At 45.6% G+C, this 57,671-nt stretch carries 57 protein-coding genes (2 of these 57 running past the window's edge); 27 read left to right on the forward strand and 30 right to left on the reverse strand.

What is annotated here, in order from left to right; all coding sequences use genetic code 11:
• The 4 genes from frr to dusB form a co-directional block, all read right to left on the reverse strand.
• Window positions 1-27, reverse strand: the start of a protein-coding gene (gene frr, locus KOD92_RS16035) for a ribosome recycling factor (protein WP_215234588.1). The gene continues 534 nt to the left of window position 1, outside the view; the window shows 27 of its 561 coding nt (coding positions 1-27); its start codon is at window positions 25-27; its stop codon lies beyond the left edge, outside the window.
• A 23-nt stretch (window positions 28-50) separates the two neighbouring features.
• Window positions 51-770 (reverse strand): UMP kinase, encoded by a 720-nt coding sequence (pyrH, locus tag KOD92_RS16040; protein ID WP_215234589.1) that lies wholly within the window; start codon window positions 768-770, stop codon window positions 51-53.
• A 62-nt stretch (window positions 771-832) separates the two neighbouring features.
• Window positions 833-1,369 carry an acetyl-CoA carboxylase biotin carboxyl carrier protein subunit gene (locus KOD92_RS16045; RefSeq protein ID WP_215234590.1) on the reverse strand — a complete coding sequence of 179 codons (537 nt, stop codon included), beginning with the start codon at window positions 1,367-1,369 and terminating at the stop codon, window positions 833-835.
• Window positions 1,363-2,352: a tRNA dihydrouridine synthase DusB gene (gene dusB, locus KOD92_RS16050; RefSeq protein ID WP_215234591.1), complete on the reverse strand. Its 990-nt coding sequence runs from the start codon at window positions 2,350-2,352 to the stop codon at window positions 1,363-1,365. The genes KOD92_RS16045 and dusB overlap by 7 nt, the downstream gene beginning before the upstream one ends.
• A gap of 108 nt (window positions 2,353-2,460) precedes the next feature.
• On the opposite strand from dusB, the gene KOD92_RS16055 reads away from it, so the two are divergent.
• From KOD92_RS16055 to KOD92_RS16070, 4 genes are all read left to right on the forward strand, one after another.
• Window positions 2,461-3,438, forward strand: coding sequence for a CPBP family intramembrane glutamic endopeptidase (locus KOD92_RS16055; protein WP_215234592.1), 978 nt, complete (start codon window positions 2,461-2,463; stop codon window positions 3,436-3,438).
• 6 nt (window positions 3,439-3,444) lie between these two features.
• Window positions 3,445-3,666 (forward strand): putative signal transducing protein, encoded by a 222-nt coding sequence (locus KOD92_RS16060; protein ID WP_215234593.1) that lies wholly within the window; start codon window positions 3,445-3,447, stop codon window positions 3,664-3,666.
• Window positions 3,638-4,471, forward strand: a complete 834-nt coding sequence (locus KOD92_RS16065) for a phosphatidate cytidylyltransferase (RefSeq protein WP_215234594.1) — start codon at window positions 3,638-3,640, stop codon at window positions 4,469-4,471. Before KOD92_RS16060 ends, KOD92_RS16065 begins: the two co-directional genes overlap by 29 nt.
• 174 nt (window positions 4,472-4,645) lie before the next feature.
• Entirely contained in the window at window positions 4,646-5,395 is a 750-nt protein-coding gene (locus KOD92_RS16070; RefSeq protein ID WP_215234595.1) for a carboxypeptidase-like regulatory domain-containing protein, read from the forward strand.
• Here KOD92_RS16070 and KOD92_RS16075 read toward each other — a convergent pair whose 3' ends face one another.
• On the reverse strand, window positions 5,396-6,205 hold the full coding sequence (locus KOD92_RS16075) for a UDP-2,3-diacylglucosamine diphosphatase (RefSeq protein ID WP_215234596.1): 810 nt from the start codon (window positions 6,203-6,205) through the stop codon (window positions 5,396-5,398).
• A 158-nt stretch (window positions 6,206-6,363) separates the two neighbouring features.
• Here KOD92_RS16075 and KOD92_RS16080 point away from each other — a divergent pair, with 158 nt between their 5' ends.
• Both KOD92_RS16080 and KOD92_RS16085 read left to right on the forward strand, forming a co-directional pair.
• Complete coding sequence (locus tag KOD92_RS16080) at window positions 6,364-7,743, forward strand: OmpA family protein (protein ID WP_215234597.1); 1,380 nt, start codon at window positions 6,364-6,366, stop codon at window positions 7,741-7,743.
• A gap of 60 nt (window positions 7,744-7,803) precedes the next feature.
• On the forward strand, window positions 7,804-8,547 hold the full coding sequence (locus KOD92_RS16085) for a hypothetical protein (protein WP_215234598.1): 744 nt from the start codon (window positions 7,804-7,806) through the stop codon (window positions 8,545-8,547).
• Between the two features lie 51 nt (window positions 8,548-8,598).
• Here the strand turns inward: KOD92_RS16085 and KOD92_RS16090 are convergent, their stop codons facing one another.
• Complete coding sequence (locus KOD92_RS16090; RefSeq protein ID WP_215234599.1) at window positions 8,599-9,111, reverse strand: DUF4494 domain-containing protein; 513 nt, start codon at window positions 9,109-9,111, stop codon at window positions 8,599-8,601.
• A gap of 142 nt (window positions 9,112-9,253) precedes the next feature.
• On the opposite strand from KOD92_RS16090, the gene KOD92_RS16095 reads away from it, so the two are divergent.
• The 7 genes from KOD92_RS16095 (at window position 9,254) to KOD92_RS16125 (ending at window position 17,819) form a co-directional block, all read left to right on the forward strand.
• Window positions 9,254-9,892, forward strand: coding sequence for a hypothetical protein (locus tag KOD92_RS16095; RefSeq protein ID WP_215234600.1), 639 nt, complete (start codon window positions 9,254-9,256; stop codon window positions 9,890-9,892).
• Window positions 9,893-9,919: 27 nt separating this feature from the next.
• A complete protein-coding gene (locus KOD92_RS16100) occupies window positions 9,920-11,740 on the forward strand; it encodes a hypothetical protein (RefSeq protein WP_215234601.1) in 1,821 nt (606 codons plus the stop codon).
• 20 nt (window positions 11,741-11,760) lie between these two features.
• Complete coding sequence (locus KOD92_RS16105; RefSeq protein ID WP_215234602.1) at window positions 11,761-12,525, forward strand: exodeoxyribonuclease III; 765 nt, start codon at window positions 11,761-11,763, stop codon at window positions 12,523-12,525.
• A gap of 130 nt (window positions 12,526-12,655) precedes the next feature.
• The gene (locus tag KOD92_RS16110) at window positions 12,656-13,198 is read left to right on the forward strand and encodes a Uma2 family endonuclease (RefSeq protein WP_255567391.1); all 543 of its coding nucleotides are present in this window, start codon (window positions 12,656-12,658) and stop codon (window positions 13,196-13,198) included.
• A gap of 66 nt (window positions 13,199-13,264) precedes the next feature.
• A complete protein-coding gene (locus KOD92_RS16115) occupies window positions 13,265-13,825 on the forward strand; it encodes a pseudouridine synthase (RefSeq protein WP_229254720.1) in 561 nt (186 codons plus the stop codon).
• A gap of 96 nt (window positions 13,826-13,921) precedes the next feature.
• A complete protein-coding gene (mutS, locus tag KOD92_RS16120; protein WP_215234605.1) occupies window positions 13,922-16,585 on the forward strand; it encodes a DNA mismatch repair protein MutS in 2,664 nt (887 codons plus the stop codon).
• A 43-nt stretch (window positions 16,586-16,628) separates the two neighbouring features.
• Window positions 16,629-17,819 (forward strand): MFS transporter, encoded by a 1,191-nt coding sequence (locus tag KOD92_RS16125; protein WP_215234606.1) that lies wholly within the window; start codon window positions 16,629-16,631, stop codon window positions 17,817-17,819.
• A gap of 83 nt (window positions 17,820-17,902) precedes the next feature.
• Here the strand turns inward: KOD92_RS16125 and KOD92_RS16130 are convergent, their stop codons facing one another.
• From KOD92_RS16130 to KOD92_RS16150, 5 genes are all read right to left on the reverse strand, one after another.
• A complete protein-coding gene (locus KOD92_RS16130) occupies window positions 17,903-18,556 on the reverse strand; it encodes an RNA recognition motif domain-containing protein (RefSeq protein WP_215234607.1) in 654 nt (217 codons plus the stop codon).
• Between the two features lie 39 nt (window positions 18,557-18,595).
• Entirely contained in the window at window positions 18,596-19,429 is an 834-nt protein-coding gene (locus KOD92_RS16135) for an SMP-30/gluconolactonase/LRE family protein (RefSeq protein ID WP_215234608.1), read from the reverse strand.
• 137 nt (window positions 19,430-19,566) lie between these two features.
• The gene (locus KOD92_RS16140) at window positions 19,567-23,004 is read right to left on the reverse strand and encodes a family 16 glycoside hydrolase (protein WP_215234609.1); all 3,438 of its coding nucleotides are present in this window, start codon (window positions 23,002-23,004) and stop codon (window positions 19,567-19,569) included.
• Between the two features lie 36 nt (window positions 23,005-23,040).
• Window positions 23,041-24,315, reverse strand: a complete 1,275-nt coding sequence (locus tag KOD92_RS16145) for a Gfo/Idh/MocA family oxidoreductase (RefSeq protein ID WP_215234610.1) — start codon at window positions 24,313-24,315, stop codon at window positions 23,041-23,043.
• 129 nt (window positions 24,316-24,444) lie between these two features.
• Window positions 24,445-26,004, reverse strand: a complete 1,560-nt coding sequence (locus KOD92_RS16150; protein ID WP_215234611.1) for an acyl-CoA carboxylase subunit beta — start codon at window positions 26,002-26,004, stop codon at window positions 24,445-24,447.
• 84 nt (window positions 26,005-26,088) lie between these two features.
• On the opposite strand from KOD92_RS16150, the gene porQ reads away from it, so the two are divergent.
• Window positions 26,089-27,150 (forward strand): type IX secretion system protein PorQ, encoded by a 1,062-nt coding sequence (porQ, locus tag KOD92_RS16155; RefSeq protein WP_215234612.1) that lies wholly within the window; start codon window positions 26,089-26,091, stop codon window positions 27,148-27,150.
• Here porQ and KOD92_RS16160 read toward each other — a convergent pair.
• The 5 genes from KOD92_RS16160 to pyrF all read right to left on the reverse strand — a co-directional run bounded on the left by KOD92_RS16160 (window position 27,144) and on the right by pyrF (window position 34,447).
• The gene (locus tag KOD92_RS16160) at window positions 27,144-28,637 is read right to left on the reverse strand and encodes an ATP-binding cassette domain-containing protein (protein WP_215234613.1); all 1,494 of its coding nucleotides are present in this window, start codon (window positions 28,635-28,637) and stop codon (window positions 27,144-27,146) included. The genes porQ and KOD92_RS16160 overlap by 7 nt on opposite strands.
• 114 nt (window positions 28,638-28,751) lie before the next feature.
• A complete protein-coding gene (locus KOD92_RS16165) occupies window positions 28,752-29,303 on the reverse strand; it encodes a type 1 glutamine amidotransferase domain-containing protein (RefSeq protein ID WP_215234614.1) in 552 nt (183 codons plus the stop codon).
• Between the two features lie 212 nt (window positions 29,304-29,515).
• Complete coding sequence (clpB, locus tag KOD92_RS16170; RefSeq protein WP_215234615.1) at window positions 29,516-32,119, reverse strand: ATP-dependent chaperone ClpB; 2,604 nt, start codon at window positions 32,117-32,119, stop codon at window positions 29,516-29,518.
• A gap of 228 nt (window positions 32,120-32,347) precedes the next feature.
• Entirely contained in the window at window positions 32,348-33,577 is a 1,230-nt protein-coding gene (gene lysA, locus KOD92_RS16175) for a diaminopimelate decarboxylase (protein WP_215234616.1), read from the reverse strand.
• 42 nt (window positions 33,578-33,619) lie between these two features.
• Window positions 33,620-34,447, reverse strand: a complete 828-nt coding sequence (pyrF, locus tag KOD92_RS16180; protein ID WP_215234617.1) for an orotidine-5'-phosphate decarboxylase — start codon at window positions 34,445-34,447, stop codon at window positions 33,620-33,622.
• Between the two features lie 100 nt (window positions 34,448-34,547).
• Here pyrF and rfbC point away from each other — a divergent pair, with 100 nt between their 5' ends.
• Entirely contained in the window at window positions 34,548-35,099 is a 552-nt protein-coding gene (gene rfbC, locus KOD92_RS16185) for a dTDP-4-dehydrorhamnose 3,5-epimerase (protein WP_215234618.1), read from the forward strand.
• Between the two features lie 3 nt (window positions 35,100-35,102).
• On the opposite strand, the gene KOD92_RS16190 is transcribed toward rfbC, so the two are convergent.
• From KOD92_RS16190 to KOD92_RS16210, 5 genes are all read right to left on the reverse strand, one after another.
• Window positions 35,103-35,783: a type 1 glutamine amidotransferase domain-containing protein gene (locus KOD92_RS16190; protein ID WP_215234619.1), complete on the reverse strand. Its 681-nt coding sequence runs from the start codon at window positions 35,781-35,783 to the stop codon at window positions 35,103-35,105.
• An 86-nt stretch (window positions 35,784-35,869) separates the two neighbouring features.
• Window positions 35,870-36,529 carry a response regulator transcription factor gene (locus KOD92_RS16195; protein ID WP_215234620.1) on the reverse strand — a complete coding sequence of 220 codons (660 nt, stop codon included), beginning with the start codon at window positions 36,527-36,529 and terminating at the stop codon, window positions 35,870-35,872.
• 6 nt (window positions 36,530-36,535) lie between these two features.
• Complete coding sequence (locus KOD92_RS16200; protein ID WP_229254703.1) at window positions 36,536-37,402, reverse strand: sensor histidine kinase; 867 nt, start codon at window positions 37,400-37,402, stop codon at window positions 36,536-36,538.
• Complete coding sequence (locus KOD92_RS16205; protein ID WP_215234621.1) at window positions 37,392-38,087, reverse strand: hypothetical protein; 696 nt, start codon at window positions 38,085-38,087, stop codon at window positions 37,392-37,394. The genes KOD92_RS16200 and KOD92_RS16205 overlap by 11 nt, the downstream gene beginning before the upstream one ends.
• An 18-nt stretch (window positions 38,088-38,105) precedes the next feature.
• Window positions 38,106-38,522: a hypothetical protein gene (locus tag KOD92_RS16210; protein ID WP_215234622.1), complete on the reverse strand. Its 417-nt coding sequence runs from the start codon at window positions 38,520-38,522 to the stop codon at window positions 38,106-38,108.
• Between the two features lie 395 nt (window positions 38,523-38,917).
• Between KOD92_RS16210 and KOD92_RS16215 the strand changes: the two genes are divergently transcribed.
• The 3 genes from KOD92_RS16215 (at window position 38,918) to KOD92_RS16225 (ending at window position 40,474) form a co-directional block, all read left to right on the forward strand.
• Window positions 38,918-39,193, forward strand: coding sequence for a SelT/SelW/SelH family protein (locus KOD92_RS16215; protein WP_215234623.1), 276 nt, complete (start codon window positions 38,918-38,920; stop codon window positions 39,191-39,193).
• Between the two features lie 250 nt (window positions 39,194-39,443).
• Window positions 39,444-39,866, forward strand: coding sequence for an Hsp20/alpha crystallin family protein (locus tag KOD92_RS16220; protein ID WP_215234624.1), 423 nt, complete (start codon window positions 39,444-39,446; stop codon window positions 39,864-39,866).
• A gap of 272 nt (window positions 39,867-40,138) precedes the next feature.
• A complete protein-coding gene (locus KOD92_RS16225; RefSeq protein WP_215234625.1) occupies window positions 40,139-40,474 on the forward strand; it encodes a hypothetical protein in 336 nt (111 codons plus the stop codon).
• 52 nt (window positions 40,475-40,526) lie between these two features.
• Here KOD92_RS16225 and metG read toward each other — a convergent pair whose 3' ends face one another.
• Complete coding sequence (gene metG, locus KOD92_RS16230; protein WP_215234626.1) at window positions 40,527-42,602, reverse strand: methionine--tRNA ligase; 2,076 nt, start codon at window positions 42,600-42,602, stop codon at window positions 40,527-40,529.
• A gap of 179 nt (window positions 42,603-42,781) precedes the next feature.
• On the opposite strand from metG, the gene KOD92_RS16235 reads away from it, so the two are divergent.
• From KOD92_RS16235 to KOD92_RS16250, 4 genes are all read left to right on the forward strand, one after another.
• A complete protein-coding gene (locus tag KOD92_RS16235) occupies window positions 42,782-42,940 on the forward strand; it encodes a hypothetical protein (protein WP_215234627.1) in 159 nt (52 codons plus the stop codon).
• Window positions 42,941-43,377: 437 nt separating this feature from the next.
• On the forward strand, window positions 43,378-44,145 hold the full coding sequence (locus KOD92_RS16240; RefSeq protein WP_215234628.1) for a hypothetical protein: 768 nt from the start codon (window positions 43,378-43,380) through the stop codon (window positions 44,143-44,145).
• Window positions 44,146-44,247: 102 nt separating this feature from the next.
• Window positions 44,248-45,246: an SDR family NAD(P)-dependent oxidoreductase gene (locus tag KOD92_RS16245; protein ID WP_215234629.1), complete on the forward strand. Its 999-nt coding sequence runs from the start codon at window positions 44,248-44,250 to the stop codon at window positions 45,244-45,246.
• A 74-nt stretch (window positions 45,247-45,320) separates the two neighbouring features.
• Complete coding sequence (locus tag KOD92_RS16250) at window positions 45,321-46,727, forward strand: tetratricopeptide repeat protein (protein WP_215234630.1); 1,407 nt, start codon at window positions 45,321-45,323, stop codon at window positions 46,725-46,727.
• Here KOD92_RS16250 and KOD92_RS16255 read toward each other — a convergent pair whose 3' ends face one another.
• Complete coding sequence (locus tag KOD92_RS16255; protein ID WP_215234631.1) at window positions 46,728-47,849, reverse strand: glycosyltransferase family 4 protein; 1,122 nt, start codon at window positions 47,847-47,849, stop codon at window positions 46,728-46,730.
• Window positions 47,850-47,938: 89 nt separating this feature from the next.
• On the opposite strand from KOD92_RS16255, the gene KOD92_RS16260 reads away from it, so the two are divergent.
• Window positions 47,939-49,228 carry a M16 family metallopeptidase gene (locus KOD92_RS16260; protein ID WP_215234632.1) on the forward strand — a complete coding sequence of 430 codons (1,290 nt, stop codon included), beginning with the start codon at window positions 47,939-47,941 and terminating at the stop codon, window positions 49,226-49,228.
• 53 nt (window positions 49,229-49,281) lie between these two features.
• On the opposite strand, the gene KOD92_RS16265 is transcribed toward KOD92_RS16260, so the two are convergent.
• Window positions 49,282-50,538, reverse strand: coding sequence for a M16 family metallopeptidase (locus KOD92_RS16265; protein WP_215234633.1), 1,257 nt, complete (start codon window positions 50,536-50,538; stop codon window positions 49,282-49,284).
• 144 nt (window positions 50,539-50,682) lie between these two features.
• Here KOD92_RS16265 and KOD92_RS16270 point away from each other — a divergent pair, with 144 nt between their 5' ends.
• Entirely contained in the window at window positions 50,683-51,798 is a 1,116-nt protein-coding gene (locus KOD92_RS16270) for a tetratricopeptide repeat protein (RefSeq protein ID WP_215234634.1), read from the forward strand.
• Between the two features lie 2 nt (window positions 51,799-51,800).
• On the opposite strand, the gene KOD92_RS16275 is transcribed toward KOD92_RS16270, so the two are convergent.
• From KOD92_RS16275 to KOD92_RS16295, 5 genes are all read right to left on the reverse strand, one after another.
• Window positions 51,801-52,934, reverse strand: a complete 1,134-nt coding sequence (locus KOD92_RS16275; protein ID WP_215234635.1) for an amidohydrolase family protein — start codon at window positions 52,932-52,934, stop codon at window positions 51,801-51,803.
• A gap of 30 nt (window positions 52,935-52,964) precedes the next feature.
• Window positions 52,965-53,462, reverse strand: coding sequence for a 2-C-methyl-D-erythritol 2,4-cyclodiphosphate synthase (gene ispF, locus KOD92_RS16280; protein ID WP_215234636.1), 498 nt, complete (start codon window positions 53,460-53,462; stop codon window positions 52,965-52,967).
• Window positions 53,463-53,497: 35 nt separating this feature from the next.
• On the reverse strand, window positions 53,498-54,010 hold the full coding sequence (locus KOD92_RS16285) for a coiled-coil domain-containing protein (protein ID WP_215234637.1): 513 nt from the start codon (window positions 54,008-54,010) through the stop codon (window positions 53,498-53,500).
• A 179-nt stretch (window positions 54,011-54,189) separates the two neighbouring features.
• The gene (locus tag KOD92_RS16290; protein ID WP_215234638.1) at window positions 54,190-54,645 is read right to left on the reverse strand and encodes a hypothetical protein; all 456 of its coding nucleotides are present in this window, start codon (window positions 54,643-54,645) and stop codon (window positions 54,190-54,192) included.
• 11 nt (window positions 54,646-54,656) lie between these two features.
• Window positions 54,657-55,118 carry an RNA polymerase sigma factor gene (locus KOD92_RS16295; protein WP_215234639.1) on the reverse strand — a complete coding sequence of 154 codons (462 nt, stop codon included), beginning with the start codon at window positions 55,116-55,118 and terminating at the stop codon, window positions 54,657-54,659.
• A 236-nt stretch (window positions 55,119-55,354) separates the two neighbouring features.
• Between KOD92_RS16295 and KOD92_RS16300 the strand changes: the two genes are divergently transcribed.
• Entirely contained in the window at window positions 55,355-56,014 is a 660-nt protein-coding gene (locus tag KOD92_RS16300; protein ID WP_215234640.1) for an HAD family hydrolase, read from the forward strand.
• A gap of 5 nt (window positions 56,015-56,019) precedes the next feature.
• Here KOD92_RS16300 and KOD92_RS16305 read toward each other — a convergent pair whose 3' ends face one another.
• Window positions 56,020-56,637, reverse strand: a complete 618-nt coding sequence (locus KOD92_RS16305; protein ID WP_215234641.1) for a C40 family peptidase — start codon at window positions 56,635-56,637, stop codon at window positions 56,020-56,022.
• 209 nt (window positions 56,638-56,846) lie between these two features.
• Between KOD92_RS16305 and KOD92_RS16310 the strand changes: the two genes are divergently transcribed.
• Both KOD92_RS16310 and KOD92_RS16315 read left to right on the forward strand, forming a co-directional pair.
• Entirely contained in the window at window positions 56,847-57,458 is a 612-nt protein-coding gene (locus tag KOD92_RS16310) for a fumarylacetoacetate hydrolase family protein (protein ID WP_215234642.1), read from the forward strand.
• 96 nt (window positions 57,459-57,554) lie between these two features.
• Window positions 57,555-57,671: the beginning of a M23 family metallopeptidase gene (locus tag KOD92_RS16315; RefSeq protein ID WP_229254704.1), read on the forward strand. Its footprint extends 1,797 nt past the window's final position; 117 of the gene's 1,914 nt are visible here — the first part of the coding sequence; its start codon is at window positions 57,555-57,557; its stop codon lies off the right edge, out of view.

Consider the following 57,671-nt stretch of genomic DNA (forward strand, 5'->3'; position numbering starts at 1 on the left):
TTCCAGATATAATTCTATTTCTTCCATTGTTGTATAAATATGCTATTCTCCTAGTTCGATATAAGTGTTCCTACATTTTCTCCCATCACCAGATCGTATAGATTTCCTGGCTTGTTCATATCAAAAACGATAATTGGGAGATTATTTTCCTTGCAAAGCGTAAATGCTGTCAAATCCATGATTTTCAGGTTTTTAGACAGCGCCTCGTCGAATGTTAGCTTGGAATATTTGGTAGCAGTGAAGTCTTTTTCAGGATCAGCTGTGTAAACGCCGTCAACCCGGGTACCTTTCAAAACAACTTCTGACTCCGACTCAATAGCGCGCAAACCGGCTGTGGTATCTGTTGTAAAATAAGGATTACCTGTTCCCGCTCCGAAAATGACTACCCGCCCCTTTTCAAGGTGACGAATAGCGCGGCGACGGATCAAAGGTTCGCAAACCTGCTCCATCTTGATCGCAGACATCAATCTCGTTTGAATACCATGTTTTTCAAGAGAACTTTGAATAGCCATTCCATTGATCACCGTGGCCAGCATACCCATATGGTCGCCTTGTACCCTGTCAATCCCGGACTTTTCTACCGATGCGCCGCGAAAAATATTTCCTCCCCCAATTACGATCGCAATCTGGACTCCGACATCGGCGATCCTTTTAATCTCGTTTGCGTAATTATCCAGAATGTTAAAATCGATCACCTGGGCCTTATCGCCACCATTAAGGGCTTCACCGCTTAATTTAAGTAATAAACGTTTGTATTTTGGTTCGGGCATGATTAGATATCGGTGTTTTTGCCCGTAAAAATAAGCGGACAGAGTCCAGATTACCAAGCTATTTATTGAAACTCCATTAATACCTGGTTTTTTTCAACAATTTCACCGGGAGCTATTTTAAGTGACTTCACAATGCCATTTCCGGCAGACTTGATTACGTTTTCCATTTTCATCGCAACCAGTACCAGCAGAATATCTCCCTTACTGACCTGATCTCCTTCGGCAACTGCTATGGATTGAATAAGCCCCGGCATAGGCGCCTTAATATGATTTACCTTTTTTAAATCACTGTTTTGTAGCCCCATTCCTTCGAGTAACAGGTCCAGCTTGTCTTTGGCGGTGGTAAAATATTCCGTTCCGTTGATGAGCAGGTGAAAAGACTTTTCTGCGGGCTCGCGGCTCAGTATTTCAATATTGTAGGATTTGTTTTTCCAGATCAGGTGGTACCGGTTCTCGCTGATCTGCACAATATCTCCGTCAAATAGCGTTTCACCAATCAGCCAGCCTTCCGGTTTACGACTAATATCCATTGTGCTGGTCCCGCCGGTTGCCGGGATGTTGTCAGTCACTGCATCGGTCGCAACCGTTATTTTCAGCATAGGATTTCGCTGTAATTGTTGGCTATTTCTTTAAGAATATAATCCAGTTCGTCAAATGTCATCGCTTCGACCAACCGCATACGATAGGGTTTGAAATGCTCCATACCCTTAAAATAGTTAGTATAATGCCTGCGCATTTCAAAAACACCGGCTACCGGCCCCTTCCAGCGGATAGAAAATTCGACGTGTCTCCGGCACACATCCACGCGCTGCTCCATTGTAGGCGGAGCTAGTTTTTCGCCGGTTTTCATGAAGTGTTTTATTTCATTGAAAATCCACGGATTCCCGATCGTCGCCCGGCCGATCATAATGCCATCCACTCCAAACCGGTTTCTGTATTCCACCGCTTTTTCGGGTGTATCCACATCGCCGTTACCGAATATCGGAATAGTAATGCGGGGGTTCTCTTTAATTCTTGCAATCAATGACCAGTCTGCCTCGCCTTTATACATCTGCACCCGCGTGCGACCATGAACAGACAGTGCTTTAATTCCAATATCCTGCAAACGCTCCGCAACCTCCTGTACATTTTTGGTATTCTCATCCCAGCCCAGCCTTGTTTTGACTGTTACCGGCAAATGCGTAGACTTAATTACCGCCTCCGTCATTTTCACCATTTTCGGCACATCCTGCAATAAAGCGGCTCCTGCGCCGCGGCAGGCTACGTTTTTTACCGGACAGCCATAATTAATGTCGATCAGGTCGGGGTTTACGCGGGAAGCGATTTCGGCGCAAGAGCCCATTGTTTCCACGTCGCTCCCGAAAAGCTGAATGCCCACCGGACGCTCGTATTCGAATATGTCCAGCTTTTGCACGCTTTTTGCTGCATCGCGGATCAGCCCTTCGGACGATACAAATTCGGTGTACATCAGATCGGCCCCATTTTCCTTACACACCGCCCTGAACGGAGGATCGCTTACATCTTCCATCGGAGCGAGGAGCAGTGGGAAATCACTCAGTTCTATATTTCCAATCTTAACCATTTCTGTTGAAAAGTGTTTAAAACGGCTGTTTTAAGTAGCGTTTTTGAAGCTCTTGTTTGTTAAGCGCTTATTTTTAAATTGATAATAAACTGTAAATTTACACCAATTATGCAAAATAGTAATCAGGATCTGGTGGTTTCCCGACCGTCCACAGCGTGGGGCAGTTTATTGGTTTTGATTGGGTTCGTGCTCATTGGAATGGCAGTAGGGAATATCCTGGCAGTAGCAGTTCTGGCGCTGCTTTTTTCTTCCCAACAGGAAAGTGTCACTGTAATTCTCAATCACCTGATCACAAATCCAGCACAGGTACCCAACGGCTGGAATGCATTAATGATCTTGCAGGGTACCGTCCATTTCTTTTCCTATCTGCTGCCTTCACTGCTTTTCTGGCTTTATATTGAAAGAAAGCCGGTTAGCGACATCAGTCCTACCAAGAATCCGCCTGCTATTATCTGGGCACTGGCGTTTATGCTCGTCCTCGTTTTCATTCCTGTCAATAGTTTGTTTATAGAAATGAATGCGTCGATGAAACTGCCTGAGGCATTATCCGGACTTGAACGCTGGATGCGGCATAAGGAAGATCAGCTTTCGGTGATGACCGAGTTTATCACAAATTACAAAAGTTTCAGTCAGCTTCTGATCGCATTATTTGTGGTAACGCTGCTGCCCGCATTGGGTGAGGAGGCGCTGTTTCGCGGGGTGCTGCAAACCAAAATACAGCGGCTTACCGGCAACGGACATCTGGCGATCTGGGTTTCGGCCGCCATTTTCAGTGCGATACATTTTCAGTTCTACGGATTCCTCCCAAGAATGCTGCTCGGCGCTTTGTTCGGTTACTTATTTTACTGGACAGGTAATTTCTGGGTAGCAGTATTAGCACATTTCGTTAACAATGGATTTGTGCTGGTAATGATGTACTTACGCAATCTTGGTATTATTAAAATTGATATTGAAGAAACAAAATCAATGCCGATTTTGCTGATTGCGCTTTCATTCTTCATGTCAATGGCGATATTGCGGTTTATCAGGCAGGTAAATGTGAGCAGGCAAGGGACAGTGCAGCGTGAACAGGACTTTAAAATTTAAATGAATATGGAGGAGAATTGGGTAAAAGCATATCAAAGCGACCAAATGATCAGGGCTGAGATAGCACGTGAGATATTAGAGCAAAATGGGATTCCGGCGGTTATTGTCAATAAAAAGGATAGCAGTTATCTTATCTTCGGTATGTGCGAAGTGCACGTGCCTGTCAGCGACTTACCTACGGCTCAAACGATATTAATGAATGAAGACTCGATTAAGCAAACTGAGTAATTTACAGCAAAGAACCATCACAGCGCTCGCTGGCGTATTTGTAATTATCGGTTGCATTCTCTACAATGAACTAACCTTTCTACTGCTTTTCTGCACGATCAGTTCGCTTACCCAGCTTGAATTTTACAAGCTCCTGGGGCTCGACGGAAATCAGCCGCTTACATATTATGGTACTTTCTGTGGCACAGTTATGATGTTACTTGCGTACTTGATAGAGCAGGACATTGTTCCGTTTGAAAACTACTTCATTATCAGCCCCTTGTTGTCGATGATTTTTTTTATCAAGCTCTATAAAAAGAATGATCTGAAACCGTTTACCAATATCGGTTTTACCTTTCTCGGGATCATCTATGTGGCGCTGCCTTTTGCATTGATCATCGTAATGGCGATGCGAGGCGGGCGGTACAATTATGAGATCGTGCTGGGCAGCCTTCTGATACTCTGGGCCTCGGATATTGGTGGTTATTTTGCAGGAACAAATTTCGGGAAAAGGAAGCTTTTTGAGCGGATTTCGCCTAAAAAGTCTTGGGAAGGAGCTGTTGGAAGTGCCGTTTTTGCAGCCTTTATCGCATTTGCATTGGGGCATTATTTCCGTACCTTCGAACCTTGGAAGTGGTATTGCATTGGTGCTATTATCGTGGTTGTAGGTACTTACGGGGATCTGGTGGAGTCACTTTTTAAGCGCAGTATTGCTATCAAAGATTCCGGCAGCAGTATTCCCGGCCACGGCGGTTTTCTCGACCGTTTCGATGGTCTGCTGCTTTCCGCTCCATTTATAGTCACGTTTTTAAAGTTATTTTCCTGACTGTTCCGCCTTTATATCAGCAGCAGGCAATCCTCCCGACTGCGGGTCGTTCTTTAATAGGGAACATTTTTTTAACACACTTCAAGCGAAAAGGTCTATCAGCATTTAAAAAATGAAACTTTGAAGGCCAGAGTAATTATCATATAGTGGTCTTTTAAGTATAATCTTGAACGAATGAAACGTAGTTTTTTGATATTGTTTTTGGTGATCGCAGGGCTGCTGGCTGGTCAGGAAGTATTTGCGCAGGGAGAACATAAAGCGATCACGTTCTCGGGGATGGTTGTAGGTGGAAAGCAAACCGAGATCCTGCCGGGCGCGACGATCTTTATTGTCAACGCCGGCCGTGGTACATTATCAAGAAGCGACGGATCTTTTACGATTAAGGTTTTCCCCGGTGATAGTATCGTTTTTGGATATGTTGGTTTTAAAAATCAGTATCATATTGTGCCTAGAAACTACAACTCCGACATTTACTCGGCTATTGTGGCCCTTCGTGAAGATGTGGTAACACTCTCAGGCGTAACCATTTATCCTTATTCAACCGAAGAAGAATTCAAGAAAGCATTCCTGGAATTGAAATTACCCGATCAAGCCGATCGTGACGCGCTGGCGAGAAGTACGGATCCTGATTACATTAACAGAATGGCCGCACAGGTCCCGAACAATGCGCAGACCAACTACCGGTATTCCATGGATCAGCTCATGTTTGGCCGAGAATCGGTAGCGGGAAAAGGCTTTGCCACTACGTTTCCATTCTTAAATCCGTTTGCCTGGGCTAACTTCATTAAGTCTGTTAAAAAAGGTGATTTGAAACAAAAAGACTGGCGCAAAGACCTGAATGCGGCGCCGCGTGAGAATATTCAGAAAGAAGATTTCATCCCTTCATCTGAAAGAGAAAATCCGAAGAAAAACGCCGCAAACTGATCACGCGGGCTGAGGAGTAAATTTCTTTAAATCGATTCGGTTACCGTCGAACACGGCATAATGTTGCTGGGTAACCCATTCTCCCAGGTTAATATATCTTGAATCAATAGCCACCTGCATATCAAGTGTAAGGTGGCGATGCCCGAATATATAGTACTGATGCGGATTTTGCGCGTGTACCTCTCTGCTATATTGAAAAAGCCACTCATTATCTGCTCCTAAAAAACGTTCTTCACCCTTGTTGACATTTGCCGCGCGGCTGCTTTTTGACCAGGCTGTGGCGATCCAGATCCCAAAGTCAGGGTGCGTCCAGCGGAATATCAGCTGGAAAAACGGACTCTCAAATATGCGCTTCAAAAACTTGTAAGTGGTATCCCCCGGGCCAAGTCCGTCACCGTGGCCGACAAGCATTTTGGTAGTACCTTTTGCTGTAATGAAGTTGAAACTGACTGGATTCCGGTAAATAGCCGCACCAAGTTCTTCCGTCAGATAACCTGACATCCACATATCGTGGTTTCCCGTAAAAATGATCAGCTCAATGCCTTTATCAGATAATTCGGCCAGCTTGCCAAGTAGCCTGACGAATCCTCTCGGCACTACGGTTTTATATTCAAACCAAAAATCAAATATATCACCAACCAGAAAAATGGTCTGCGCATCCGCTTCGATGTATTCCAGCCACTCGACGATCAGCTTCTCCCGCTCGCGGCTGCTGGCTGCCGACGGAACTCCCAGATGATAATCCGAAGAAAAATAAATGCGCTTCCCGGGTTGTAAAGTAATGCTCCTTGTCTCGAACTGATAATTCATGTGAATCTTTCAAATGGGACGCAAGTTACGATCTTCGCAGGAAATGACCATTCAAATACCCACCCTGAGCCTCATCGCCGCTAACTCAATTAATATTCAGCCAGTTAGCCAATTGTGTATATTTAATATGGTAATAATTCCATAAACGCACATTCAATATGAGGAGCATCAGCAGCATTTTTATTCTGACATTGATACCGATCGTGTCATTTGCACAGATCAGGATCAGCGATCCAACAAGGGTAGTGGAGCGGCAGGCCGAGAACCGCGCCAACAGGAAGGTTGACCAGGCTGTCGACAAAGGGTTTGATTCTCTGGAAGAAGGGATTGGGAATATGTTTAAGAAAAAGAAGAAGGAAGAGGAGGTGAAGGGGGAGAAGGGGGAGACTGGAGGAAAGGGAGGAAGGGAGGAAGGGGGTGTTTCTGAGCGTGCGGATGGTGAAGGTGCAAATGAGGCTGCGGTTTCTGGAAAGTCTGAGAAAGGTTCTTTGAAGTCTTACAGCAAATTTGATTTTATTCCGGGCGATAAGGTCGTGGCGGTCGAGGATTTTTCTCAGGATGCGGTGGGTGATTTTCCTGCGAAGTGGAACACGAATTCTTCGGGAGAAGTGGTTACGATCGAAGGTACTGAGGGAAAATGGCTGCTGCTTGGACCGGAAGGCGTTTTCTATCCCGAATTCGTGAACGCATTGCCCGAGAATTTTACACTAGAATTTATGCTGGCGTCGACCTCCGATTTCAGCTTTTACTCGGGTTACCTGCGTGCGATCATAGCGGAAGTGGCTGATCCTGCCAAAAACTTTACGCACTGGAAATCTTTTGACGGTGATAAAAAGAATGGAATAGAACTCGGCTTGCATCCAAAAAACGCAGGAGGGCAGCAGGGACTGGCTTTCTTTAATGTATTTGGCGCTGACCCAGCGGGTTCTTTGATGAAGAACGAGAAGAGCATTCCTGCATTTCACGTGCATGACCATAATCCTGTGAAGATTTCAATATGGCGGCAGAAAACCCGTCTTCGTTTGTATGTCGACGATTTCAAGGTTTGGGACTTGCCGAGGGCATTTAACCAGGAAACGAAATACAATTTTATCGGATTCTCAAATGCGGGTTACCACCAGGAAGCAGACAAATATTTCGTTTCCAACCTGCGGATTGCGGTAGGCGCGCCAGATACGCGGAGCAAGCTGATCACAGAAGGGAAATTTTCGACGACCGGGATTTTGTTCGATGTGAATTCAGCTAATATCAAACCAGAATCGTACGGCGTACTGAAAGATATTGCGACTGTTTTAACCGAAAACGGAACGGTGAAGGTGAAGATCATCGGGCATACGGACTCCGATGGTGACGAAGGCAGTAATCTTGCATTATCCAAAAAACGTGCTGCATCTGTCAGGGAAGCATTATCGAAGGACTTCGGGGTCGATGCGGCAAGGTTGGAAACCGACGGGAAGGGAGAAGCGGAGCCTGCATCGCCCAATGGGACCTCCGAAGGTAAAGCGAACAACAGGCGGGTCGAGTTTCTTAAAATGTAAATGCTCGCCTGGCTTTTTGTGAAGTCTCTTTTTTACTTTGCGCTTCTAAACAGATTTGTGATGAAAAGGAACTTCCTGATTTTAATGATAACGGGCATATTGGCCGCGGCCTGCCTCCCTTCTTTTGCGCAAGCACCAAAAAAAATCCCCGCCGACAAGCAAAGAGCATTGCAGTGGAAGCCGGAAAAAGGGCAATATTATTTTAGTCATTCCCTGGTTTTCGACTACCAGAATAAGGCTGATAATACCTCAGGCAAATTGAAAATTTACCTCGATCCCGTTTCCGGCGCTATTTGTTTTAGGAAAGAAAGCAGTTTTGGTGAGCATGGAAAAGGATTTGATTTCGTGATCGCCTTCCCGGACGGAAAATACATCTTCTGCGGCGCCGATGACGCAGGTAAGAAAATGCGGATCGTGGAAATGGTGAAGGAAGTCAAACCCAATGCTGAAACAAAGGCGGAGCAACAGGAGAATTTCACTACCTATTGCATTCCAACCGGTAATAAGAGAGTGGATTTTGGTTTGGAAAGCCTGGAATATGACCTTACCTACGCCACTTCGGACACAAAGGATAAGATCTGGCTCACAAAAACACCTTTCAGTTCTTACACAATTTATGGTATCGAGTTTGTCGAAAGCGCGGTCAGCTTGCCGGTTTCATTCGACTACCTGCATTTGCTGACTTCCGACCTTTTAGTGACAGAGATTAATTCAAAAGACCTGATATTGAAACTGACAAGCCTTGAAAAAGATCCTTTTCTTGCTAATATCAAAGGTTATCCCGAAGTAAAGGTTGCTGATTAGGCACAAAAAAGTCCGGTTTTGATTCGAAATGTCAAAACCGGACCGGCTATTTTAAGATTCGCTTTCAGCCAGTGCCTGCTCGGCTTTTACTTCCGAAAGCGGCCGCATATTTGCTGGAATTTCCTGCTCCTTATCTTCTTCCGCAGTGTAAGGGAATACGTCCAGAATAGGTGTAAGGTTAATATCTGTCGTTTCGTAAGGGATTAAAAAGTTTTTCATGCTCTCATTGATGCGGTCGAGCGCCTGCTGGATTCCGTCGGCATTTACGAGCATATAGTTCACGATTTTCTTCTCCTTGCCGCTTTTCTCATCCACTGAAAAATAGATCACTTTCGCTTTAAACCACTGTTCACCTTCCTCATAGGCAAACAGGTCGGCAAGCCGCATGCGCGTAATGCTCGTCACGCTGAAATCGCTCGCGCCCGTCACAACCTGCTGATATAACCTGGCTTCTGATTCTGTGTAAGATACAGCGTCAACGAGATACACTTCATTGATCGTTTTCAAGCTTCCCGCCTCGTCTTCTTTTTGATACCTGATTTTTCCTAAATACCAGCTTGCCATAAATTATTTCGGATTGAATTAATAAAGTCTGCAAATGTAGACGCTTGCTTCAACGGCGCAAAAAAATATAGTTGGAAAGTAATAATCCCCAAACGCAGTATGCGTTCTGATACCTACTGTTTAACTTGCAAAAAATTTTATAATGAAAAAGAACCTATCTATTGGTTTAGTCGTGCTGATTGCGGGCCTTTTATCGGCCTGCGGTGTTGGAAAACAGGTTTCTGAGGCGAAAACTTTCGGGGAATGCAAATACGATATCAAGTCTGTCGACAGTGTTTATCTTGCCGGAATTGACGTTAGGGAATTTAAAAATCTTCGCAGTTTCAGCGATTTCGATCTTGCCAAACATCCTGGCCTTGCATTGGCATTGCTGAGAAAAAACGTGCCGCTCGATCTGCGGGTTAATCTTGATATTACCAATCCTACAAAGAAACGCGCCGCTATTAACCAGCTGGAATACAAAGTGTTGCTTACCAATAACGAGATATTCAACGGATACCTGAGCCAGCTGATCGAAGTAATGCCCGGCACCGGAAGTACCCGCGTTCCTATAAAGCTGAATGCCAATGCGTACCAGTTACTTACCAACGATCAAACGCGCGATAGTTTTGTGAATATGATCCTTTCATTGACCGGAAGATCCGACGCAAAACCGACGAAATTTACTGTAAAAGTGAAGCCTACGCTGGATATTGCAGGCAAGCAGATCGACTACCCCGGCTATATTACCTTCGAAAAGGAGATTACCAGCCAGATGATCACCGGCATTCAGAACCGGTAAGCGGATTACGTCAATTAAATATATGTTTTGAAGCTATTTTTAGATAACCCTCATTTATCAGCCTATTTCGGACTTGTTGCTGTCCTGTTTATATCATTTGGCGCTTCATTTTTTATTCCGAAATTTTCAGTAGCCAGGAAGTGGCTTGGGATGAGTCTGATTTTTGTTCCGGTCATCTATTTCTTCCTGATCCTCGACGCGCACCTGGTCAATATTCCGTTTACCGACGATTTCAATCTGCTCGAAACGGTTTACAATTTTCAGCACGCGCCCGATTTTACCAGCAAGATCAAGGTACTTTTTGAACAGGTTAACCAGCATCGTTTCGCCTTCGAGCGCATTGTGATGCTGGTTATGGTTTTTTTTACGGGGACCGTAAATATCAAGGCACAGATCCTGATCGGCAATCTTGCCCTGCTGGGAATGGCGTACCTTTTGTTCAAATCCCTCAAAAAGGAGAGCCTTTCCTTCTACTATTTCATCCCGGTTCCGTATCTGCTTTTCAGTCTTATTTACTGGGAAAACGCCTACTGGGGAATAGCCGCACTTCAAAATACACCGCTGATATTCTTCGCTTTTCTCACAGCTTATGCGGTAGGTAAGGGGGACAACAGGGGGTATATTCTAGGAATTGCAGCCGCATTACTGACAACTTTCACGAGTGGAAGCGGATTGCTGGCGTGGATTATCGGCTTTGTAATTCTGTTGTTTCAAAAGCGATTTAAGCTGGCAGCCGGCTGGATATTGGCTGCTGTTTTGATTATACTATTCTATTTCCTATTTGATTATCAGGTAGTTCCTGCAACCGGCGAAAAGGTCTGGACGCATTCCTTGTTCAATTTTATATTCGTATTGGGCTTTTGGGGAAATGGTTTGTACCTCGATATCCGCCACCCGCTCGTCTCCCAATTTCATCCGGACCTGATCCTGTGCGTGCTTTTGGGAGGATTGATTTTCCTGCTGTTCCTGGCCTGGTTTCTGCGCATCCTTACCCGTAGAATTACGGTTTGGAGCGATTGGTTTTTGTGGGGCGCAATGATGTTTTCGATGGGTACCGGCGCGATGTTCGTTATCAGCCGGCCACTGAACAATTACTTTATGTTTGGTGGAAATGTGTTCTCGCGGAGGTATATGATCTTCGGGGTTGCATTGCTGGCCACGGTTTATATTTGTCTTATTATTTTGGTTAAAAATTGGCAGATATGGCGGAAATGGATCGCAGTACTGGTTGGAGCGAGCTTTGTGATACTCAATTTCGTAAGCTACTATTTATCGATTGTGCAGGTCAGAAAAATGCACGACGATCTCGTGATAGACAGTTACCACTGGAAAAACTATAGCACCTTTCTCACAGCAGGCGATCTGTTTGGTGATATCCCGTTTTGGAACCACCCGACCAGAATGAAAAACCTCGTCAATGCGTTGGAATCACAAGGTCTGACTGATTTTTATCAGTTTAATACCATTCCCCCGCATCAGGAACTTCTTACCAAAACTAATACGGGGCGCAAGTTTAGCGGTAATTTCAATGCTACTTTTCACTATCGGAATACAGACAATAATATACCGACGAGATATTACAGGTTTACAGTAAATCCGGCGGCGGGCTCGGTTGCACCTTCCTATTTCGTGTTCAGTTCGGACACATTAAATCTGGTTTTGCCCGCGGTGCCCGTACCGAACAAGTTTGGCGATTTCATGAAAACCGGCTCCTATTATGGAGATTCCTATCAATATGGACTTTTCAACTTAAAACTTCCGAAAGGTCAGTTCAGGGTTTATATTTTGACAAAAGCACAGGAAGACTGGAAATCAGAATTTACGGGAAAGTCGATCGTTATTAAATAGAATACTATTAAACCCCTCTCATGCAGATACTTACCTACAATCTGAACGGAATCAGGGCCGCTCTAAAAAACGGACTGATTAGTTGGCTGAGCACTACACCTGCCGACATTTTGTGTTTTCAGGAAGTAAAAGCTACGCCCGATGTGGTAGATCTTTCCGGTTTCGAAGCCTTAGGCTACGAGCTGGTAGGCTGGCATTCTGCGGAGAAAAAAGGTTACAGCGGCGTCGCTATATTTTCCAAAATAAAAGCCGATTTCGTGCAGGCGGGATGTTCCATTCCGGCTTATGATCGGGAGGGAAGGGTGCTGCGGGCTGATTTTGGGGATATTACGATATTGAACTGCTACTTTCCCTCTGGTACGAGCGGTGAGATCAGGCAGTCTGTCAAAATGACTTTCCTAGAAGATTTCTTTGTCTGGGCCAATGAACTGCGTAAAGAGCGGCCCAACCTGATCATCTGCGGCGACTATAACATTGCACATACCGAGATCGATATTCATGATCCTGTTCGGAATAAAAAATCGTCGGGCTTTTTGCCTGAGGAGCGGGCGTGGATGACGAAATGGTTTGGCAACGGATTTACTGACGCATTCCGATTCAAGAATCCCGGATTACGGGAATATTCGTGGTGGACCTACCGCGCCGGTGCGAGAGCGAATAACAAAGGCTGGCGGATCGATTACATTTCCGTCGCCGACACGATCCAGGATCGCATTGTCGCAAGCCGGCAATACAATGATGCTGTCCATTCGGACCATTGTCCGGTGTGGTTGGAAATTCAATAGGGCACTTCGTCCTTTCACCAGCGATAACAAATTCATCCCTGCGGCTTTTTTCGTATTTTTGATCAGAGCAGCTTTTACTCAAAACGTTATGGAACTGCAACTGCCTATGACACTGAAAATGGGGAATCTAATGAACGAGGAGAAATTCTTTCAGTTCTGTCAAATGAACGACACACTAGAGCTCGAAAGAGACGCGCAAGGAAATGTTATTGTTATGTCTCCAACAGGATCTTTTACAGGTGGCTTTAATTCAAAAATTCTCATTGAGTTGGGGATATGGAATAAAGAAAATGGTTTTGGCGAAGTTTTTGACTCGTCAACAGGTTTCACACTACCAAATGGCGCAGTTCGTTCGCCGGACGTTTCCTGGGTACGCAGCGATCGCTGGGATAGTCTTTCGATCGAGCAGCAGGAAAAGTTCGCGCCGGTTTGCCCCGATTTCATAATTGAGATCCGTTCCCAATCTGACGGACTGCGATATCTAATTGATAAAATGGACGAATACATCGCAAGCGGTACGCAGCTCGCCTGGCTGATAGACCGGTTTGACAAGAAAGTCTACATTTACAGAGCCGATAGAACGATCGTGCTGCACGAAAGTATCCACATCAAACTCTCCGGCGAGTCGGTACTGCCCGGTTTTGAGCTGGATCTGTCAGCCGTATTGAAGTAATTCACCCAGCAGCGACTAAACGATTCTCTTTTGTTTCAATACTACCTCATTTACAAGCCTTTCGGCATGCTTTCTCAGTTCACACGGGAAGGTGACCATGCGACACTCGCAGATTCTGATTTCACTTTTGCCAAAGATATTTATCCGGTCGGCCGGCTGGATGCAGACAGTGAAGGTCTTCTATTGCTTACCAATGATAATTATCTCAAAACAAAATTACTGGAACCCCGGAACAAGCACACCAGAACGTACTTTGTGCAGGTGGAAGGCCAGGTTTCGGAGGAGGCCTGCGAGCAGCTTTCCGCAGGCGTGGATATCAGTATCAATGGTAAATCATACCGCACGCTTCCTGCAAAAGCACATTTGATTGCGGAGCCCGTGCTGCCGGAAAGGAATCCGCCGATCCGATTTCGTCAGAACATACCCACTTCCTGGCTCTCACTGACACTTCGGGAAGGCAAAAACAGGCAGGTACGCAGAATGACTGCGGCAGTGGGCTTTCCTACGCTACGATTAGTCCGCTGGTCCATCGGAAAATTTTCTCTGGCTGATAAAAACGGAAATTTTCCTAACAATGGGGACGTATGGGAAGTTATGCCTTCGGAGGTCGGACGTTTCTACGAATGAACATTTCGGATGGTTACAAAACACTGCGTGCAGACTTGGCAAACCGGATAGAAGGCTTAATTTTGTAGATACCTGTTCTTAAAATAAGGCTGATAATTGGCAAAGGCAAATAAAGAAACCCCGCTTAACAAACAATACAATCAGATCAAAGCGAAGTATCCGGGCGCATTGCTGCTATTCCGGGTCGGTGATTTTTATGAAACTTTTGGAGAAGACGCGATCAGGGCATCGAAAATTCTCGGAATTGTACTTACCCGCCGGAATAATGGCGGCTCGCACGAAGAACTAGCAGGTTTTCCACACCATTCTCTCGACAACTATTTACCCAAACTCGTCCGAGCGGGCGAGCGCGTCGCTATTTGCGATCAGCTGGAAGATCCCGCAGCGGCAAAAGGCATTGTAAAAAGAGGGGTAACCGAGCTGGTCACGCCCGGCGTTTCTTATAACGACAATGTACTGGATACCCGCCGAAACAATTACCTCGCGGCTGTCCACATAGGCGGCGACGACCTTTACGGGATCGCATTCCTTGACATTTCGACTGGGGAATTCATGACTTCCCAAGGCAATGCAGCTTATATTGATAAGATGCTGCAAGGTTTTTCTCCTTCGGAAGTGCTCTTTTGCAAAAAACATAAGCAGGAGTTTAGTCAGCTTTTTGGCGGGAAATATCATACTTACCAGCTTGAAGACTGGTGCTTTGGCTACGATTACGGTTACGAGCAGCTGATCACGCATTTTCAAACCACAACCCTGAAAGGATACGGTATTGAAGCAATGCAGCTGGGTATTGTCGCTGCTGGTGTGATCCTGCACTATCTCAAAGAAACAGAACACAGGGAAATAGCGCATATTGGTCGCATTACTCGGCTCGAAGAGGAAAAATACGTATGGCTAGACCGTTTTACAGTACGGAATCTTGAACTGATATATGCACAGCAGGAAGGTGGCGTTCCCCTGATCCAGATATTAGACCAGACAGTTACGCCAATGGGAGCCAGGTTGTTACGCAGGTGGATGGTGCTCCCTTTGAAAGATAAACTTCCGATTGAAGAACGGCTGAATATCGTCGGGCATTTCCTGAATAACCGGGCTATACACGAATCGGTTGTCGGGTGTTTGAAACTGATCGGCGATCTTGAAAGATTGATTTCAAAAGTGGCGGTCAGAAGGATCAACCCGAAAGAGCTGGTTCAGCTGAAAAGGTCACTCACGCAGATCGGGCCGATTAAGGAAAGCTTGCATAAGTTGCTTGAAAAGGAACGTAAGAAGTTACAGAAAGATACCGACACCGAGCAGGCGCTTTCACCTGCATTGGAAGTATTGCTCAAATACGCCGATCAGCTGGATACTTGTAAAGAACTGGTTGATAAGATCGAAAATGAACTGCGAGAAGACGCGCCGATCCTGTCTAACCAGGGTAGGATGATTAAAAAAGGCGTGGATGCCGAGCTTGACGAACTGCATGCAATATCTTACGAAGGCAAAGACTATCTCCTTCAATTGCAGAACCGGGAGATTGAAAGAACGGGGATTACCACGCTTAAAATTGCCTATAACAAGGTTTTTGGCTACTATCTGGAAGTTACCCACGTGCACCAGAACAAAGTGCCTGCGGAGTGGATCAGGAAGCAAACGCTCGTTAATGCGGAACGTTACATTACCCCCGAATTAAAGGAATACGAGGAAAAGATTATCAATGCGGAGGACAGTATCTCTTCCATTGAATCCAGACTTTTCAATGAGATCGTACTCGCTGCTACCCAGCACGTGGAGATCATTCAAAAGAATGCTGCGATCATTTCGTCGCTCGATGTGCTCAGTTCCTTTGCGACCGTCGCGGCTAAAAATAACTATGTAAAACCGGTTATTACAGAAGGTAATGTGCTGGATATCAAGCAAGGGCGGCATCCGGTCATTGAGCAGCAGCTTCCGGTAGGAGAAAGCTACGTGCCCAATGATGTGTACCTGGACGATGCTTCTCAGCAGATCATTATCATCACCGGCCCAAATATGGCGGGTAAGTCGGCATTGCTGCGGCAAACTGCCCTGATCGTTTTAATGGCGCAAATGGGATGTTATGTGCCCGCGAAAGCAGCCTCGATTGGTTTGGTGGACAAGATTTTTACCAGGGTAGGGGCGAGTGATAACCTGAGCCGGGGCGAAAGTACGTTTATGGTCGAAATGACCGAAACAGCGAGTATTCTTAATAACCTAAGTGACCGCAGCCTGATCCTGATGGACGAAATTGGCCGCGGGACAAGTACTTATGATGGTGTTTCTATTGCCTGGGCGATTACCGAATATCTGCACAGCCAGAAGGAATGTCGGCCCAAGACCTTATTTGCTACACATTATCATGAACTGAATCAGCTTTCTGAAGATTTTCCAAGAATCAAGAATTTCAATGTGGCCGTGAAGGAGGTGGATAACAAAGTCATTTTTCTTCGCAAACTCAAGCCGGGCGGCAGTGCCCACAGTTTTGGTATTCACGTCGCGCAGATCGCCGGCATGCCGCAACCTATTGTGTTGAGAGCCAGCGAAATTATGCAGCATCTTGAAAAAGAGCACGTGACGCAGGAACACAGCAAAAAGATCAAAGAAATCCCTAAGAACAATTTTCAGCTCAGCATTTTTGAACCGGCTGACCCGAAAATGGAAGAGCTCAAAGAAAAACTCTCCCTGATCGACGTGAACACACTATCGCCTATTGAGGCGCTATTGAAGTTGAACGAGTTTCAAAAACTCATTAAAAAATAATCCACTTTTATATCTACCAAAAACTCCTACTTCCTTTTATGTTATGAAAAATTCAACGCGGTTTCAGTTGATGGCCATGATGTTCCTCCTCTACTTTATATGGGGATCGTGGTATGGGCAAATGAGTAAATACATGTTTACCGCCCTCAATGCGACCGGAGGCCAGGTAGGAAATGCATACGCAGCTTTTTCTATCGCACAGATTATCGCCCCGTTCTTCGTAGGCATGATCGCCGACCGGTACTTCGCGGCGCAAAAGGTTTTGGGCGTTTTAAGTATCGCCGGCGCAATCCTGCTTTACGTGCTTTCCGGCATTACCAGCGCCGACAATTTCTTCGGAATTATCCTGCTTTACTGTATCTCTTTCGCGCCGATGATGTCACTTACTACTTCCATCGCGATGCAGCAAGTAACCAATTCTGAAAAAGATTTTCCTGCAATCCGCGTAATGGGAACGGTTTCCTGGATTGTTGTGACCAATATCATCGGTTTTTACGGCTTCGGCGACAGCGCGATGATCTTCAAAATCTCAATGGTAGCATCTGCGATTCTGGGTATCTATTCATTCTTCCTGCCCGATACCCCACCGAAACCAAGTGTGAAGAGTTCTTTCTCGGATATTATGGGTCTGGATGCATTCAAGCTCTTCAAAGACAGATCTTTCGCGATCTTCTTTATCTCTTCGCTACTCATTTGTATCCCTCTTTCATTCTACTACGCGATGGCCAACCCGTCATTGACCGACTCGGGAATGACTAACGTGGAAAACAAAATGTCGCTGGGACAAGCTTCGGAAGTTGTATTTATGCTTCTTATTCCGCTAGCTTTCAGCAGATTAGGCGTTAAATGGATGTTGATCGTCGGTTTGATCGCGTGGATAATCCGCTTTGTAGGATTTGGTTATGGAGATGCGAACAGCGAATGGTTATTGTATCTCGCAATTATCCTGCACGGTGTTTGCTACGATTTCTTCTTCGTAACCGGACAAATTTATACCGACAGCAAAGCGGGAGAAAAATATCGTTCTTCTGCTCAGGGATTGATCTCTATTGCCACTTATGGTATCGGAATGGGGATCGGCTCGTGGCTGGCAGGACTTGTTGCTGACATGTACACTGTGAATGGCGTGAAAGACTGGACCAGCATCTGGATGGTTCCGGCGGGAATCGCAGCCGTAGTACTGGTACTTTTCGTTTTGTTCTTTAAGGATAATAAAATAAAAGCAACTGCCTGATCGTCAGGTTTTAATATGCAACGCATTAAAAAACCCTGGAAGCAATTCCAGGGTTTTATTTGTTTATTTCGGATTAAGAATTATTACCATCTGTCATCGTCGTCGCGGTTACCAAACTGTCTTTTGCTGCCGCCGCCGCCTTTCTTGTTGAATTCATTTCCTCTGCCATATCGGCTGTCCGTCTTGGATTTGTTACCCTGACCCTGACCGCCGCGATCCCCAAAAGGTCTGTCATTTCCACCTCCTGGTTTACGATCCTGGCTGCGGTATCTGTCACCGCCTGCGCCGGAGTTACCCCCTCCGAAGCCACCTCCGCCAAAACCGCTTCCACCTCCACCAATTCCACTTCCCGAGCTGCTTCTGGCAGGACCTCCTGTTGTATCAGCGCTTCTGTTTTCAGTATCGTTGGGCCGCGGGCGATTGAAGCCTTCTCTTCCCGAGTCTGTGCGCTGAAAAGAGCCAGGTCCGCTTCCGCCGGGCGCGCCAGGTCTCTGCTCTCTTTTCTGCGATTCGTTCACAACCAATGGTCTGCCGTACATATCCGCACCATTTAGCGAGCTGATCGCCAGTCTTGCTTCGCTCTCATCGGGCATTTCTACAAACCCGAAACCTTTGCTTTGACGAGTAATTTTGTCAATTACAATTTTCGCGGAGCTCACAGTACCGTACTTCTCGAAAGCTTCACGCAGTTCGCTTTCCTTTAACTTAAAAGAAAGACTCCCAACAAAAATGTCCATGAAACGCCTGTTTATTAATTTTTAGGTTATAAATATATTTTACTTAAGCTGGTAAGCGACTACGTTGTTTTTCATGAAAGTAGGCACGTACACAATTTTCTTAGCAGCATCGTATCCGATATCCGCCGAATTCGTCTTGTCTGCGGTGGTGTCCAAAAGCTTCTCTGTGGTGCCGTCGGATTTTACGTAATAAACAACTCCGGCCCAGCAGGAAACGAGATATTCACCTTTTTTAACTTCCTCAATACCATCTGTACTCTTGTCCATTCCCTCGGCTAAAACGGTCACTTCCTTGGAAGGACTGAGCTTTTTGAGAATTCCGCTGTCCGCGATTAAAAGATCCGTGCCGACAGCCAGCAATCCGTTCGGTCCTGTCAGATTTTCAACGTAAGTCGATACCTGCCCACCTTTGATTAAATGTACCTTTTTTGTTTGAGAATCAGATACGTAAATGCCGCCTTTTGAGTCAATTGTAATATCATTCAAAAATTTGGAGCCTTCAACAGGATGTTTTTTAAGGATTTTTCCGGTTTTAATATCGATCTCCACTACATCTGTAACATCTGCAACAAATAATTTCGATCCATAAATGCCCATTCCTTTCGGTGCGCTGAGGCCGGTTACCCAGTCTGCTGCGATAATTTTGCCGTCCAGCCCAACTTTCGCAATCCCGCCTTTTTCATCTTTTTCTCCCGCCTTACCGTCGATCAGCGCCACATACAGCAACTTATCCTGCTTACTGAAAAGGACAGATTCCGGTATTGGCAATGTAGCCTCCGAAGACCATATCTGAGTAAGCGAATGCTGCGCTTCTGAGGTAAATGACAGACAACCTGCCATCAGGGCGGTAAGTAAAATGTGTTTGGTTTTCATAAAGTTATTAAAGCAGGATATAGGTAATCGGTTGCACATTCTGATCACTCTATCAAAGCTAAATAAAAATGCCCATACTGATTAGTCTGGGCATTTTTTAAATTTTCTTTAAAAACTAAAATCGCGTATTTCGGTTCCTATTTGCGTTTCTTACCTTTTTTCTTTTCAGAAACAACTGGCTCGGTTTTCACTTTTGTCAGGTCGTTGATCCGGATATTCCTGAATTTCAGTTCCGAACCGTGACCAAGGAAACCCAAATGCCCCGAAGTTCTGGCTAAGCCCGGATGTTCGCGGTGATCTGGTGTTCCGTTCTTGCTCGCTTCTGCCAGATCTCCGTCCAGGATCACAGTTCCATTCAAAGTAACCTTGATCTTCGAGCCCTGCACGCGTACTTCCTGGTAATTCCATTCACCCATTGGTTTCAGGAACCCTCTTTCTGCGGGAATAATACCATAAGCTGATCCGTGATACTGGTATTCTTTCAAGTCTTTGTAAATATCCGCATCGTTGTCGAGGATCTGTATCTCGGTACCTTCGTATGCTGCGTCCCCCTTCATTGGCGTCCTGATTCCGAGACCATTATTCGCGCCGGGCGTCAATTGGAATTCAAAACGAAAGTCAAAATCACTGTATTCGTCTTTGGTGTAGAGATTTCCTGTGCCACCTTTTTTCGGGTCAACAACCAGCTCGCCGCCGTCGATGAAATAGTCGGTTTTATTACCAACCCATTCAAATAGGTTAGTGCCGTCGAAAAGCACTTTGAAACCTTCTTTTTTCTCTTGTTCAGGAAGCGCAAATTCCTGGCGCGGCAATTCCCGCACGTAGATATCGCGGTAGTTGATCTGGTTCCCGTGTGCCTGTAATTCAAGCTGCTCGGAAGCGAATATCGGCAGGTTTTTGTCCCAGTAATTTTCCAGAACAACATTATCAACCACATTCTCTCCATTCAAGTCCACCGAAACGCGGTCGCCGATCATGGTAATATGGAACGTATTCCATTCGCCAATCGCATTATCAGCCAGCTTGGAAGGCTTGCTTGGGTTTTTCTGGTTATTGTACAAACCACCTGAACCTACCTGCGCGCCTACATCCACCCGCGAAGTATCCCAGATCTGTACCTGCGGCGTTCCTCTCAGGTATATCCCCGCGTCGCCGTCTTTCTGGATCTTCCAATCTACGTACATTTCAAAGTCGCCGTAAGATTTAACGGTAGCCAAATTGTCGCCGTGGCCTGAGAATACCAGCTCTCCGTCCTTCGCATACCAGTCTTTTTTCATCGCTTCGTCTGCTTTCGCCTGTTTCAATTTCAATGAATCAGCGCTAATTTTGCTGCGCGCGATCGGATTTTCTACCAGGCCTTTCCAGCCTGTCAAATCTTTTCCATTGAATAGGGAAACAAATCCTTCGCCAGCCGGCATATCGGCCAAATGGCGGGTAATGGCCTGCTGCTGGTATTCGCTGTCTTTGCCTTTCAATAAAGAAGAAGCTTTCGTAAGCAGTTCACGCACTTCGGTACCGTAGAAATTTTTGTTAGCCAATGCGATCGTCACAACGGTTTGCGCGGCAGCCAGCTGGGTTGCGGGCTGATCCAGGTATTTACCCGCAAACAGCATCGCATTGAAAGTCCTGAATTTCGCCAGTTCTTTCAATATCATTTCTTTTTGCGCATCAGTTTTCGCCAGTCCCATTGCTTCACGCAGCATGATCACTTTCAATGCTGGCGTTTTTGAAGATTTTCCGGCAACCGAAACGTAACCGGACAATGCCTCGTCAAATTCTCCTGCTTCCGTCGTCTTTTTCGCAATCGCCAAAAGCTCCTTCGCGGCGCTGGCATCATTCCAGGAAGATAGCGAGCTGATCGCCGTTTTTTTGGTAGCAGCGTCTCCTTTTTCATAAGAAGAAACCACAGAGCTTAATGCTTTTTTACCGCCGATCGTGGCAAGTATCGGAAGATAATTGCTTTGCTTTTCAGCCGAAGCCGCCTGCATTTGTTTCAATATCAGGTCAGTCTGTGCATTCGTTTCGCCTGAACTTTTCACCACCGCACTGATCGCATTTTGTACAGCGGCAATATCTTCCGGCGCGGTTTGCGAGTTAAGTAATGTAAATAGTTGCGGCAGGTCGTTGGCAGTAGCAAGTGATTTAAGCGAGCTAAATGCAGCTTTACGCACGGCCGGATCCGTACTTTTAAGCTGGGAAGAAACTACCGGGAGCTTATTACTCGCCGCGCGCGTAGCCAGCACATCGATCAATGCAGCCTTCGCAGGAGCGGGCAAAGTAGGTATTGCTTTCGCGATCTGGTCGGTCAATGCAGCTCCTTTAATGGTCAGGAGGCTGTTTTTTACTGTTTCAATTTCTTCCAGACTAGCTGTCTTCGTCACATTGATCAGGCTGGCAATGCTGCTTTCCTGGCCGATTTTACCCGCAGCCCATATTGCCGCTTTCTTAACCTGCGTATCTTTTGCTGTCAGCGATTTCAATATCGCGGGAAGTGCGTCCTGCGAACCGGCGTGACCGAGCATCGTAATGATCTCTGCCTGAACCTCAGGCGTCGCTTTTTTCATTGCAGCCAGCCACGGAGCTGTTCCATTCGCCATCAGGTATTTCTGGCCAAGCTTCAATGCCGCAGCGCGGTATTGTGGATTGGTGCTTTGCAACGCACTTACCAGCGCAGGAACGGATTCTCTTTTCTTAATATCCGAATAGATTTTCAGCGCAGCCGATTTCGTCGCTACCTGTTTCGGGTCGGGCGTATTCTTTACGATTTCCCATGCAGCTTTCTCAGCCTGTGCAGCATTTCCTGTTTGGGCAAGATTGGCGAGGTATTTCAGGTAAACCGCGGTTGCATCACTGAGATCATAACCGTACAATGTTTTTTGCGCAGCCAGCATTAATATCTGTTCCGAAGAAGGCGCTGCGATTTCTGATAATGCATACAAACTGACCTTGCGTAAAAGCAGGTCTTCACTCGTCGCCGTTTTCTCGATCTGCGGCGCAGCTTCTTTGTATTTACTATCACCAAGTGCCTCAATAATTGCGATTTGCGCAGCGCCTTTTGCATTGCCCAAAGCTTGGAACAAGGCAGCACCAGCCGCATCCGATCCATTTCTTGCTAACGCCCTGGCAGCCGGTCCGGATAAACGTTCGTCGCTCAGGTAGGTTTTCAGGGCATTAATGGATTCATCTTTTCCGACAGTCTGCAACTGGTATATCAGGAAATTCTTGCTGTCAGGATCAGTGACTTTTCCCAAAGCCTCGCTGTAAGCTTCGGAAGCTGCAACTCTTGCAGTTTCCTTGCCCGCTTGTGATGCATAATAGGTAAACCCGCCAAGCGCATATTGGATTTTGGTATTGTCACCTTTTCCAAGTGGCGTAAGCATGGTGGCGATCTGAACGAGCGCGGGTTTGCCCAGCTGTTCCAGTTCGGCCATATTCTTTTTCAGCCCGGCTTCGTTCTGGGCAGGCAGTTTGGAGAACAAACCTTCGATCTTGGTAGTAAGCGAAGCGTCTGATTGTGCGAAAACCGGCGAAATGAGCAGGTACGCAGCTATAATGGGGTAAAATATTTTTTTCATTAAGTGGTTTCAGGATTTCGGTAAAACGCTGTTTTGTCAGATAGTCCAGGGACCGCGCATAGGCTGGTTGATCAGGCGGTTAGCGCCTTCGTCGTCTACAAACTCCTGTTTTTCGGGGTCGAATTTCAGGGAGCGGCCCAGTCTTAAAGCAGCCAGTCCCATGTTCACGATCGTGCAGGAACGGTGGCCGTTTTCTTCGTTCAGCGCAAACTTTTTCCGGTTTTTAACAGCATCTACAAAATCCGTCACCTGTGGCTCGGGATCAGGGAAAGCGGCCAGTTTCTTCTCCAGATCAGGAATATCAGATTTGAAATTCGGGTACAACTTTCCTTTCGGGCCTTCGATATAGGCTACTTTTTCATCTTTCGCTTCTCCGTCCAAAACGATCTGGCAACCGTCTGCATAGGTATAAGTAATGCGTCTCCACGTGCCCACCGCCTCGGTATGCTGCTGCGGGGCGTCCACTTCCACACTCACCGGACTGGTATCGTCTTTTCCCAAAAAATACTGAACCGGATCCAGGTAATGCTGACCCATATCGCCCAATCCTCCTCCATCATAATCCCAGTAGCCGCGGAAAGTCTGGTGCACGCGATGCTCGCTATACGGTTTGTACGGCGCAGGGCCGAGCCACATTTCATAGTCCAGGTCGGCTGGTACCGGCTGGGGCGCATTGTTTGTTTTTCCTACCCAATAAAATTTCCAGTCGAAACCGGTATGCTTGCTAACGGTCACTTTCAACGGCCAGCCCAGTAATCCGCTCTGAACGAGCTTTTTAATAGGCTTAACCGGCGTTCTCATGCCGTAAAAGTTATCTTCAAATCGAAACCAGGTATTTAATCTAAAAACCCTTCCATGTTGCTGCACTGCTTCGATAAGGCGTTTTCCTTCGCCGATCGTACGCGTCATCGGCTTTTCACACCACACATCTTTTCCGGCGCGGGCTGCATCGGCGGCGATGATCCCATGCCAATGCGGCGGCGTAGCTACGTGCACAATGTCAACTTCGGGAAGCTGGATCAGCTCGCGGTAATCCGAAAACGTCTTCACGCCTTTATCGACCATATTCACGGCTGTCGTAAGATGCTTTTTATCCACATCGCAAAGCGCAACTACTTTGGTTCCGGCATAGGGAATGTGACCGCGGCCCATGGAGCCGGTGCCTACGATCGCCTTGGTGAGCTGGTCGCTCGGGGCGAGAAAGCCTTTGCCTAGCACGTGGCGGGGAACGATCGAAAACGCTGCCACCGTGGCAATAGAGCCTTTGATAAAGTTCCTTCTGGATGCAGAAGTACTTTTCTGTTCTTTCATTGATTAAGATGATTTAGGAATATAAATGTAATAGCCTTCAATTTAGGTCAATATTCATAACAGACCAAAACTGCTTCGCGCTTTATGGGAATACCACCAGTATTTAACGGAATCTGAAAAGATCGGTGTTTACAACGGAATATTTCCGTGCTTTTTCCGGGGCAGTACCGCCACTTTGTTTTCGAGCATTTCAAAGGCTGCGATCAGTTTTTGACGGGTTTGTTCGGGGTAAATTACTTCGTCAATATAGCCCCTATTGGCAGCCAGATAGGGATTTGCGAATTTCTCGGTGTATTCAGCGATCTTTTCCTGCAACTTTTCCTGCGGGTTTTCGGCCTGGGCAATATCACGTTTGAATATGATCTCTGCCGCGCCGCTTGCTCCCATTACCGCAATCTCCGCACTCGGCCAGGCATAGTTCATGTCCGCGCCGATGTGCTTGGAATTCATCACATCATACGCGCCGCCGTACGCTTTTCGGGTGATCACTGTAATGCGCGGAACCGTCGCCTCGCAGAATGCATAAAGCAGTTTTGCGCCATTTGTAATGATCGCGTTCCATTCCTGATCAGTGCCGGGCAGGAAACCGGGTACATCTTCAAGAACGAGTAAGGGGATATTGAAACTGTCACAAAAACGCACAAACCGCGCCGCTTTCTGACTCGCGTGAATATCGAGCACGCCCGCAAGTACAGCCGGCTGGTTCGCCACAATACCAATGCTTCTGCCCGCCAGTCTTGCAAAACCCACTACAATATTCTCCGCAAAATGCGTGTGCACTTCATGGAAACTGCCTTCGTCCGTTAGTTCCGTGATGACCTCACGCATTTCATAAGGCTGGTTGGAGCTCGGAGGGATAATGGTATTCAATGCAGGCCGCAACTCGTTAGTCGGAGTGTAGGGTACTCTCGGCGCCTCGTCTTCGCAGTTCTGAGGAATATAGCTGAGTAATTTTTTGATCGAAAGAAGGCATTCCACTTCATTCGGCGCCACAAAATGCGTTACCCCGGATTTGGATGCGTGCGTCATCGCGCCACCTAGTTCCTCGGAAGTTACTTCTTCGTGCGTGACAGTTTTGACTACATTCGGCCCGGTTACAAACATGTAACTGGTATTTTCCACCATCAAAATAAAATCGGTAATCGCGGGAGAATATACCGCCCCGCCGGCGCAAGGTCCCATTACAGCCGAGATTTGCGGTATAACCCCGGAAGCAAGCGTGTTTTTATAAAAAATATCAGCATAACCTGCCAGTGAAAGTACGCCTTCCTGAATACGCGCCCCGCCCGAATCGTTCAATCCAATAATAGGAGCGCCGTTTTTCATTGCGAGATCCATCAATTTGCAGATCTTCTCGGCGTGTGTTTCAGAAAGTGAGCCGCCGAAAACGGTAAAATCCTGGGCGAAAACGTAAATCAGCCTATTATTGACTTTTCCGTAACCTGTCACCACACCATCGCCGAGGTAATGCTCTTTGTCCAGCCCGAAATCACTGCTGCGGTGCGTAACAAACCGCCCTATCTCTTCAAAAGTACCTTCATCAATTAATACTGAGATCCGCTCGCGCGCCGTAAGTTTTCCCTTCTTATGCTGCGCCTCAATCCTTTTTTCACCGCCTCCGAGTTCAGCTTCAGCATTTTTTTGATCTAAAAATTCTTTTTTGGAGATGGAAGCGGATTCGGATTTCATGTAATACAGGCGATATGGTTACATTTGTTTTCAACGGATTATAAATATAGCGGCATTTTACTGATTCGGGAAATATCGATACTTATGAGGATGCTCGGGCGGCGGGCTTACCTGTTGGCATTCCTACTGGCTTTGCTGACCAATGCAGCATTTGCCCAGCCGGCAGGCGGAAAAAGCAAGCTCGACTTTCTCGTTTTACCAACGCAGGCGAAAAGCACAGCGCTTGGAACCCACCATTTGACAGCTTCTGGAAACGATCCGGCACTGTTTCTTCAAAATCCTTCTTTGCTGGACTCCACTAAAACCGATAATGCCTCGGTAAATCTGATGCCTTACCTGGCCGATACCAAATTTCTGAACCTTGCCTATGCAGGAAAAGCGGGGAGGCAGCCGGCCGTCTGGGCAGTCGGGCTGCAATATCTCAATTACGGTACCATGCAGGAAACCGACGATATAGGGAATGTGATCGGCGAATTTCGGGCGGCGGATTACGGGTTATCTGCCGGATACGGGCATTCCTTAGGCGCATTTACTGTCGGAGGAAGTATAAAGTTTGTAGGCGCTTCGGTGGAAACTTACCAGACTTACGGACTTGCATTCGATTGGGGAGCAATTTTCAAACATCCGAGGGAGGACTTTTCGGTTGGGTTTGTGGTAAAAAATATGGGGTTTTTGAAACAGAATTTTAATGGTGCTACTACTCCCGTTTTGCCACTGGATATTCGCGCCGGAATTACTTTCAAGCCTGAGTATATGCCAGTTAGAGTGACAGTTACTGCGCATCATCTCAACAGGTTCGATATGGTTTACAATGATCCCGCACTATTTTTTACCTATGATATCAACGGAAACCGGTTGCCCAGAAAGGTAGGAATTGCGGAAAAGCTGGGCCGGCATTTGTCGCTGGGAGCAGAGGGGCTGATCCATAAAAATTTCCGGCTGCTGCTGGGTTATGATCATTTACGGAGACAGGAACTGCGGCTTTCCGATCGCGGTGCACTGGCCGGTTTTTCTTTCGGAATGTGGCTGAGAGTCAAGCGGTTTGAGGTGAGCTACGGCCGCGCGCAATATGTTCCCGGTTTCGGTAGCAGCTCACTTTCCATTGTGATGAATTTGAAAAAAGGTTTTGTCAAAGAACCTTACTGAACAACAATTCCCTTTTCCAGTTTGAGAAAATGCGTGACGCACAAAGGGATTTCCTGGGGGTAATGCGAAACGTAGATCAGTGTTCTGTCAGAAGTATCGCAAATCGCATCTACTACTGATTTGAAGTATTCAATTGCTTCACTATCAAGTCCCTGACAAGGTTCGTCGAGGATGAGCAGCGGCGGATTTTTTACCAATGCCCGCGCCAGCAATACCATTCTCTGCTGCCCTTTTGAGAGCTGTGAAAAATCTTTTTCAATCAATTGACCAACGTGCAGCAGCTCCGCAACCTGGTGAACGCGCTGGATCTGTAATTCTGAGAGTTTCTTGAAAAATACACCAGTCGCATCAAAAAAGCCCGAAGCTATTGTCTTGAAGACCGTCGTATTTCTAGGAAAGTACAGGTGCAGTTCCGGCGATACGTGTCCTATCTTTTGCTTGATATCCCAGATCGACGCACCGGTTCCGCCCCTTTTTTTATCAAACAAATCAAAATCATTGGCAAAACGCTGGGGATTATCAGCGGTAATAATACTGAGCAACGTCGATTTTCCCGAACCATTTGCGCCAGACAATGCCCACTTTTCACCTTTCGCGACTTTCCAGTTTACCTTGTCCAATATAACCTCGCTGCCATATTTGACTTTGATATTGCGCAGGTCAAATGCATTTGTAAAATCAGTGAATTCAGGCAAACCGAAATCTGTCAGCTTAACCGCGTCAGGCTGAGGATTTGTGAGTTCCCGGGTAGCTGCTTTGAAATCAGAAACATTCGTTTTTCTGACAATTTTCCCCTCGTTCATTTCAAGGACATGCGTTATAACTGTGGGAATCTCAGTTGCAGTAGTCGCCATAATAATGGTAACTCCTTCCTTGGAAAGCTCACTTAGCGCATTACGCAACACTTCCCTCGAATGTACGTCCAGCCCGCTGAATGCATTATCCAGCATTAGCAACTTCGGTTTTTTCAATAAGGATTTTGCAAGAAGCATTCTCCGCGTTTCACCATTTGAAAGTGTAACAAACGGATGATCAAGCAAATGCGTGAGGGAAAGTAATTCTGAAACTTTGGAGAGTTCTTCTTCGGTCACCTTCGAAGGCTTCAATTCCACAGACTTATCATCGACCGTTCCGACGGGTTTAAGCTGGTCTGTCAGGACCGCTCGCAGGGTAGGGGCGCGCTCCGCTTCGTAGGCATGGAACCGCTGCTGATAATATTGCGCGCCTGCATTGACGATCCGGTTGAAGGAATAATCATTGGATGCGAGCTCGAACGTTTCACGCAGCGGCGCGTTCCAGGCGTACGATATCTTGCCCGAAAGCACCGGCCATTTACCAGCAATTATATCTAGCAATACAGTCTTCCCGGCTCCATTAGGCCCTACGATCGCCCAGTTTTCCCCTGCTTCAATATCCCAGTCAATACCTGAGAGAACCTGAATATCATATTTACGGACGGAAACATTTTGGAGCGAAACGAGTGGCATGAACTACTGAGCACTTGGATGAATGCGCAATATTAAAACTTTGCACTTAATTGAAAGCAAAAAAGCATCCTTGATGAGGATGCTTTTTTGTGGTTTATAATCTGCTGATGAATGTCAATGTTGTAGTTCGAGGTTGAACTCTTTTAGCATGGAAGCTGTGAATGCGGAAAGGTCGTCGGTTGTGCGGCTGGTTACCAGCCCGTTATTTGTTACTACTTCCTGGTCAATCCAAATCGCCCCTGCATTTTCAAGATCGTGCCGGATCGCGGCGTAGGAAGTAAGTGTTCTTCCCAAGACCACATCCGCGTCTATCAGCAGCTGCGGGCCGTGACAGATGGCGGCTACTGGTTTTCCGCTGGCGAAAAATGACCTTACAAATTCAATCGCTTTCGGCTGCATTCGCAAAGCATCCAGTCCCATTACCCCACCCGGGATCAGTAATGCGTCATAATATTCCGGTCGCGCCATTTGCAGGGGTACGTTCACCCGATGCTTCTCTCCCCAGTCCAGATGATTCCAGCCACGCACATGATCCTTATTTGGAGAAATCAGGTGGGTGGTAGCACCCATACGATCTAGGACTTTTCTGGGGCAGGTCATTTCGACTTGCTCAAATCCATCGGCAACCAGAATTGCAACTTTAAATGAATTAAGCGATTGTAACATAGGAATGGGTGTGGAATAAAGGTTTAGACAATTCAGGTATTTATTTGCACAAAAATTATGCCAATTTCTAATTATGTTGTTAAACGTATTTTTCAAACGTTTGCGTAGCTGCAAATCTACATGTGTGGAGTGCTGACGTTACCACACTAAATCGCCCGAAAACAAGAAAAGCAGCCCGGAAGCTGCTTTTCTGTTTATAACTATTTTAAGAATTATATCTCTACACTGCCAACATTCTCAAATATCAGATCTCCGTGAGAGTTCAATTCCATCATAATCACTGAATCTTTGGCAACCTGCCCACTCAGGATTCCCTTTGAAAGCTCATTCAGAATACGTCTCTGCAATACTCTTTTCAAAGGTCGCGCACCGAATGCCGGGTCGAATCCGTCTTCCCCGAGCTTGGTCAGCGCCTCGTCGGTTGCGTCCAGCGTGATACCCTGTTCTTGCAGCATTTTTTGGATTCCCTTGAATTGAATGTCCACGATCTTGCGGATATTTTTCATAGTCAGCGGCTCGAACAGCACGATCTCGTCGATCCGGTTCAGGAACTCGGGTCTTACCGAAGCCTTCAATAGATCCAGTACCGCGGTTTTGGCTTCTTCCACGATCAAGGTATGGTTCCAGCCTTCATCTTCTGCGAATTTCTCCTGAATAATGTGGCTGCCAATATTGGAAGTCATAATGATGATCGTGTTCTTGAAGTTTGCGACCCGGCCTTTGTTGTCGGTCAGCCTACCTTCGTCAAGTACTTGCAATAATATATTCCAAACGTCGGGGTGGCCTTTCTCGATCTCGTCCAGCAATATCACGCTGTACGGTTTTCTCCTTACCGCCTCGGTCAGCTGTCCGCCTTCATCATAGCCCACATATCCCGGAGGCGCACCTACCAGCCTGCTTACAGAATGGCGTTCCTGATATTCGCTCATGTCAATGCGGACCATCGCGTTTTCGTCATTGAACAGGTATTCAGCCAAAGTTTTAGCTAATTCGGTCTTTCCGACACCGGTCGGGCCAAGGAAAAGGAAGCTTCCGATCGGACGTTTTGCATCCTGCAAACCTGCCCGGCTACGCCTCACCGCATCAGAAACCACCTCAATAGCTTCCGCCTGGCCAGCTACCCGTTGATGCAGGTGCTCTTCCAGTTGTAGCAGTTTCTCACGGTCGCTTTGCAGCATTTTGCTCACAGGTATACCCGTCCATTTGGCCACTACTTCGGCAATATCTTCCGGCGTGATCTCCTCCTGCATCAGGCTCTGAGCGTTTTCGGAGTTCTGCAATGTTTCCAGTTGCCGCTGCACTTCGGGAATCCGGCCGTAGCGGATCTCGGCTACCTTACCAAAGTCGCCGGAACGTTCGGCCTGTTCAGCTTCCAGCCGCAGCTGTTCGCTTTGTTCTTTCAGTGTCCTTACCTCGTTTACTTTGCCTTTTTCATTCTCCCACTGCGCTTTCAGGGTATTCCTTTCTTCGCTGAGATCGGCGATTTCTTTGTTCAGGACAGTTTCCTTATCCTTATTATTTTCTCTCCGGATCGCCTCACGCTCAATTTCCAATTGCATGATCCGGCGGTTCAGCTCGTCCAGTTCTTCGGGCACGCTGTCCATTTCCAGTCTCAGCTTGGAAGCCGCCTCGTCCATCAGGTCAATCGCCTTATCGGGCAGGAATCGGTCGCTGATGTATCTGTTAGACAATTCCACTGCCGCAATCACAGCATCGTCCTGGATCCGCACGCCGTGGTGCAGCTCATATTTTTCCTTAATACCGCGGAGAATACTGATCGCGTCCGGAATATTCGGCTCGTCCACCATCACAGCCTGGAACCTGCGTTCCAGCGCTTTGTCCTTCTCCATATACTTTTGATATTCCTTCAAAGTAGTGGCACCGATCGCGTGCAATTCACCTCTCGCCAAGGCTGGTTTCAGCAGGTTAGCCGCATCCATTGCGCTTTCTCCGCCACCACCGGCACCGATAAGTGTATGAATTTCATCGATAAAAAGTACTATCTCACCTTCCGAATCGGTCACTTCTTTGATGACCGCTTTCAGTCGTTCTTCAAATTCACCCTTATATTTGGCACCTGCGATCAGCAATCCCATATCCAGGGATACGATCGTTTTGGATTTCAGGTTTTCGGGCACGTCGCCTTGCACGATACGCTGCGCCAGACCTTCCACGATCGCCGTTTTACCAACACCCGGTTCTCCCAGGAGGATCGGATTATTTTTGGTACGGCGACTTAATATCTGCAACACCCGCCTGATCTCTTCGTCGCGACCAATCACGGGATCGATCTTGCCGGCTTTTGCCAACTCATTCAAATTCTTGCTATATCGTTCGAGCGAGCGATATTTAGCTTCTGCATTTTGATCTTTCACGGGATTATTTTTTCCTCTAAGTTCTTTGATTGCATTAATCAACTTTTTTTCTTCAAATCCCAGCTCCCTCAAAAGGATCGCTGTGGAATCTTTTCCGGCCAAGATACCAAGCAAAAGCAACTCAATACTGACAAATTCGTCACTGAATTCTTTCAGATAGTTTTGCGCTTTGCCGCTGGCGGCCGCCATATCGTTGCCCAGATAGGGCTGTCCCCCGCTAACTCTTGGATAACCGTCCAATATCTTTTGGAGCCGGGTATTGAGGATATCCGGTGAGATATTCAGTTTATTCAACAGGAAGAGCGAGGTATTTGGGTCCTCCTCTAATATCGATTTCAGTACGTGGCCAGTTTCAATCGCTTGCTGCTGATTGCCCTGGACCATTTGCGCAGCGTGTTGTATAATTTCCTGCGCCTTGATGGTATATTGGTTAAAGTTCATGGCGTTGATTTTGTTTTCGATTCACTTATTAACCTCATGAAAAGTATGTGCCCGAGATCAAAACCGGAAATTTTGGCATTATTGTGCTCAGTATCGAAGGATTCAGGACAAAATGTCGCTTGTGGGAGCTTATGGGTTATCGAAGTGAAGCTTGGCTAAGTTGCCTTAAAAAATAAAAGCCGCCCGTTTAGAAACGAGCAGCTTTTTCAAGGTGTCAGAATTGTTTGATCAAATATCCATTTGAGTTTTCAAAAGATCTTCCAGCGTCTCCCTTCTGCGGACGAGCCTGGCATTCCCGTTGTCAACGAGCACCTCGGCTGGCCGAAGTCTTGCATTGTAATTCGAGCTCATCGTGAATCCGTAGGCGCCTGCATTCAGAAATGCGAGCACGTCGCCCTGGCGCACTTCGGGCAGCTCGCGGTCGGTTGCGAATGTATCCGTTTCACAGATATAGCCCACCACATTGTATGTTTTGAGCGGGCCGCCGGGATTGGAAATGTTGAGGATATGGTGGTAAGAACCGTACATCATCGGGCGGATCAGGTGGTTAAGTCCCGAATCGACGTGAACAAAATTGCGCGCCGGATCTTCCTTTACTACCGTCGTTTTTACAAGCAGAAAACCGGATTCGCTCACCAGAAATTTGCCGGGTTCAAACCATAGTTGCAGTTTCCTTCCATATTCATTACAAAAGGTGTTGAAGCGCTCGGATATATTCTTTCCTAATAATTCCATATCCGTAACATGGTCACCAGGCAGGTAAGAGACTTTAAATCCGCCCCCCAAGTCGATGATTTCCAGATCGGGGAAGCGTTTTGCGGCTTCAAAAAGAATATCCGCTACTTTCAGAAAAGGCTCTGCGTCTTTAATATCCGAGCCCGTGTGCTGGTGCAGACCAACTATTTTAATATCGTATTTCTTCACCACTTCCAGCACTTCATCCAGCATCAAAACCGAAATTCCGAACTTGGAATCCGCGTGGGCGGTCATGATTTTTGCATTTCCACCTGCCGCCACATTTGGTTTGATCCTGATCAGGCAGGGTTTTGTGTTCCCGTAAGTCTGGCCAAACCATTCGAGAAGCGGAATGCTATCCACGTTCACGATCGCGCCTGCGTCCACTGCCGAGCGAACTTCTTCAAACGGAACGCCGCTGGGAGTGAATGTGATTTGACTGGCATTGTAGCCGGCGATCATTCCCATTTCCAGTTCACCCGGAGAAACCACATCGAGTTCTACACCTATCTCGCGCATCAGTCTCAGGATTGCCAGGTTGGTATTGGCTTTGCAGGCGTATTTAATTTTCAGATCAATCCCGTCAAAAGCCTGTTTCAACTCGCCGGCTTTGCGTCGGATCGTGGCGCCGTCGTAGGCGTAAAGCGGGCTTCCGTAAGTTTCTAAAAGTGCTGCTAGATCGATTTGGTGGGTCGAAAAGGGAGTTGGTTCTGCGGACGACATTATTATAATTGATACTTTGTTTTTGACTAAAATTAAAAGCTGCTACTTGCAATACAGATCGAGGTAGGTCGCCATTTCCTGCTGGATTTTGAACGCTTCCTGCCGCGCTTTTTGCGAGAAGTCGATTCCATTTCCTGCATAAATAATACTTCTCGACGCGTTGACGAGCAAGCCGCAATGACTGTTCATTCCAAACCTGGAAACTTCTTCCAGATCTCCGCCCTGTGCACCCACGCCCGGTACAAGCAGAAAGTGATCGGGGACAATTGTTCTGATTTTTTCGAACTCGGGAGCCTGCGTCGCGCCTACCACATACATCATGCGATCAGCGCCTGCCCATTGCTGGGAGATTTTGAGCACCTGTTCATACAAACTACTGTCCTCTACTTGCAGTCGCTGGAAATCGGAACTGCCTATGTTAGAGGTTAATGCCAGCAGTATCACCCATTTATTTTCATATTCCAGAAAAGGAATCACCGAATCGCTGCCCATATATGGAGCTACGGTCACGGAATCGAAATCCAGTCCGGAAGAGGTTGGGTCAAAGAATGTGCGCGCGTACAAGCCGGAAGTATTGCCGATATCGCCGCGTTTTGCATCTGCAATCGTGAAATGCGTGGCAGGAATATATTCAAGTGTTTTCTGTAAACTTTCCCATCCTTTTGCACCCATCGCCTCGTAAAACGCAATGTTCGGTTTATAGGAAACACAATAGTCGGCAGTGGCGTCGATAATCTGTTTATTGAATTCAAAAACAGGGTCAGCCTCCTGCAATAAATGCGAAGGAATTTTACGAATGTCAGTATCGAGTCCTACACAGAGGTAGGTTTTCTTTGCTGAAATTTGCGTGAAAAGCTCTTGATAAGTCATGATTTGGGAAATATTGCGCTGAAATTACAACGTCTAACAATAGATTCATAAATTTGCCTGACAATACATCGCATCCATAATTTATAAGAAGATCACGTTCATGCATATTCGAGAAACATCCATATCAGGTTTAGTTGAAATTTTTCCGCGCGTTTTCGAAGATGACCGCGGGGTGTTTTTCGAATCTTTCAACAAGCAGGTATTTGAAAGTCTGGGCTTGCCAACCAATTTCGTTCAGGACAATCAGTCGTTTTCGAAAAAAGGGGTTGTGAGAGGATTGCATTTTCAGAATGCGCCTTTTGCGCAGGGCAAGCTTGTGAGAGTAATTTCTGGTGTGGTAATGGATGTGGCTGTGGATATCCGCCCGGATTCGCCAACTTTCGGTCAGCATGAAATTTTCGAGCTTCGCGGCGACAAGAACAACTTTGCGTATGTTCCCGAAGGATTTGCACACGGTTTCGTAGCGTTGGAGGATAGTATTTTCAGCTATAAATGCACAAACGTGTACAGCAAAGAGTCTGAATCGGGTATTTTGTGGAATGATCCTGACCTGAATATCGACTGGGGGATTTCTAATCCGCTAGTATCTGAAAAAGATCTTATTCTGCCTACTTTCAAATCTTTGTTCGCAGACGCCCGGATCAAAGCCTAACGCTTATTTTTCAAAAAGCTCTTCCAGTGCCTTGGAAGCAATTTTTTTTGCAGAACCCGGATTTTGACCGGTGATCAGCCTTTCGTCCATTTCAATGAATTCCATGAATGGGATCATTGTTTTGGTGAAATGTGCGCCGCGTTCTTTCAGTTTATCTTCCAGGTAAAAAGGAACTTCGCTTACAAAACTCATCAGCGTTTCCTCCATATTGGAATAGCCGGTGAGATATTTGTCCTGTATCAGGTAAGAACCATCAGAAAGTTTAACGTTCATCAATCCCGACACGCCGTGACTGACTGCGGAAACCATTCCGTTGCGTTCGTAAATGCTTTTTGTGATTTGAATCAGCTCCTGGTTTTCAGGGAAATCCCACATTGCTCCGTGCCCGCCGGCAAAATAAATCAGACGGTAGTCAGCGGGATGTATTTGGGAAGGAGTTAGCGAATGTTCAAGCTTGTTTCGGAAAACCGGGTCTTCCCAGTAGCGGGCATTGCATTCATCTTTGAAATCAAGGCTGCGTTCATCAATCGGAACGTTTCCACCTTTTGGACTGACAAAGTCCATAATAATCCGTCGTTTCGCCATTACATCGTAAAAATGCGTAAGCTCACTTAACCATACCCCGGTTTTAGTTGTTTTGGTTGGATAGGCTTCGTGGTTGGTGCAAACGATTAATACTTTCATACAATGCAGTCGAATGTTACTGCACGAAAGATAAATAAAATCCGGGGAATGTTCCGGGCTTAATGGAGCCGGTAACTTAATTCAGCTCAGGACAGCAGCTGGTTTTTATATGCAAATGAAACTGCGGCCGCAGTGCTTTTCGTGCCGGTTTTTTCGAGTACGCGGAGCCGGTGTCCTTCCACGGTTCTGACACTAATAAATAACTTATCGCCAATTTCCTGCGTGGAAAGCCCGTCACAGATTAGTTGCAGCACTTCCTTCTCTCTGGTCGATAGGGCTACATTGCATGCATTGGGGAAGAAAGGGTGCTTATTTACATGGCGGTTGACCATTTTTCTGTGCATTGCCTTCGACACAAAATCGTTATAATAAAATCCTTCCTCATCTACTCTCCGTATCGCCTTTTCGACTTCGTCGGGACTGGTATCTTTGAGCAAATAGCCCTGCACGCCTTTTTCAAGCATATGTATAACGAACCGGTCCTCATTGTACATGGAAACGACAATGACTTTGATATTGGGAAACCTTTCAAATGCGGCTTCTGTCGCCTGCACTCCGTCCATTACCGGCATTTGCAGGTCCATGAATACGATATCTGGTGTATTGGCGGGAAGCCTGTCCAATAGCTCCTGACCATTGGCTGCTTCCAGTACAAATTCAAAATCAGGTATACCGCTCAGCATGGATATAAAACCCTTTCTGAACAGCTCGTGATCGTCAGCAATTCCTAATTTGAGTGTTTTCATGGCTATTTAAGCATTGACTTTTTCTCTCCGGAAGGGGTGCAATGGTTCCGGTTTATTTTCGGACATCGGCATTACCGGAATGCGCGCGCACGCACTGGAGCCAGTTCCTTTCGCTGGCTTCTCATACTGCACGGTTCCGTTCACGATAGCCAGCCGACTTTCAATTCCAAGTAAGCCAAGACCAGCCAGATTATTTTCTTTAATTTTTTCGGGATCGAAACCAATTCCATTATCTGTGACACGCAGCCCGATCATTTCATTTTCGATTTCAAGGGAAATCTCAATACTCGAACAGCTTGCGTGTTTAATCGCATTATTCACCAGTTCCTGCATAATACGGTACAATGTGAGTTCGAGCTTTTGTCCTTGTCTGGGAAATTCAACTGTATTGGAATGAAACGAAATAACGAGATTATTATCCTCTTCCAGTTTATCAATAAATTCCTCAATCGCTTCCAGTAGCCCAAATCTTTCCAACGTAGTAGGCACAAGGTCTCTGGTAATCCTTCTCACATGCAAAATGGTTTCTTCCACCAGGGACTGAGATTTTTTCATGATCTGTTCCTGTTTCTCGTTTTCCGATGCATTCACCAGTTTACTCAACTGGTTCAGGCTAAGCTTAGTAAGGGAAAGCATGGTGCCAATATCGTCGTGGAGGTCTTGTGCTATCCGCCTCCGCTCTGTCTCTTCTGAGTTAAGTGCCGTATCGAGGAGCAGGCGGTTATAATTTTTTTCAATATCGTTAATCTTTTTCTCTTCTTCGAATCTCCTTTTTTGATAATACATAACGAACGAGATCACAAAAAATGCCATCATCAGCATCGCGATCAATGCTATCAATAATGCTAGTTTGAGCTCCTCGTTATTTTGCATATCGTTCGTCAGGAAACTGGGCTATTCCAATGCTGAAAAGAATAATACTTACACTTTCAAACATATAAGGTACGTAAGTCAAAAAGCCAATTTCAAGCCATTCCTCCCATTTGGAAGAATAATGAAATACCGGCGCAATAAACAAAAAGCTCGAATAGTAAATCAGCAAACCGGAGCATACCCAAAAAAAAGGATAGGTCAGCAGATTCGGGATTTTTAGTGCGCGTATTGTATTGTAAAAATAGAGTAAAACCCAGAACAACATGAAGAGACTTTCTACAGTCGTCGAATACAGCACCATTTTGTGGTTATGCAGGTCTGCAAGCGACGGATTCGTGTGTAGTGTGTCCCATATTGAAAAAAGTATGAAAACAGGAATCGATGCCAGTATCCAGTTCTTGAACCGTCTCGTCTCCAATTTTTGATAAAAAATCAGACTGGACAAAACGTACCTGAACGGGACATTGAAATTATATAGTACAACTGTATTTCTCTTGTGTGAAGCCCAGTCGAACATAATGAAATCAATGACGAACTTAACCATCAGGTAAATTCCCAGGATTAAAAAAGCATTGTCCCGATAGGCTTTTCGCTGCCAGATTAGCAGCAGGGGCAATAGAGTTAAGAAAACCGGAATACTTGCAAGAGGTTGCCTCTTAAAATAAGAGAAGTAAATCTCTAGCATTGAATAGTGATTAAAAAATCAACAATGACGAGGGCAGACAGGACCACCTACCATAGCCTCTTTTTCTGCTGCCATATCCTTCATACCTCCCAGTCGCGCAGTTTTGGTAAGGTCGTTCCCACGCGCGTCGACTGGGACGATGACCAGTCTTGGAGTCGGCTTTATTTCGTTGCGCCTGCTCGCTACAAACTTTTCATCTATCGAATTATCCTCTTCATCTCTCACCCCGTAATACACCCTGAAACCAACACAACTCTCTTCATAGAGACTTATCAGGTCTTTAAATGTATGTAGTCCGAAGAATTCAGCTTTCACAAAATTATCGCCTCTCCCTAAAATGTCACGCTCACGGTCCAGGTGCGGATTAATAATTTCAAGTGCTTGTTCCGCAGAAATAAGTTGTCCTTCTCTACCGGTAAACTTTTTGGCATCCATAATTAATAACAGGTTTTTAAGGTGTTTCGACTTTTGTAAATGTAACCAGGGTATCTATCTGGATCAAGCAAAGGTATTCGAATTGATTTAACGGTTTGTGTGGTTAACCTACTCTTAATCAGGCTATAATTCGTCTGTTGTAACTAATAATCACGTAATATTACCTGATAGATTGCGCATAATTACGAACAATTTGTGTAACACTACCTGAACTAAAAATCGGGGATTTTCACTCTAAAATTGGCTGTGTTGCAGATATACATTTGTAAGGCATTAGGGAAGCTTTGCAGATTCTTCATAGTCAGCATTACAAGGGTTAGGTTAACACTCGAAAGCCGCGAAGGTCTCCTTCGCGGCTTTTTTTGTTTATTTGAAATTGAAATCAAAACAAAAAAATGAAACCGACTGTAACGATTGAGTATTGTCCAAAATGTGGCTGGCTTTTGAGAGCTGCCTGGATGGCGCAGGAGTTGCTGACAACTTTCGCAGAAGATCTGCATGCTGTTCAACTTGTACCTTCGGAAGCAGCTGGAAGATATACAGTTATGCTTGATGAACTGCTGGTTTGGGACAGAAAAAGGGAAGGTCATTTTCCTGAGCCTAAGGAGTTGAAACAGAAGATCAGAGATATTATTGCTCCTGATCGCGGACTGGGTCACAATGATCGGTAATGTCGCTATGCATCAGGACAAAATGTCTTACTGGGGAGTGGCTACCTGTAATTATGGCTTGGTTATACTTGAAGAACTGAAATCAGAAAAATAGAATATTCAGTTTCGCAAATTAAGTTAACATATTCTTTTTCAACTTCTTATATACTAGCTTTCCCTTGGTACCTGCAATTTATTAACAGAAAAATAATCTTTGGCACGTAGTTTTTCGTTAATGGTTAAAAACTTGTGAACCTAAAACGCGATAGCTATGGAAAGCAAACCTAAAATACCACAGGAAATGTTGATGAACATCGATTTTATCAACACGATCAATGGTGGAATGAGCGAGCCGGCCATAAAGCTTGATAAGGGATCAGAGGGGTTTGAAGTCGTTGTGAAAATTCCAGGCATCGAAGTTGAAGACCTTCAATTAGAGGTCGTAAAGGGTAAGAGAAATACAAATAACTTGAAGCTTTTTCACTTGTTACCTATATTTTCACAGGATAACCTTCCCGAAGAAGAGCAATGGAAGACCGTTCGTTTTATCAATACATTTGTCATTCCGGAAGGAGTGGATATTGAACATATATCGGCGAAATATGATGATTCGCTTCGCCACCTGGTCCTGTTTCTGCCGTATGGAAATGAGCAGGGCGATTATCACCGGAAGGTCGATATCGAACGTTGGTAAAAATCGAGAATTGGATCTTATAGTGTCACCCAGCAGTAACAACTGCTGGGTTTTTTTGTGGAAAACGGTACCATTATACGAGACACTTTGCTAACCAAATAGCCCATTAAACCGAAATAGTACGACTTTTCCATCTAAATAGCGCGGAATTGTATCTAGCCAATAGTTTATATTAACATACGGTAAACATTCGGGAAAACATAAAAAATTGGGGTTCGATATTCTTATCTTAGCATAGATGTTCAATAACTTACCCTCTTAAACTCAACGCTATGAAAAAATCAAACATCTTCGCCTATATCGAGCTGACGAAATTGGTGGAAGAGCTCAACGTGTCGGCAGAGTCGGGACAACTTAAACAAAAGCTTAAATCTCAGTCTGCTTATTTTAACATCATTGAACCCCGTTATTTTTCTGAAAATCTGATTGGCGAATGGGAAGGAATCCTATCTACGCTTAAACAAAAAGGTGTCAAAACCAATGATGACGGTCAGGTAATTTCGAACGCGGTAAGCAATACGATTGATCAACTGACCGACAGAGAATGTCAGGCGCTGGTTAGCAAAATCCAGACAGTATACAGTCAGGTCAAGCAAGAATTTCAGTGATTCAGAATAACAGCGCCGGGCGCCGGACTGTCGGCGCTGTTATTCAGGTATCTTAATTAACAGTACCTCCATTCCACACATCGCTTCCCGGTTGTACAAATGCCAGGCTGCCATCGCGGTCTTCGGCCATCAATATCATTCCGTGGCTTTCCATACCCATCATTTTGCGGGGAGCAAGATTTGATAGATACAGTACTTTTTTGCCTATTATTTCCTCTGCCTTAAAGTGTTCCGCGATCCCGCTCAGAACGGTTCTTTGTTCTATTCCGATATCAACTAGCAGTTTTAGCAGCTTTTTGCTTTTCGGCACATTCTCAGCTTCCACGATCGTCGCGATCCGGATATCCATTTTGGAGAAATCATCATACTGAATCTCAGCCTTCACCGGAGCGACCGTTTTGCTTTCCAGCTCATTCTGCCGTTTGGCATCGTGTAATTTCTGGATTTGTTTTTCAATTGTACTGTCTTCCATTTTCTCAAAAAGTAAAGAAGCTTCATTAATAGATTGCCCCGCAGCCAGCAGATCGGGTCTTCCAGCATCCTGCCATAACCCGCCATCAAACCCGAGCTGTTCTCTTATTTTTTGCGAAGTGAACGGAAGAACCGGTTCTGAAACGATTGCCAGCGTAGCCGAGATTTGCAATGCGATATTCATGATCGTGTTCACCCGATCCGGATCTGTCTTGATCGCGTGCCACGGCTGGGTATCTGCAAGGTATTTATTGCCAAGCCGCGCCAGGTCGATCATAAAAGTCAGCGCTTCTCTAAACCTGTAATGCTCAATAGAATCCCCGATCCTGCCTGGAAATGCAGCCAGGTCTTTCAATACCGCCAGATCAATTTCCTGTAAATCCGCAGTCGCCGGCACTTTGCCATCGCAGAATTTGTGCGTAAGTATAAGTGCCCGGTTGATGAAATTTCCGTAAATACCAACCAGTTCACTATTATTTCTGGTCTGAAAATCCTTCCAAGTAAATTCGCTATCCTTGGTCTCCGGCGCATTGGCAGTGAGCACGTAACGAAGCACATCCTGCTTGCCCGGCATCTCTTCCAGGTATTCGTGCAGCCAGACTGCCCAGTTGCGCGAGGTCGATATTTTGTCGCCTTCCAGATTCATAAATTCGTTCGCAGGCACATTGTCGGGAAGAATGTAATCTCCCTCCGCCATCAGCATTGCAGGGAAAATAATGCAGTGGAAAACGATATTGTCTTTACCGATGAAATGCACGAGCTTCGTTTCACCTTCTTCCGGGTTTTCACCTGGTTGCCACCACTTTTTCCAGCCTTCGTCGGAGCCATTTTGTTGGGTAAGCCAGTCTTTTGTAGCCGAAATATATCCGATGGGCGCTTCAAACCAAACGTACAGCACTTTTCCTTCTGTATTCTCTACCGGAACCTGAATACCCCAGTCGAGGTCTCGGGTCATTGCGCGGGGTTTTAATCCGTCTTTTAACCAGGACTGGCATTGTCCCAATACATTGGTTTTCCACTCAGGGTGACTATTAATATATTGTTCGATCTGCGGTTGAAGGGTATCTAGCGGCAGGTACCAGTTTTTAGTTGCTTTCAAAACTGGCTTTGCGCCGGAAAGCATCGAGCGCGGGTCTTTCAGTTCGAGCGGGCTGAGTGTTGAGCCGCAGCGTTCGCATTGATCTCCATATGCATTTGGATTCGCACAAACCGGGCAGGTTCCAACAATATATCGGTCAGCAAGAAATTGTTCAGCTGTTTCGTCGAAATACTGCTCAGTGGTTTCTTCTACAAAAACTTTCTTTTCATATAAATCCCTGAAAATCTCCTGAGAGGTATCGTGGTGGATTTTTTTGCTGGTACGGGAATAAATATCGAATGAAATGCCGAGTTCTTTAAATGCGGCGTCAATTTGTGCGTAATACTTGTCTACTACCTGCTGCGGGGTCAAACCTTCTTTTTTCGCCCGGATCGTGATCGGTACTCCATGTTCGTCTGTGCCGCTGATGAATGCTACGTCTTTTCCGTTGGCGCGTAAGTAGCGAACGTATATATCTGCCGGTATGTAGCAACCCGCCAAATGTCCGATATGAATAGGGCCATTTGCGTAAATAAGGGCTGCGGTAACGGTGTATCTTTTTGGATTTGAAACTGGCATTATTAAAGTATTTGGATTAGACCAATGTGTTGGTTTCCGGAGTCCGGCGCTCTGTTTTAGTCCGCTAAATTAGCCAAAAAACCTTGCAGAAAGGTGTTGCGCGCAGCAAGCTTTCAAATATTAAGAAGGAAGAAATAATTTTATATAATTGCAGAATATTAACTATACACTCACCCTTCATGACAGAACGATACCACACCCGCCAGCAACTGGCTGCCGACCTCGGGATTTCCGCCCGAACTCTTTCGAGGAAAATCAAACTGCTTAGTATCAGCATGCCGCGAGGTCTCATCGCGCCTAAACTATATCAGCAATTGCTCGAAAAGCTGAGGACTTAGCTCCGCTGTCCAACTTTGTCCAGTTTTGTCCAATCTTGTCCAAAAATGGGTATTGCGGATTGATATTAATTATCAGATGTTTGCATCGCTGCGCAGCTCGATCCTATTTGTTTAACTAGAACAAAAATAGAAATGCTGAAATTCAGAATTATTTTTCTTTCAATGCTACTTATTTGTAGTTACCCGCTCTGGGCGGTGAAGCCTTGTAAAATGCAAGATACCGTTGTTTCAGGAGGAGTTACAGGGAAGTCCTTTCTAGAATGGACTACAAATTCAGGGGGTTGTTGCGCACCTAGTGTTGGGTCGGCAATTAGAGTCCAAAATTTTTATGCTAACGGAAATTTAATAGCCTCATTTGTTGACTACATCCCTATTTCTCAGGCCCAGTCGGAATATGGTTGTGATCAAATGTAGTTTCTTACCCTAAAATAATAATTATGAAAACATTATTAACAATTGTGACATGCATAATGATCGTCTCTTGTTCTGGAACAGGCGATGAACTCACGAAAACCGCTGATCTTAGCTCAAATACAAATGCGAGATTTTCAGGTGATTCTCATATCAGCTACCCAACGCTGAAATCGAAACTAGTTGAAGAAGCGCAGGCTGAGCTTAAAGCAACCGGTGATGATTCTAAATTAGTTGCCCTGGATGAATTGGGACACTTGAAGTTGGCCGACAGTCTATATGCTACGGATTTTCAAAAAATAGAATTGACTGCAAATGAGGATGGTATTCCCTTGATCAATCGATACAATGCATTAATAACTTCTTATAGCCACAATCCGTATCAGCAAGCGCATTTACAAAGTGCATTATCGAGAAGGATCCTTGTAAATCTTGGATTAGTTGGTTCGGACTATTTTCCGACGATAGCATATTTCACTGACCAGTTGCTGGACTCCCACATGGGCGAATACCAGTTGATCTTAAAGTGTTTGGAAAAATTGAAAGGGAACGTTCCGGTTGATCAGATATCGCAAATGACCACGAAGCTTCATCAGCAAATAGAAAATAGCCGGACAAACGAAATTGAGCTTGCGAAGGGTATTCAGGCAATGATCATCGAACGGGGAAAGCAGCTGGCAGATAATCCTTCTCAGAAAAAGGGCCGCTTAATGCTTAGTTCGTTAAAAGAAATCGATTTGGGCTTGCGGCAGCGAACCCTTGAACAGTGCAGCGACAGGTTAAGCAGGCTATAAATTTCCCTAATGCAATTTTTATCCCTTCCCAATTCAGGAGGGATTTTTTGTGTTGTAAGTATTCAATACCGACCTTCGGATCTCTATACTTATGGTTCAAATATGAAAGTTCTTATTACCGGCGCGACGGGCCTTGTTGGCAGTGCAGTAGCGAAACGCTTTTTGACTGATAATCATGAGGTTTTGGCGCTCGTACGTCCAAATGCTGACAGAAGCCTGTTGAAAGACCTGAATTCCAAGATGAAATTCATAGAAGGCGATATTCTCGATCTGGGTTCGCTGGAAGATGCACTGATTGATATCGATTGCGTTATTCATACTGCCGCGGTAGTGTCTTTTGTCCCCTCAGACCAGGATATGATGTACAAAGTCAATGTGGAAGGAACGGCAAATGTGGTGAATGTGTGTCTTAAATATCAAACCAAAAAACTCTGTTTCGTCAGCAGCATCGCCGCAATAGGGCGACCTGATCCACGCAAGGCGGAAGCAGATAAAGAAGTTATCCTCGATGAAAACCACCGCTGGGAAAATTCACCCGAGAATTCTGAATATGCCAAAACAAAACACCTGGCCGAACTCGAAGTCTGGCGGGGTATTGCCGAAGGCCTGAATGCGGTGATCGTTAACCCCACACTGATCCTTGGAGAAGGCGACTGGAACAAGAGTAGTACGCAGATTTTCAGGTATGTATACAAAGAAAAGCCATTCTATACCGAAGGTTTAGCCAACTATGTCGATGTGCAGGATGTGGCCGAAATCATATTCCGTTTGACACAATCAGATATATCCGGAGAAAGATTTTTGCTGAATGCGGGGAGCATTTCTTACAAAAATCTGTTCCATATGATCGCAGACAATATGCACAAAAAGCGACCGTCGCTGAAAGTCGGCGCGGGGCTGGCCGGGGTGATCTGGCGGGTCGAGGCGGTGAGGACGTTCCTCCTGGGAACGAAGCCTTTGATCACCAAAGAAACCGCCCGATCGGCTGCGAGAAAGGTGACATATAACAACGAAAAGATTAAAAAAGCGCTGCATTTTGAGTTCCAACCTATTGAGAAAACCGTGAAAAGGGTTAGTGAAAGTTTGGTCGGCAAGATTTGAAATGCGGTGAATATTTTTATATCTTTCTTTTATTAAGTGGTGCGCAAGCCCTCAATTCTAATCTAGCGGTCCGTATGATGGAGAAAAATTTCGGGGAAAGAAAGGATTATATGAAGGAAACCTTGCTCAGGTTTGAAAGAATGTTGAAGAATAGTGAGCCGGTTTTTTTTGATTTGGATACGTACGAAAAAGTTACCGTACATTATATAGAAAAAGGGGATTGGGAAAAAGCGTTTAAAGCTTGCGAACTGGGATTATCAGATTACCCCTATTCCCTTGACCTGCTGCTCCACATGGTTCAGCTGCACTCGAATAGGGGAGAGCATGAAATGGCCCAGGAAATACTGGAAAGGGCATCTTTGTTTCACCCGGGAGATATTGAGATTTCGTTCATGCAGATCGCGATCTCCAATATGATGGGGGAATATGAAGAAGCGCTGGAATTACTAGAAAACCTTTTGCAACGCGTCGACGATAAAGACGAGATCTATTTCCAGATGGGGCAAACCTATCAGAACTGGGGGAAATATGACGATGCGATTAAATACTACAAAAGATCACTCAGAAATAACCTTAATAACGAAAGTGCGCTTTATGAATTAGCGCATTGTCTCGATTTGGTTGGTCAGCTTGAAAGTCACCTCGATTATTACAATGAGCTGGTTGACCGTGACCCTTTTTCGCAGCATGCCTGGTACAACCTGGGAATCGCATTGAGTAAGCTCGAACGGTACGAAGACGCTGTAAAAGCGTACGAATATGCGACGCTGGTCAAGGATGATTTCGCCTCAGCATTTTTCCAGTTGGGTAATTCATATATGAACTTGGAAAAGTTTGAGGATGCGAAGGAACAATACCTGAAAGCGATTGAGTTAGAGGGTGAACAACCTGAAACCTGCTGCTGCCTGGGTACCTGCTATGAGAAACTTGGGGAATATGAAGTAGCGATCAAATACTATCGGCAGACGGTCAAGCTGGATAATCAGTGGGATGACGGCTGGTATGGACTGGGTATTTGTTTCAGTGAATTAGGACGTTGGTACGAGGCAGTCGGTTTTTTAAGAAAAGCGATTCAGATCACCGAACTGAATCCTGATTACTGGCTTGCACTAGCGGAAACTGAATTTAAAGTAGGTAACGTAGTTTCTGCATTTGAGGCATTTGAGAAAGCGGCTGAGATCGAGCCTTCGAATCCGGATGTGTGGCTGAAATGGTCGCACGTGCTTTTTGAGCAGGGTAATTATGCCAGGGCCTGCGATTTGCTGCAAGCGGCGATCGACGAAATGCCCGAGGAAGCTGATCTGTATTATCGCATGACTGTATACCAGATCCACGGCGGGCAATATCGGGAAGCGTTGGTTAACCTGGAAATCGGTCTTACGCTCGATTACGACGGACATATTCAGTTATTCGAATTTTTCCCGGATCTGGAAAAGCAGAAAGCACTTTTCAGGATTATCGAACAATACCGGGGGAAATAGCTACTGCGCTATTTTCTTATATAAATCGGAAAGCTGACTGGCTATTGTTCTGGCGTCGAATTGCTCAATATGGGCCTTTCCAGCTTTGATTAAACTATTTCTTAATGCGTGGTCAGTCAGCAAACGATTCAGTTGCTGGCTGACCTCTTCTGTTTTCAGCGGATTTGCGTACAAACCGCCTCCGCCACCAGCTTCTTCCAAACAAGATCCTTTTGCCGATAAAACCGGCGTTCCGCTGTGCAAAGCTTCCAAGATAGGTATTCCAAAGCCTTCATACACAGATATATATGCAAATACTTCTGCTTGCTGATAAAAGGCAGGCAAGTGCTCGGAAGGAACATTGTGCAGGATTTTCACCCGATCTTGCAATCTGTATTTTGCTATTGTCTCATTGATTTTGGTTAAATAAGCAGTTGGCTTTCCGATCAATACCAAGATGAAATCCTTCTGGTCCACAGCTGCAAGCGTTTCTACGAGCCTGTGCTGGTTTTTCCGCTCCTCTAATGTGCCTACGCATAAAACGTAAGGCTTATCAATGTTGTAAGCCTGGACAATTTCGTCTTTTTCAGTTTGTGTTAAAATGTTTTTAAAACGCGGACTGCAATCCTGGTAGATTACCTCAATCTTTTGACTTTCAACCTGATATAGATCTACCAGATCGCGTTTCGTCTGTTCACTCACTGCGATGATCTTATCTGCCCGCTCGCAGGCCGATTTGAACTTATGTCGATAAATAAACCGGTCGGCCGGCTTGAAAAGGTACGGGAGTTTTTCGAAGATCAGATCGTGAATAGTAACTACCGAACTGATGTTCCTTTGCGCCAACCCAAGCGGAATTTCATTACTTAATCCGTGGAAAATCTGTATTCCATCCTTGCCTAACTGGCTGGAAATGTTGGCATAACGCCAGTATGAAGAAAGCTTTTTATCAAGCCACGATTGAGGAAGACGGATATCCTCAGGCGGGAAATCTGGAAATAGTTTTTGGCTGTTTTTAGGTGTGTAAGCTAAATATTCATTCTGACTTTCGTAACGAATCAGCGCTTCCAGGACGAACCTGCTGTAATTTCCAAGACCAGTTTTATTAGCAAACGCCCGCTTGGCGTCAAATCCGATACGCATAAATGTCGATGCAAGGGTTTCCGGGCAAAAGTCCGTATTTTTGTGGATACCGCCGAAAATTATTGGCGTGTATTTTGTGTTATTAAGGAATGAAGAGAAATAACGTTCGCAAGCGCGGAAACCCGAAAACATCCTCCCTTTCACTTACAGAAGAATATCAGACCCACACGCTTGCCAATGGAATCCGCATTGCACACAAGCAGGTTCCTCATACGCAAATAGCGCATTGCGGCATTATGCTGGATATTGGCAGCCGCGACGAATTGGTTTCCCAACAAGGTTTGGCGCATTTTTGGGAGCATATGGCATTCAAAGGGACTGAAAAACGCAGTTCTTATCACATTATCAATCGACTGGAAAATGTGGGTGGCGAGCTGAATGCTTATACTACCAAGGAAAAGATCTGTTTTCACGCGTCAGTGCTCGATGATCATTTTGATAAGGCAATGGAGCTTTTGACGGATATTACATTCAATTCGGTATTCCCGGAGAAGCAGATCGAGCGGGAGCGGAATGTAATCCTGGAAGAAATGTCAATGTATGTGGATTCGCCGGAAGATGCGATCCAGGACGATTTTGACCAGCTTGTGTTTCCGGATCATGCATTGGGAAACAATATTCTGGGTATTGCGGAAACTGTCAACTCATTTACCCGCGAAGATCTTTTCAAGTTTATTCAGGATAATATAGATACCGAACGAATTGTAGTTTCCTCGGTAAGCCGACTGCCTTTTTCAAAAGTTGTGAAAGTGGCTGAAAAGTACCTGGGAGGTATTCCTTTCAAAAAAACCAACAGAATACGCCAGGCGCCGCTTGCTTATGTACCTGTACAGCAGCAAAAAGAGCGGTCTATTTCGCAGGCGCAATGTGCGATGGGACAGCCCGCTTATGCATTGCTGGATGATCGCAGATTGCCTTTTTTTATGCTCGTGAATTTACTCGGAGGTCCGGGAATGAATTCAAGATTCAATCTATCGCTCCGTGAAAAGTATGGTTTTGTGTATTCCATCGAAGGAAATTACACGCCTTACCTGGACACCGGTTTTATGGGGATTTTCTTTGGAACTGAGAAAAAACAGCTTAACAAAAGCATTTCGTTAATACATAAGGAACTGAAACGCGTGCGGGAAGTGCCTCTTTCTGTACTCCAACTTCACCAGACGAAAGTGCAGTTAATGGGACAGCTTGCGATGTCGGAAGAAAGCAATATGAGCTTTATGCTGATGATGGCGAAGAGCTTGCTGGATACCGGCCGGGTGGATTCGCTGCCTGAGATTTTTTCAGAAATAGAGGCGATTACCTCTGCACAATTACAGGATATCGCGCAGGAAATGTTCAATGAGCAGAATTTCAGCTACCTCACTTTCCTGCCCGAGTAATTTATTTTGAGAATGTAATATTGAAGCCGTCGGGTCCCGACGGCTTTTTCTATTTACACTAATGCAGGTTCTTTGGTTTCTACCCGATAAAACAGCGTAGAGCTATTCTCTGGCCTGAGGATATTCTTAGCGGCCTGATGCAGATCATTTACAGTCAGATCGCGAATAATATCGGCATCCTGATTGGCCCAATCCACATTCCCGGCATTGGCTGCAAACGCCAGATTCATCGCCCGGTTCAGCAATTCTACCTCGGAGAATGCAAGCGACGCTTCCGACTGGTTTTTTACTTTGGTAACTTCTTCCTCGGTCGCACCAGTATCGATCAATTCCTGCAAAACCTCATTCACTGCCCGATCCGCTTCTTCCAGGCTGATCCCGGGATTGAGATTTCCTTTTATCAATAATAAACCCGGGTCGAGAGACGAAGTGACGCTGGCGTTAATGCTGTTGAATATTGCCCTCTCTTTGAGCAGTTTCTGATAAAGTCTGGATGATTTTCCTCTTCCCAAAACATCACTCAGCAAATCGGCGGCATAAAAACCTTCTTCGTACCGGCCGGGCATGTGGAATACTTTGATAATCGAATTGAGCGGAACTGCGGCCGAAGTTTCCAGATATCTGGCCTCGGTTTGAACAGGCTCTTTCGGGATATTGCGTACATAAGGTTGACCAGCAGGAATATTGCCAAACCATTTTTCCGCCAGCTTTTGTACTTCTTCAAATGTAATAGCTCCGGCCACAACCAGGATCGCATTGTTTGGTCTGTAAAAACGGAAAAAGAAATCCTTCACATCGTCCATCGTGGCGCGTTCGATGTGCTCAATATCCTTCCCGATCGTAGCCCAGCGGTAGGGATGTTCTTTGTAAGCGAGCGGCCGCAATTTAAGCCACATATCTCCATAAGGCTGATTCAGATAACGTTGCTTGAATTCTTCTATTACCACTTTCCGCTGCACTTCCAGCACATTTGGATCGAAGGACAGACTTAGCATTCGGTCAGATTCGAGCCAGAATGCGGTTTCCACATTATCAGCCGGCAGTGTAATATAGTAGTTGGTGATGTCGGGAGAAGTAAATGCATTATTTTCTCCACCCACATTCTGCACGGGAATATCATAGTTCGGAATATGCTGGGATCCGCCAAACATCAAATGCTCAAAAAGGTGCGCAAAGCCCGTCCGCTCCTCGTCTTCATCCCTCGATCCAACGTTGTAAAGGATATTTACAGCCGCCATCGGAGTTGAAAAGTCCTCATGCACAAATACTTTCAGGCCGTTTTCCAGCGTAAACTGCTTATAGCGAATCATAATAGTCGATCTAACGAAATTTTTACCAAAACCAGAAGGCTTATTTAGCGGGCGACAGAAACCCATCACCGTAAAATAGGGTTATAAACAAAGCTAATGTTCAGTTGGGATACCACCAAACCGTTTGGGTTAATAGTCTTTATCATGCAGTATATCTTACGTTTCCTGATTGTAATTCTTTTTTTCTGTTGTTCAAATCAATCCAATGCCCAGCTTCTGAATGATCCCGCTTCCCTGAAAAATGTGCAGGCAAGCCTGGATAAGATCTATAATTATGAGTTTGAGGAAGCAAAAACGACAATCAATCTAGTCGAAAAAAAATACCCGAATCATCCCGTCTCTCACCTGCTGGAATCGTTTATCCTCTTCTGGAAATTCATGCCGATCAAGGATCACCCGGCGCAGTTGAAGGAATATATGGCCAGGCTGAACCAGTGTCTGGATGCGATCAATAAGAAGTACGGGAAGAATAGTCTAGACCCGGAGGCTGTGTTTTATACAATGGTCACGCGCGGGTATCTGGCGATGTTGTACAACTATAAAGGCGAAATGATGAATGCCGCCGGAGAAGGGAAAAAAGCTTACAATTCGTTTGTGGAGGGACTCAAACTGATCCATAAGAACCCTGAATTCTATTTTACTTCGGGGATGTATAATTATTATATAGAAGTGTATCCTGAGGAACACCCGATCGTAAAACCGCTTTTAGTTTTCTTCAAAAGTGGCGATAAGGCGCTGGGATTGAAGCAAATGGATATTGCTACAAAGCAGGGTATGATCACGCGCGCCGAAGCGAATTTCTACATTTCTCACGTGTATCTTAAATATGAGTCGCGGCCGGACAAGGCGGTGGGTTATATGAACAGGCTGGTAGATCTGTACCCGAGAAATCCGATATTCCAGATGAAAAATGCAGAAGCACTGCTATTGGCCGGTCGGTACGAACCTGCCCGCAAGGAAGTAGCTGACCTCAGGAAGATCAGTACCGGTTTTTACCCGGCTGCCTGGCGCACTTTTCAAGGTATCCTGGAAGAAAAAGCCGACAAGGACGATGCAGCTGCACAAAGAGAATATTTGCTCGCACTCAAAACCCCGCACGACGCACAATACACGAAGGAATATCATGCGCTCGCTTACGCCGGACTGGCGAGAATAGCGGCGCGCGCAGGTAATAAGTCAAAAGCCAAAGAATACTACAAAAAGTGTCTGGACAAGGCCGAATACCTTTCTGTGATCAAGGAAGCGAAGGGTTTCAGATAGGGCTATTTTGGGAAAAGACTTTTATCAAGCCCTGGGATAATTCTCAGGGCATTTTTGTAATACAGCTTTTTCAGCACTTCGTCGGACAAGCCCATTCCGTACATGCGCCAGAACGCATGGTACTTTTTGTGATAGGGGAAATATTCATCCTCCGTTTCCAAAACGCGGAAATAGGTGGCGTATTCAGCGGGTATCCAGCTGTCTTTTCCGAATAATACGCGATCCTGATATTTCTCAAAAAATTTCTTTGCAGTACGCGGCTGGCGGCCCAATTCTGCAATTACCGCGCCGATCTCCACATACATATTCGGGAAAACGACCATCAGGCTGTCCAGTTTTTTGAGATTGTTGGGATACCAGCCCATGTGTGCATTGATAAATGTAGTCTTAGGGTTTTTACGGAAAATATGGTGTTGTTCCGCGATCAGTGAATCGAAAGGTACCGGGTCGCTGGCGCCGCGCCTTCTGTTCGGGTGCGTTTTCAGTTCCAGCCAGCGCTCATTGTAACGATCCATTGGGTCCCAAAATGAAGGTACATCGGCGGTGTGGATCAGTACCGGAATACCCAGCTCGCCGCATTTCTGCCAAACCGGCTGCAACCGTGCATCGCTCACGGCCACGCGATTTCCTTTATCATCCTTAATGCCGCTGAAACCCAGGCTTTTGTAAATCTTTAACCCTTTCGCGCCCATTTTTACGTCTTCCTCCAATTGCTTTACAGCTTTTGCACTCCAGTCCGATTCGCCGAAACCTTTAAATTGTAGGTTTGTAAATACAGCAATGCGTTTGGGCTCATTCTTCGCCACATTTTCCAGTGAACCTTTGAGTGTGGCGGTTCCTTCACTCCATTCCTGGCTCCATCCTCTGCCGCTCAGATTAACCATTATCCCCATATTCAGCTCGTCCATTTGCTTTACCAGTGCTTTCAAATCCTGCGTAGGCATTTGGTACTGGTGATTATGTACGTCGATAAAAGGGAATTTTGCTCTTTTGATCGGGTGTTCCTCTACTTTCAGCGTGGAAATAGGATCATATTCTTCGAAGCCGAGCGGCTGTGTGACCTGTGAGGGTTCCTGCGCTTTGCAGCTGAAAATGATCCCGGTAAGTAGGGTAAGGGCAATCGTAAATTTTTTCATCAGGGAATAGTAAAGTCGGAGTTCGTTTTTTTAAGGAGTAAATGTGCCTGGAATGTAAATCAATGCAATGCAATGTCCGGCAATGCCTTCCTCCCGGCCGACGAAACCAATGTGCTCGGAAGTAGTGGCTTTAATGGAAATGTCTTCTTCTAAAATCCCGATCACACCAGCCAGGCAAGTTTTCATGGCAGGAATATGCGGGTTCAATTTAGGGTTTTGCAAAACAACGGTAACGTCTATATTACCGACTTCAAACCCATTTTCCCGGATCATTTCAAGCACTTTTGACAGTAATACTTTGCTATCGACACCCTTCCATTGCGGGTCTTTGTCAGAAAAATGGTAGCCGATATTACGCATATTCGCTGCGCCTAGCAACGCGTCGCAGATTACGTGGCAGACAATATCGGCGTCGGAATGTCCCTTTGCACCGTGAGTATGTGGAATCTGAATGCCGCCAAGCCAGAAAGGCCTGCCTTCTTCCAGCTGATGAACATCGTAGCCCTGGCCTACGCGGAATGGGAACATATTTTAGGATTAATGCAGATTAACTTTAAGGAATATTATCGGAGTTTCAGTATTTCTATATCTTCTTCCATTCGCTCGAATCTGGTATCGATGCCGTCAAAGCGATTCATAATCGCCTCGAAAAAATGCGCCATCATATCTTTCGTAACCATATTGTTCTCTATTGTTTCGAGCCTGATCTCGATTTTATCTAGTCTGACTTCAACCTTATCAAGCCTGATTTCAATCTTGTCCAGCCTGGCTTCGATCTGTTCGATTCTGATTATAAGTTCGGCAATGGTGGCTTCAATGCTATCGAGCCTCCTGTCAATTTTATCGATCCTGCCCTCGAGGTCATCGAGCCTGCTGATGACAATCGCAAGTGTAGCTTCAATATCGTCCAACCTGCCTTTGATCAGCTCGATATCAAGCGAGTTCTTTCTTACAACTCTGATAAGGTCAAGCAGGGTTTCCCACAGTTTGTTATGTCCCGCTTCCAGCCTGTCCATCCGGATCAGAATGTCAGCGATTAATTCTTCCAGATTACCAATTCTGTCTCTGTCCTTCATATGTAATGTGCTTCAAACAAATATAATAAATCTTTAGAAGCTTAGACGGAGAGAGCAGAGATAGGTAACGGGGTGCAGGTAACTTTATTTTTACAAAAAGATTTCGAGGAGATCTGATCGGTACAAATGCAAAAAAGGCTGGAAGTTTCGTTTCCAGCCCCTTTTTATAAATGTTAATTTTACTTAACCTGCTCGATTTGCTGCGCTTTCAGTCTTTGCAGTTCCTCCTGCTGGCTTACTGATTTGAAATAGTAATACAAACCGGCTATCAGGAAAATTTTAGACAGAACAAACACGGCAATAAAAGCCGGGCGCCAGAACTTGTGCACTTTCATGTGCGTATCGTTGACCTCTACATCAAGATATTGGCGGCTGGTATGCTCATTTGTAAATTCATGCTTTTCCTTTTTAGCCCGGGTACTGCGCAGTCTTACAACCTCTCTCACAGCCTCCGGCGGATTCACAGATTCTCTCTCAAAGTATGTATTAATCCCAGCTTCCAGTACCACTGTATATTCTTCAAGTGCCGGATCTGCCGACACCATTTCTCTGACCTTCTCCTGTTCTTCTTTATCTGTCAGTCCAAGCAAGTGGGCTTCCAATATTCCGCTTTCTATAAATTCCTGTGTTTTCAATGTGTGTCGTGTTATGCGTTGCCGTTTGGTTTAAAAAAGTCGTGAAAGCTGCGAAGAACCTCCGACTTACTGATATTCAGTTTTCCAGCCACTTCTTCGGGGGTAAATCCCTGTCGAAAAGCGAGGTCGAAAATGATCTGTGGGGTTGGCGTGCCTGCCGGCCGGAGATTGTCTTCTTCAAGCGGCGTTAATGCAGTTAATTTTCGCTTCGCCTCCACCGCCTTCGCTCTTGCCAGCTTGATAATGCAGGCGGCGTAGGAAAACGGATAGCTGTTGCACGATTGCAATAATGGCGAAGAAAAAACGCTCACCAAAACTTCCTGGGCTAAATGCGGCTGCGGGATAATTTGCAGAATAATACCATAAGCCATTGCACCGTACTGGTCGTAAACTTCAACAGAGCTGAGGTTTCTGTCCTGTTTCAGAACAGGTTGCGGCCCGGATGCATTACTTATCCTTTCTAGTTCATTCATACATTACTATTAATTAATCAAAAATAGTCAATTGATACGATAAAGGGGGTATTAGTCGAAATAGTGGGTATGATTTGTGTAGTAATTGAGAGATACACTAAGGTAAATTTAATAGAATAACCTTATAATTTACCATTTGAAATAAAAAACTTGAAGGGGTACTTTACAACTGCGGCCGACATTATTTGCCGCATTTACGCCTGGCGTAAAACGCATTCGTTACATACCTTTGCGACATGACAAATCAGATAGCAGTGATTTTTGATATGGACGGCGTGATCTGCCACACCAATCCGTATCATTCCAAAGCATTCCAGGAATTCTTTTCAAAACGTAATTTAAGTCCGACCGAAGCCGATTTTGCGGCGCATATGTACGGAAAGAGCAATAGCTATATTCTCAGCCATTTTCTCGAAAGGGTTATTGAAGGGGAGGAATTGCTGAAAATGGAGGACGAAAAGGAAAGCCTGTTCCGGCAATTATATGAACCGTTTGTTGAGCCGATCGCAGGTTTCTTGCCTTTCATAGAAAATCTGAAAAACAACAACGTTCTGCTCGGAGTAGCTACTTCTGCACCGCTGGCCAATCTGGAACTCATACTTGGGAAAGTTTCCCTGCAACAACATCTTGGTTCTGTGCTGGCGAGTGAAAATGTGAAAAAGCACAAGCCAGATCCTGAGGTTTATCTAACGTCGGCGGCTAATCTCGGCGTTTCACCGAATCAATGTGTGGTTTTTGAAGATTCATTTTCAGGCGTGTCGGCTGCGTTGAATGCAGGAATGCGTGTAGTAGGTGTGCTAAGCTCGCATACGATTGAAGAGCTGCCGCCTTGCAATTTTTATATTGAAGATTATCGCGAAATGTCCTTTGAGAAAGTGCGCGCGCTTTTTGACTAAAATAATCAGATACCCTGGAAAGGTCTCATTGCCTTGACGAAGCGGCCTTTGAAGTAGGTTGAAAACAGATTATCTTCTCTCACGCCGCGTGACGTTGAAGCATGTATAAATATGATCTCTTGCGAGCTGCGCACATCCGTCACAATCCCGGCGTGGGATACATATCCTTCCTTGCCCGCTTCCGGGACAAAAAACAGCCAGTCGCCAGCTTTGATATCCTTCAACTGGCCCACTTCCTGCCCGAATTCCGATTGCTGCCACGAAATGCGTGGTACTTTCATGCCTACTTCCGAGTATACCGAGCAAATAAGCCCTGAGCAGTCAATACCATTTTTATCGTTGCCTCCCGAGCGGTAAGGCGTGCCGGTATAAGTGCGCGCAACCTGCACAACCTGCGGAATATCAGATGTATTTCTTGGATTTGAATAGCTTGGTCTGGTCGAGGGAGCCGGTCTTCTGACAGGCGGTTTAGCGGCAGGTTTCTTTGAAATCAGTGTTCTTCTGCTGCTTTTCGAAGTAGCGGTATTGCCCGGCGTTTTGCGCAGGGTATCGCAGGAAAAAAACAGAAAAGAGACTAGTAATGAGAAGGTAAGAAAAGTGGAAAAGGTAATTTGCTTCTTCATGCGCAAGCTTTGAATTGAAACAGTGTTTGATCAAAAATACTAAGAAAATAATCGTTTGAACAGCGAAAAAGCAGGCTGTTTTACAAAAGGGCATGTATTTAAAGAACTGAATACCGGCTGAAAAATTGTAGTAAATATTATGTGACTGGCTGCATTGTGGTTAGTTTTGTTATTGATACTCGTCCCCGTTTTAACCGTATTTAGCTCCAATGAAAATTATTTGTGTCGGAAGAAATTACGCAGACCATATTGCGGAACTGAACAATGAGAAACCTGATGCGCCCGTCATTTTTTTGAAACCGGAAACGGCCCAACTACGTATAGGAGAGCCTTTTTTCTATCCTAGTTTTTCAAAAGATGTGCATCACGAAGTGGAGCTGGTGGTGAAGATTAACCGAGTAGGCAAAAATATAGAAGAACGTTTTGCTCATAAATATTACGACGAGATCGGGATTGGTGTTGATTTCACCGCAAGAGATCTGCAATCGGAGCTTAAAAGCAAAGGCTTACCCTGGGAGCTCGCCAAAGCATTTAATGGATCGGCGCCGGTTTCGGAGTTTGTTCCGGTGAGTGATTTCGCTGATATTCAGGATATTAATTTCAGCTTGGAAATAAATGGAGAGACGAAGCAGCAGGGAAATTCCTCGATGATGCTATACCGGATCAACTATCTGATTTCTTTTGTTTCGAAATATTTTACACTCAAAAAAGGCGACCTGATCTTTACTGGAACACCAAAAGGCGTTTCCGCTGTACAGATAGGGGACAAGCTCACTGCATTTATCGAAGGCAAGAAGATGCTGGAATTGTTCGTTAGATAAACCGTGTTCTTCTAGTACCGGTCATTCACTACCGCAATCATACTTTCTTTCATGCTTCATTGCTCCCGGATATTTGTCCGCACCTGCTTTTTTGTCTTGGGATTCATAAGTGTTGGTCAACTTTCCTTTGCCCAGAAACAATCTTACCCCAAAAATTACTACCAGTTTCCGATCCGTCCAGGGCTTTCCAATTCGCTTGCCGGCGGACTGGGG

The organism is Dyadobacter linearis (assembly GCF_907165045.1).
GTDB classification, from domain to species: Bacteria; Bacteroidota; Bacteroidia; order Cytophagales; family Spirosomataceae; genus Dyadobacter; species Dyadobacter linearis.

Coding starts and splice junctions, on each gene's coding strand:
- pyrH (WP_215234589.1), bottom strand. CDS start 770: ATGCCCGAACCAAAATACAAACGTTTATTACTTAAATTAAGCGGTGAA.
- KOD92_RS16045 (WP_215234590.1), bottom strand. CDS start 1,369: ATGCTGAAAATAACGGTTGCGACCGATGCAGTGACTGACAACATCCCG.
- dusB (WP_215234591.1), bottom strand. CDS start 2,352: ATGGTTAAGATTGGAAATATAGAACTGAGTGATTTCCCACTGCTCCTC.
- KOD92_RS16055 (WP_215234592.1), top strand. CDS start 2,461: ATGCAAAATAGTAATCAGGATCTGGTGGTTTCCCGACCGTCCACAGCG.
- KOD92_RS16060 (WP_215234593.1), top strand. CDS start 3,445: ATGGAGGAGAATTGGGTAAAAGCATATCAAAGCGACCAAATGATCAGG.
- KOD92_RS16065 (WP_215234594.1), top strand. CDS start 3,638: ATGAAGACTCGATTAAGCAAACTGAGTAATTTACAGCAAAGAACCATC.
- KOD92_RS16070 (WP_215234595.1), top strand. CDS start 4,646: ATGAAACGTAGTTTTTTGATATTGTTTTTGGTGATCGCAGGGCTGCTG.
- KOD92_RS16075 (WP_215234596.1), bottom strand. CDS start 6,205: ATGAATTATCAGTTCGAGACAAGGAGCATTACTTTACAACCCGGGAAG.
- KOD92_RS16080 (WP_215234597.1), top strand. CDS start 6,364: ATGAGGAGCATCAGCAGCATTTTTATTCTGACATTGATACCGATCGTG.
- KOD92_RS16085 (WP_215234598.1), top strand. CDS start 7,804: ATGAAAAGGAACTTCCTGATTTTAATGATAACGGGCATATTGGCCGCG.
- KOD92_RS16090 (WP_215234599.1), bottom strand. CDS start 9,111: ATGGCAAGCTGGTATTTAGGAAAAATCAGGTATCAAAAAGAAGACGAG.
- KOD92_RS16095 (WP_215234600.1), top strand. CDS start 9,254: ATGAAAAAGAACCTATCTATTGGTTTAGTCGTGCTGATTGCGGGCCTT.
- KOD92_RS16105 (WP_215234602.1), top strand. CDS start 11,761: ATGCAGATACTTACCTACAATCTGAACGGAATCAGGGCCGCTCTAAAA.
- KOD92_RS16110 (WP_255567391.1), top strand. CDS start 12,656: ATGAACGAGGAGAAATTCTTTCAGTTCTGTCAAATGAACGACACACTA.
- KOD92_RS16115 (WP_229254720.1), top strand. CDS start 13,265: ATGCTTTCTCAGTTCACACGGGAAGGTGACCATGCGACACTCGCAGAT.
- KOD92_RS16125 (WP_215234606.1), top strand. CDS start 16,629: ATGAAAAATTCAACGCGGTTTCAGTTGATGGCCATGATGTTCCTCCTC.
- KOD92_RS16130 (WP_215234607.1), bottom strand. CDS start 18,556: ATGGACATTTTTGTTGGGAGTCTTTCTTTTAAGTTAAAGGAAAGCGAA.
- KOD92_RS16135 (WP_215234608.1), bottom strand. CDS start 19,429: ATGAAAACCAAACACATTTTACTTACCGCCCTGATGGCAGGTTGTCTG.
- KOD92_RS16140 (WP_215234609.1), bottom strand. CDS start 23,004: ATGAAAAAAATATTTTACCCCATTATAGCTGCGTACCTGCTCATTTCG.
- KOD92_RS16145 (WP_215234610.1), bottom strand. CDS start 24,315: ATGAAAGAACAGAAAAGTACTTCTGCATCCAGAAGGAACTTTATCAAA.
- KOD92_RS16150 (WP_215234611.1), bottom strand. CDS start 26,004: ATGAAATCCGAATCCGCTTCCATCTCCAAAAAAGAATTTTTAGATCAA.
- porQ (WP_215234612.1), top strand. CDS start 26,089: ATGAGGATGCTCGGGCGGCGGGCTTACCTGTTGGCATTCCTACTGGCT.
- KOD92_RS16160 (WP_215234613.1), bottom strand. CDS start 28,637: ATGCCACTCGTTTCGCTCCAAAATGTTTCCGTCCGTAAATATGATATT.
- KOD92_RS16165 (WP_215234614.1), bottom strand. CDS start 29,303: ATGTTACAATCGCTTAATTCATTTAAAGTTGCAATTCTGGTTGCCGAT.
- clpB (WP_215234615.1), bottom strand. CDS start 32,119: ATGAACTTTAACCAATATACCATCAAGGCGCAGGAAATTATACAACAC.
- lysA (WP_215234616.1), bottom strand. CDS start 33,577: ATGTCGTCCGCAGAACCAACTCCCTTTTCGACCCACCAAATCGATCTA.
- pyrF (WP_215234617.1), bottom strand. CDS start 34,447: ATGACTTATCAAGAGCTTTTCACGCAAATTTCAGCAAAGAAAACCTAC.
- rfbC (WP_215234618.1), top strand. CDS start 34,548: ATGCATATTCGAGAAACATCCATATCAGGTTTAGTTGAAATTTTTCCG.
- KOD92_RS16190 (WP_215234619.1), bottom strand. CDS start 35,783: ATGAAAGTATTAATCGTTTGCACCAACCACGAAGCCTATCCAACCAAA.
- KOD92_RS16195 (WP_215234620.1), bottom strand. CDS start 36,529: ATGAAAACACTCAAATTAGGAATTGCTGACGATCACGAGCTGTTCAGA.
- KOD92_RS16200 (WP_229254703.1), bottom strand. CDS start 37,402: ATGCAAAATAACGAGGAGCTCAAACTAGCATTATTGATAGCATTGATC.
- KOD92_RS16205 (WP_215234621.1), bottom strand. CDS start 38,087: ATGCTAGAGATTTACTTCTCTTATTTTAAGAGGCAACCTCTTGCAAGT.
- KOD92_RS16210 (WP_215234622.1), bottom strand. CDS start 38,522: ATGGATGCCAAAAAGTTTACCGGTAGAGAAGGACAACTTATTTCTGCG.
- KOD92_RS16215 (WP_215234623.1), top strand. CDS start 38,918: ATGAAACCGACTGTAACGATTGAGTATTGTCCAAAATGTGGCTGGCTT.
- KOD92_RS16220 (WP_215234624.1), top strand. CDS start 39,444: ATGGAAAGCAAACCTAAAATACCACAGGAAATGTTGATGAACATCGAT.
- KOD92_RS16225 (WP_215234625.1), top strand. CDS start 40,139: ATGAAAAAATCAAACATCTTCGCCTATATCGAGCTGACGAAATTGGTG.
- metG (WP_215234626.1), bottom strand. CDS start 42,602: ATGCCAGTTTCAAATCCAAAAAGATACACCGTTACCGCAGCCCTTATT.
- KOD92_RS16235 (WP_215234627.1), top strand. CDS start 42,782: ATGACAGAACGATACCACACCCGCCAGCAACTGGCTGCCGACCTCGGG.
- KOD92_RS16240 (WP_215234628.1), top strand. CDS start 43,378: ATGAAAACATTATTAACAATTGTGACATGCATAATGATCGTCTCTTGT.
- KOD92_RS16245 (WP_215234629.1), top strand. CDS start 44,248: ATGAAAGTTCTTATTACCGGCGCGACGGGCCTTGTTGGCAGTGCAGTA.
- KOD92_RS16250 (WP_215234630.1), top strand. CDS start 45,321: ATGATGGAGAAAAATTTCGGGGAAAGAAAGGATTATATGAAGGAAACC.
- KOD92_RS16255 (WP_215234631.1), bottom strand. CDS start 47,849: ATGCGTATCGGATTTGACGCCAAGCGGGCGTTTGCTAATAAAACTGGT.
- KOD92_RS16260 (WP_215234632.1), top strand. CDS start 47,939: ATGAAGAGAAATAACGTTCGCAAGCGCGGAAACCCGAAAACATCCTCC.
- KOD92_RS16265 (WP_215234633.1), bottom strand. CDS start 50,538: ATGATTCGCTATAAGCAGTTTACGCTGGAAAACGGCCTGAAAGTATTT.
- KOD92_RS16270 (WP_215234634.1), top strand. CDS start 50,683: ATGCAGTATATCTTACGTTTCCTGATTGTAATTCTTTTTTTCTGTTGT.
- KOD92_RS16275 (WP_215234635.1), bottom strand. CDS start 52,934: ATGAAAAAATTTACGATTGCCCTTACCCTACTTACCGGGATCATTTTC.
- ispF (WP_215234636.1), bottom strand. CDS start 53,462: ATGTTCCCATTCCGCGTAGGCCAGGGCTACGATGTTCATCAGCTGGAA.
- KOD92_RS16285 (WP_215234637.1), bottom strand. CDS start 54,010: ATGAAGGACAGAGACAGAATTGGTAATCTGGAAGAATTAATCGCTGAC.
- KOD92_RS16295 (WP_215234639.1), bottom strand. CDS start 55,118: ATGAATGAACTAGAAAGGATAAGTAATGCATCCGGGCCGCAACCTGTT.
- KOD92_RS16300 (WP_215234640.1), top strand. CDS start 55,355: ATGACAAATCAGATAGCAGTGATTTTTGATATGGACGGCGTGATCTGC.
- KOD92_RS16305 (WP_215234641.1), bottom strand. CDS start 56,637: ATGAAGAAGCAAATTACCTTTTCCACTTTTCTTACCTTCTCATTACTA.
- KOD92_RS16310 (WP_215234642.1), top strand. CDS start 56,847: ATGAAAATTATTTGTGTCGGAAGAAATTACGCAGACCATATTGCGGAA.